The sequence below is a fragment of the Paenibacillus qinlingensis genome, from assembly GCF_031455095.1.
Lineage (GTDB): Bacteria > Bacillota > Bacilli > Paenibacillales > NBRC-103111 > Paenibacillus_E > Paenibacillus_E qinlingensis_A.
Genome location: NZ_JAVDSB010000001.1, coordinates 172,470 through 230,140, shown reverse-complemented (window position 1 = coordinate 230,140; position 57,671 = coordinate 172,470). Strand labels below are relative to the sequence as shown.

Sequence of the window (57,671 nt, the reverse complement as noted above, 5' to 3'; positions counted from 1 at the left end):
GTCGCTGTTCCCGCATAGCGGTACGTAGTTCCTCTGCCCGTCGCGGCAATAAGTACCGCATCTGTCGTCGTCCCTGTGGCTATTTGACCATCGATGGTGATGTTCAGATCTTGAAGTGCAGCAGCTTTGGCTTCAGTAGCGGTGATAACAGCATTCACCAATGCCACGTCTGTCAAATCCCCTTCTATGACGACGATCGTGTTAATGGTACCAGGATAAAGCGATGAAGCTGGCAGTTCAGCACCTGCTCGTGCTCTATTGCCGAGCCCTACGGTCACCCACGCGGCAACGCGAAGCGTTTCTGTCACATTTTCCACGTCGTCGTAGGCAGTCTGTCCCCTGTACGCTTCTTCTAAAGGCCTAGCTAACGACATGAAGCCAACGTCCTTCAACCACGCCGCGGTAAGCATGCCAGCCGTATCTTGAGGATCCAGCCCTTCACGTGCTAGGAAAGCTTCCATCTCTACCAACGGGTCAATTTCGTTATACGTCTTGTCCACTTGCCGATTCATTAACACCCGATGGTGTCCAAATCCGCCTCCCCAAGGGGAGGAATTCAGAGTTCGTAATGGATTGTTACTTGTAATCTGCATATATTGACCATTCTTAGAATGTATCTGTTTCATCTCCACACCGGGAATTAAACTAGCCTGTGATGCCCTTGTATCCGCACTCTCACTCTGCATCATCGGACAAATCATCCGGCGTTATCGTTTCTTGCGGCAGCATGAACGCTGGCGGCCTTTCGTTCTCATAAGGCTGATACACGTAACCGCGGGCCAGCTTGACGACTCTCCGATTTTTTTTACGAATCAGCACTGTCTCATCATCCCAAGCCACAACAATACCTCGTACATCGTTCGTCGGGCTGACATCTCGAATCACTCGAAGTAAAGTACTGTCTACGCGATATTGATCCAATTGTTCTTCCGATATCATCTATGTAGCACCTCCATCATAAGTATCTCAACACACCAACACCAATGTGCCTCTTTAGCATACACCAAATTCGCGATTCGGTGAAACGTTACATAAATCCATTCATCTTCGGTTACCTTAACGAGGACGAGACATGCGACAAGGTAAAGGCTAACTCACGCCTACCGCAAGGGAGGACATTACAATGGAGAAGAGAACGTACTACGTCAATGTGGGTACGGGAGAAGTATTAGAAGACAGCACTGCACTAGATTACGAATTTGAAATATCCGCTACGGAAGATGACATCGCCAAGCTGCAAGAGCTTTTTGAAGAAACAGACAACTCTTCGCAGGGGAGTTACGCCACTTCCTGGCTCCCTTGGAAAGTCTATTATTCCAATGAAACGAATCAAGAATATGACTACTATTTGACCGAAGTCTATCGGTCACTGCATCGTCTTGGCTCTGAGCAGACCAAACGACATATTGAAACGATGAATGTTTTGGAAAATGGCATTTAGCACCCAACGCAGACATTAAAAAGGCCAAGAATCCCTATGGAATTCATTGGCCTTTTTATCATATATGGGTGATTAACTCACATGCTCTTTCGAATCGTTCGTTTCAAACCAGAAATCAAGGACTTTGCTTGACATCACACGTTTCTTGATATAATCCGATTGTGCAACAGAGAACTGTTGCTCCCACTCGATTGTAAGCTCCGTACAAAGCTTTACGATTGTTAACAACTCGGACCAGGCCACATAACGCTTATACCAGAAAAATTGAGGGTGTTCAATCATATACGGATACAGGTCATCAAACTCTGTATGTTTACAATCAAGTGCACGTTCAAAGTGAGTCTTTGCTTCCCCAAGCTTTGTCATAAAATAGTCAATGGAACCATTTTCGATACCCATAGATGTCAGCCTCCTCTCTTACCTTGTAATCATTATAATAGATAAATCGTTTTCAGGGAAGTCATTGTCATGATGTAAAATCAGTCAAAAGTGATCTGCCCATTTGACAGCGAGGCGATTCGAGCGAGTGACTCCACGCGAATTCCGCGTTCGCGAATGGATTTCCCACCATTTTGAAACGATTTCTCGACTACAATTCCAACACCGACAAGCTCTGCTTCTGCTTTCTCCACAATGCGGACTAAGCCGCGCGCTGCATCGCCGTTGGCAATAAAATCATCGATCAACAGAATACGCTCACCTTTGTGCAGCAAATGCGCGGACACCATAATATCGGTAACAATCCCTTTGGTAAAGGACGGCACACGCTCACTGTACGTATCTTGATCCATCGTTAATGTCTTCTTGCGACGGGCAAATACCATCGGGACACCGAGCTGCAACGCAGTTGTGTAAGCAATAGGAATACCAGATGATTCCACTGTTAAAACTTTGTCTGGCTTCGTTTCTCTAAACAATCTTGCAAATTCTTTCCCCATCTCCATTATGAGAACAGGATCTACTTGATGATTCAAAATGGCATCAAGTTTAAGTACTTGATCTGAAGCGACGACGCCGACCTCTAAGATCCGCTGTTTCAATAACTCCATGAAATCGGCCCCCTTTAGCTTTCTATTATGAGTAAGTTACCATATTGCTCTTGCCTCTTCAAGTCCATTTAGAAAATAACAAAAAACAACTGAAACTTTTTGCGCATCCATGGTGTCTATATAATATAAGGATTTACATTCATTTGGTATTCGTTCTAGAATTGCTCACATTTGGGCAGGAAGAGCTATTTGAAAACCTTCGATAAAACAGTATCATTAATCTTACTTGTATTTTTCAAATCAATGACTCTTCGGAGGAAAGGATAGATGGCAATGAACAACCTAATTAAACCCATCCTTGTAGGCTGTATGCCTGTTGCAATTGCATCATTCTTGGTGACTGGATGCCAAGAATCATCTGCTCCTGCTCCAAAGGCTACTATAGAGGTAACTAACACGTATACGCCTACACAGGTCACGCAGGAGTCCACACCTCCGACCATCGCCGCCATCCCGACTGCTACACCAGCAATCGATGATAGCACCAAGCATGAAGCACAAGTCGCCGGTATTACCAAAGTTGATCAAGGGGATATTACCCAGACGCAAGTCTTCACAAGTCCTAAGCCTACAGCTAAGCCAAAAGTGAAAGCAGAAGATGCTTATCAACAAGAAAAGCCGACCTTGATGGGATTAAAACTTGGAACGCCACGAGCTGCTGTATTGGAGCGTTTTGGCAAAGTGAAGAAGCAATTTGTTATGGAAGAAGATGACATCGAGGTTTACGATTTCACGGACTTCTCCGTCGGCTTCAACAGCAAAGGAACACTTGAATTCGTCGATGTGCACTCCGTTGACATTGATCCTGGTTTACATGGCTTGCGTCTAGGCCAGAGCGTACAGGACGCGATCGCCACTTTAGGCAAACCGGATACGAACTCAACTTACGTGTTGTCATACAAATCACAGGGTACTCTGCTGAAGATCGATATTGATCCGCATAACAACACGATTCAATCCATTAAACTTTTTGCAAACTCATAGCACTGCACAAACAATCAATCAAAAAAAGACCATGAATTCAGCCCTAGTGGGTGAGATTCATGGTCTTTTTTTAGGTTTGCGTTTCAGAATAACAATGTGATGTTTCCTGAATTTAAAGTAAATCAATAAGCCAGCAGCAACAAGAATCGCCAGTATGCCAAATGTAATTCCCATGTAGGTATGCATCAAGTGTAAGAAGCTTTCAAAATTATTGCCGATAAATCGTCCAAGTGTCAGAAAGGTTGTACACCAGAGCAGCGCTCCGGTTCCTGCATACAAGATATATTTATAAAATTTCACGCCGCTGACACCTGATAAGTAACAAGTGAAATGACGAACCCCAGGTATGAAATACCCGAAGAAAACGGTCCACAATCCGTACTTCTTAAACCAACCTTCTGCTGTCTCGATTCGAGCAGGGGTCAGCTTCACCCATTTGCCATACCGAGTAAGAAATGGTTTACCTACCCGATGACCAATCAAATAGCTTACCGTCATCCCTGTCATCGTCCCCGCATAAATCACAGCTAGTGTTGGACCGTAATCAAAGAGACCTCCGCGAGCGGTTAAAGAACCGATGAACACCATTAAGGTTTCATCTGGAATCGGAGCACCCACCATCCCCGCAGACAACAAGAGATATAAAGCTACATAGCCATAATGACTTATGAAATCAAATAGGAATTCCTTCACAACCGACACACTCCCGAATTTAACATCAACTGCCCTGTTCCGCGCAATGGGACTTACGCAGGGGCTTGCCCTAAGTTCCAGTCATGCATGCTTACACACAAACATACCTTGTACTATATCAAACGAAAGAAAGCGAGGCAATATATGCGAAATAGTGCACAGATTGTCCGTGTTGCCTTCACCTACATCGGAACCGTCGTTGGGGCTGGTTTTGCTTCCGGACAAGAAATCCTTCAATTTTTCACTCGCTACGGCTCGCTGGCAACATTAACGATTGCCCTGTCTACGGTATTATTCATATGGATTGGCATACAACTTATGCTTATGGCCCATGACTTAAAAGCAGAATCCTATGAGGATTTAAATAAAGTGCTTTTTGGAGATAAAATCGGGAAATGGATCTCTCTGTTTATGATGATTGTTCTTTTTGGCATTACCACCGTCATGTTAGCGGGTGCTGGCACGGTATTTGAAGAACAACTGCATCTCTCCTACACGACTGGACTGGTAATCACACTCGTTCTTTCTTATGTTGTTCTTACACGAGGGATTAAAGCGATTATGACCGTCAACTCCATCGTTGTCCCTATCATGCTGCTATTCAGCTTTGTCATTGTTGTCTATACGTGGCATTCACCAGCGTCAGGCAATTGGCTGCGAATAACCAGCGATGATTCCCTCTTCCGCGTCTGGTTTGCCCCCTTCCTATACACGGCCTTTAATTTGGCCATGGCACAGGCAGTGCTCGTTCCGATGGGCGGCGCAATTCGCGATCGTTCCGTGCTCTATTGGGGCGGGTTGCTTGGCGGAGCGGGTATCGGGCTCTTACTGCTAGCAGCACATTATGCTCTGTCTGCACAAATGCCGGGCATCGCACAATTTGAAATTCCGATGGGAAATATCATGACTAAACTTGGTTATTTCCCGCAAGTCGCTTATTTGCTCGTCATTTACGGCGAAATATTTACAACCTTTATTGGGGATGCGTACGGGTTATCCATGCAGCTCCAACAACGTATCAAGGTTCCTCGCAAAGTACTGCTCATCGCCATCTTACTGCTTAGTTATGCCATTAGTCACATTGGGTTTAAAACGTTATTAACTGCCTTATACCCGCTATTTGGCGTGGTTAGTGTCGTTTGGCTCGTGTTGATGATCTGGCGTAACCGCCGCAGTACGTTGTAAAGCATTCCCTTGAGGGAAGCCGAGCACGACGATCAGACGAATAAATAGCAGCAGCATTCCCATCGCAGAAGTAATAATCCCTGTAAGCAGATACGCCCAGTGGAAATTAGCAATTTCCGTCTGATCTCGCCCAACGGCCACAAGTACAGCAAGCATCAATAATAGACCAATGATAAATAACCCAACTACGGAATAATCAATAATCGTCCATCTTGAAAAATATGTAGCAGCAATCTCGACTTGGCTGACTGCTCTCGGCGAGGCAGCTTGCTGACGCCAGAGCTGGTGTACGGTCCAAGCGGTATAAATGCCGGCACCTGTCACAAAGAGTCCGACCACCGCACCTAGAATAGCTAAAAATAAATTCATTCGCGGGCTCTCCTTTCATCTTCCTTAGTTAGTGCTGCCGCAAGCCGTAGATGAGTAATAACGTGCAGACAAAGCTAATAACGGGAAGTGCATACAGCAAGGGAAGGATCATTACAGGCGGGAGCTTCATGGCAGGAAACCAAATCAACTGGAGACGCTTTTTCTCCGTCTCCCCATCTTCTTGATCTACCTTGTGCGCGCGAAGTGCATCTGTCGCTCCTTCATTCCACTGAATCTTCCCTTTCTTCCACCCAACCTGATAGGATATTTCACGATGATCTTTCTTCTTCTCGTTTCCTGAATCCACGTTCCATACCTCCAATCCAAAACCTTCTATAAGTGAACAAATAGGTGATCAGGTATCACACGAGCTGCTGCATCTCGCACGTGGCCGTGGCAGGTAAATAGCAGCACTTGATGACGCTGACTCAAATCAGCAAGAACGCGCAAACAGCTTTCCATCCGTTCCTCATCGAAATTCACAAGAATATCGTCCAATACCAGCGGTAAAATGGCCTTTCCTCCGTACTCTTCTACGAGTGCGAAGCGCATGGATAGATACAATTGCTCAGCCGTTCCTCGGCTTAGTTGATTCGTATCCACCGTTTGCCCGTTTGCTCTTACGGCAAGTAGACGCTGCTCGCCGAATGGCGCTTTCACCGCCAAGAATGCCCCGTTGGTCATCTGGGTGAAATACGCAGAAGCGCGCAGAAGCACACCTGGCTGACGATCCTTTTCATACATATCGCGAGCCTTTCGAACTAAGAGTGCAGCGAAAGATGCCACCGCATACTGATTCACTTGTTGAGAAATCGATGTACGAATCGCTTCTGCTTGCAAACGCAAATTCGCTGCATCAGCCCCCTGCTCCAGCTTCTCGATCTGACCCGTTAGCTTGCCAATGGCCTCTCTAAGCTCATTCGTCTGAGCGATCGCTTCAACAAGCTTCTCTTGCAACGATGCAGCTAATCTAGCTAAATCTTCTTCGCCATGTGCATCCATCAGCTCCACAAAGCTTGGCATGGAAGCTCGGCTCAATAGCGCTTCAAGCGAAGCTTCTAAGAGCACGCGTTCATCATCCAACTTTCGCCGCTCCATCTGCTCCCGTTCCAAAATACGAAGCTGCTCGCCATCAGTAGCAGAAGCCTCCTGCAAGAGCTGGTGTAGTCGCACAAGTGTGCGATCCGCATGCTGCTGAACGAGCGATAATGCTTCCTCCGCTTCAGTGCACAATTGTTCCGTTTGCTTTTGTTCTGCGATGAGAACCAGCTGCTGTTGCTCATCTTCTTTCCAGCGCTTTAATGCAAATAAACTATCGTGCGTGGATAATGGCAACGCCAGCAGTTTACATGCCTTTTCTTCAAATGTATGGACGTTTCCGATTAAGATGTCTAGCTTAGAAGCTATTTTGTTTAGCTGGCGCAATCCCTCTTGCGCTTGTTCGATAACCTGAATCGTTTCCAACAAAGCATCCGTCGACAAATGGTGAACTACACCGAGGTTTTGCAGCCATTCCTGCCAAGCGGCATACAAATTACTGGTCTCCGCTTTGACTTCCTTTATATGGCTGACGCGCTGCTCATATTGCTGCTCCAACGTCTGTAGATTTTCTTGTGCATCTCGAAATTTCTCCAGCTTCCGAAGCTTTTCACTATGCATCTGCTTATTCTTCTCTGCATCGCGGAACCACGCATCCAAATGTGGTTGAAAGGCTTGTAGTGATAATGACATTGACTTTGACACGCTTGGTATATCCTTGGGCAGAGTCGCAGCTGCCTCTTGAAAACTAGACGAATGATCGCTCAGTAATCCCTGCTCATATTGACGAATTTGACTATGAATACGTCGTTCCAGCTGTTCAAGCTCCTGCTTCAGGTGATCATCTTGAACGCTAGCGGCGGGCATGGTTCGAGAGGCTCTGCTCTCTTCTTTTTGACGACCCTTTAACCCGATATAGACCAATACGCTTGCTAAAATAAGAAATAAACAGGCAGCTGCAAGCCAATTGCCCTGCCACCCCAAAATTAGCGGTGTTACAAAAGCTAAAATACCTGTCGCTATCATCACGCGTCTACGTCCTGCACGTGCAGCATCTCTACCAGCCTTAGCAGCCTCTTCAAGGCCTTGCAGGTAGACCTGCTGTTCGGCTTGTCGTTCTCGCTGATGCGCGACTTGAGTCGATAGCAGCTGCCAACGTGCATAATCCGATGCTAATTTCTGCAAGAAAGAAGTAGGGTCCGCGTCAAAATCTACCTTTCCTGCATGCATCCCTTTGCTAGCAGCCTCCAAATGAGCAGCACGCTCTTCCTCACGCGCGATCTGCACGCGTAAGCTATCCAGCTCCGTCTGCATACGCAGCTCAGTCTCCGTTGTTAGTCGGAATTGTTCTTTATACGTACGCACTCGTTCGCGAAGTGAGATGGTTACAGCGAACGAAGTAATATCGGTTTCATCCCATTGCACATCCAAATTGGCTAGCAATCGATCGATTTGCGCTCGCCCATGTGCAAGCTCAACCTGAAGCTGCTCGATCTGACGCTTATGCTCCTCATAGCTAGCCGCTTGCTCTAGCAAGTGGTTCAGCTCAATTTGATGGGCGAGCACCTCCGGCTCCATCGGGAGCGCAGCCAGCCTGCTGCGCAAGCTCTGCACTCGCAGCTGCAGCTTGTCGCGCTCGGCCTGGAGGCGCTCCTGCTCGGCCTCGAGCGCCTCCAGCCTTGCTGTGGCCTGCTCGGGGAAGCCCGGCCGTGCCGGCAGGCCCTCCAGCTCGCGGCCGATCTGCCGCAAGCGGAGCCAGCCGCTGCGCGCCTTGCCGGCCAGGCCGAGCTTGTGCAGCTCCGCGCGCAGCGCCTCCTGCTGCCCCTCCAAGGCAGCAGCGCGCGCCTCCGCGGAGCGGCGCTCTTCTTGCAGCCGATCGTAGTCGGCTGCGCCATCACGGCTGCGGCGCAGCGACTGCTCCAGACCCTCGAGCTCCTTCAGGAGACGGTTCATCTCCTGATTGCGTCCTCGAGGTCTGTACAGGCCGTCGGCCTGCGCCGTCAGCTTGCGTTCAGCCTCCATGATGGCTGAACCGCTTACACCAAGCCCAGCGCTATACAGATAGCCGCTGAGCTCGTCGGTCTGCAGGGTGCGAAGCTCCTGCAGTTCAGTTAAACCAAAAGCGAACAAGCTGCGATAGAGGTCGGCCGACAGGCCGCCTAGCAGCGTGTTCAGCAGTTCTTCGCCGCCGGTAGTACCATCGGCGAGCGTGACCTTGACGAGCCCCGCAGAGGCTCGTTTGCCGCCTGTGGCGGGCGCGTCGTAGCGTTCGACGCGCATGCGCTGCCCCTGCTCATCGAGCAGGGTTAGCGCGCCGCCATGGGCGCCTCCGCCCAGCGGCTCGTAGCGCTCCGAACGATTCGTTCGCGTTGGAAAGCCGAACAGCACCGCGCGAACGAAGCCCATGAGCGTGCTTTTGCCCGCTTCATTCGCGCCGTAGAAAACGGCCAAATTCCCGTCCGTATGCAGCTGACGATCACGTAAGCTGCCAAATCCATCGACTTGGATGGCTATGATTCTCATCCAGGTCCCCCTCCATCCGTGGATAGCAGATCCGCGACAAGTACTTCCGCGGAACGAAGCCATTCCTGCAGCTGTTCAGGGGTTGCCGTTGCCGGATTCCCTACGGAGTGTGGCAACCCCTGCAAGGCTGCTAGCGCCTCGCCAGCGAAGCTCTCTAGTAGGGCATCATCATTTTGCATCGCCGCCGCATACCTTAACAGATCGCCTAAGAAGCTCTTCTCTTCCAGCACTGCTGCCAGATCAAGCTCACTCGCTGTTCGATCCTCGATCGATTCAATCCACACAAAGCTGCCCCGCTCCACTTCTTCTTCTCGCAACTCATCTACCAACTCTTGCAGAGCTCGTCCTTTTCGCAACCGTTCATGCAGCTCACTGCGGCCTTCCAATACGATTCTTACTATCCCATCTCGCCCCTCGGCCTCATAACGGAGCCGATCCAACAGCTCTCCTAATCGGTCCTTCAAAACCTGCTCCGATGGAATCGACGCCACCGATAGTTTCTCTTGAGACCAACGAACCGTATCTAACGCGTGAAAAGTAAGCTCTGTACGTCCATTGTCATCTATGTTTACGAGATAACAGCCGCGTGGCCCCGTTTCCCGAATACTCCGGCCTTGGATGTTACCCGGATATACGATGGTTGGATGTTGGTTCACAACCTGTCTTGTATGTACGTGTCCGAGAGCCCAATAATCCATGCCCGCGTCGACTAAGTCCTGTTTGCTGCAAGGCGCATAGTTATCATGGTGCGGATCTCCATCGACATTCGTATGCAGAAGTCCGATTTGGCATACTTGGGCTTGTCCTCTTTTAAATTTCAGTGCAAGATTCTCGGTTACCGCTGAGTTCCCATAAGAAATCCCGTGAATCTCTGCGATTAATCCGCGATCCGGCTTCACAACCTGGAACGTCTCCACTCGCTCACACGCAAAAAAATGAACGTCTGCCGGCCAAACCAACTTTGCGGCACGTCCATCCTCGGGATCATGATTACCATGTATGATATAAGTAGGAATGCCTTCATCAGCTAGTTGTTCCACTGCTTTCTGGAAGCGAATTTGCGCCCGCAGTGAACGATCCGCCACATCGTAGACATCCCCGCTCACCAGTACAAAATCTACTTGTTCTTGCCTCGCTAGTGCCACAAGCTCCTTCAACGCTTCGAACGTCGATTCTCGAACTCGCTCTCGAACCCGCTCAGGAAGCGCCGACATGCCTTTAAAAGGGCTATCTAAGTGCAAATCGGCAGCATGTATAAACCGCAGTCTTTTCATGGCTTCTAACGCCTTCCTTTGTGAACTTTATTCGGGTTGACCTGCCTCTGGTTGATCCGTCTGCACAGTCACCTGATAGCGCTCATACACACTTTTCAATTGACGGAGCACACGATTCAACGAGTACGTTTTCTTCGCTTTTTCCCAAGCTGCTCGCGCCAAATTGTAGCGGAAAGTAGGATCGATAACGACTTTCTCCAGTGCATGGCTCAGTGCCATGGCATCACCGACAGGTACTAACAATCCATTGTGACCATGCTCAATTTGCTCCGCAATCCCGCCAACATTGGTACCGATCAAAGCTAACCAGCATAGCGCTGCTTCAGCGAACACAGATCCAAAGGCCTCCGCCCGAGAGGGCAGAACAAAGACATCGAAGAATGGCATGAATTCTTCCGGATGAAGCATATAGCCGTAAAAAATCGTATCTTCATAAATATTGTGCTCGATCGCTAATTTCTCTAGCTCTTCCCGGCTAGGACCATCGCCAATAATATGTAACACAAAGGGATGACCGCGCTTCTTCAGCTCACCACAAGCAATTAGCAGTGTATCTAAACCTTTTGCGGGAACCAAACGGCAGACGGTAATGAATTGCGTGACTTGATTTTCATGTGAGATCGGACGGAAACGCTTCTCATCAAAGCCATTTGGAATGACGCCAATGCGTTCACTATCCTGCACATATTCAGCCATATACTGTTTAAACGAATTAGAAACCGTAATGATTTGATCTACTTTCGCTTCTAACTCCCCATAGATCTGGGTTAGAAATTGATGCTCTACGCCATTTTCAACAATACGTCCGTTCAGAATAAGCTCGCGCTCAAAGCTGGAGTGAATAGTCAAAATGACAGGTGTTTCCGGATAAATTTGCTTCATAACGAGCGCAGCAATCGGATGATGGGCATGTATAATATCAAATTTCTTAGAAATCCTTAGTTTCGTCCACCATACATAATCTTTATAGGTTTGAATGTATTTATCGATAATTGGGTTTCCGGCATACTTCCGCCAATCGAACGTAGCGAACGATACATCCTCATTCCCCTTGCCGCGAATCCGCTTAGGTAATGAGAATAATTCCATTTCCCAACCTTTTTTATTAAATCGTTCCAAAATATAGGGAACCATGGATGATACCCCGCCCGGTTGTTCCGGGGGGAAAAACAATGCTTGCAATATGTTCATTGCATGAGCCCCTCTCCCAATTCCTTGAGCTTACCTTACCTATTGTAACTTGTGACGGGCGAATAGAAAAGAGAACACGACCTCAACAGCACAAATGTTCTATCCCTGCTCCTCTTTTTCCTTTATAATAGAATCTGCTTCTATGAGAAATAGGAAAGTGGTCTTCGGTTGCCGAATACGTATCCTTTCCTATGTTGACGAAAAATAGGTCTTCTTGGAGGAAATCATGGACACAATGGATTTACTTACTGGTGAATTAGCTTCGTTTTTATCCCATGCCATCATCGTAGTTATGGTCGCGCTCATGTTTGTCATCTCCCTGCGTTTGTTTCTAGACCGGCGAAAAAAAGGATATATGTCCATGACAATATCACTTGTTATTGTCGGTATCCATTATTTGCTGCAACTATATCTACAAGTTAGCGGTAACGATACGAGCATCGCTGATTATGCGGTGACTATGCTCAAAATAATTTCATTTGTACTTATAAATATGGGAATTTATCAATTATATAATCGTACGAATCGCAAGCAATATATATTTTTCTATGGGCTCATCATTATGGGTTTCGTCGTATCGACACTCCATTTTATTGTTCCGAATCTGTATAGCGGGACCGAGCATCAAGTTCGTCTCCTGCAAAATATTGGCCTTGAGCTGTACATATTCGTTCTCATTTTTCTATGTTTTTATATGATTCCACCCTACATCGGTCAACAAATGAAATATCAAGTTGCGTTAACGCTTTACTTTTTCTTTCAGACCGTTCAGCTTGTCAATACCTATGTCTATGAGAACGCGCAGCCCTTGCTAACAATTGCTGTCAATCTTCTGCCCATCCTGTATTATTTTCTCTTGTTTATGATACTCTTCGATCGTGTCGTTGAGCTCATGCAAGCCATCTACAATTCATCGATTACGGACGGCCTGACAAGGCTCTATAATCGCAAGTTTTTCTATAATCGCGTCACGCAATATGTGCAGCGACATTTACCTGTTTATATTTTGTTCAGTGATATCGATAATTTCAAGAAATTAAATGATACACAAGGCCACCAGATGGGGGACAATGTACTCAAGCAAGTAGCTCAAATTATGAAAGATGAAGCAGAAGAATGCGGGATTGCCGGCCGTTATGGCGGTGAAGAGATGGTGATCATGGTTTCTGACCCCAGCGTGAAAATGGACGCTTTTGCAGAACGAATTCGCAGCAGAATTGAGAAGGAAACGATTGTAACGGCGAGTATCGGGTACAGCAAATATAAGAATGGATTAAGCGCCGAAGAACTCATCAAACAAGCGGATGAAGCGATGTATCGTGCCAAGACGACTGGCAAAAACAAGGTTGTAAAGTTCGCTTAATTTAGTAAAAGCTGGAGTACCGTACCTAGAGGTAAGTAACTCACCTACTTTTCAGTTCTTATGTCTTCTCGCACTATGCTTTATAATAGAGGGGTACAGACCATTCCGTACAAATTCAAGGTTAGAGCAGGAGGCAATGTTACATGCAATATCGTAAACTAGGGAATAGCGGTCTCAAAGTTAGTGAAATTAGTTTAGGCAGTTGGCTCACCTATGGCGGTTACGTGGGGGAAGACCCTGCTGTGCGTTCCATTGAGCAAGCTTACGATCTAGGAGTTAACTTTTTCGATACAGCCAATGTGTATGAACGCGGAGAAGCTGAGCAGGTAATGGGTAAGGTCCTTTCCGCATATCCTCGGGAATCTTATGTTCTAGCTACGAAAGTTTTTGGCAAAATGGGTGAAGGCCCGAACGATCGTGGACTTTCCCGCAAGCATATTAGAGAACAGGCTGAAGCCAGCCTGCGTCGCCTCAATGCGGATTATATCGACATTTATTACTGTCACCGTTTTGATACAGAAACACCATTAGAAGAAACGCTGCGCGCGCTTGATGATCTAATCACACAAGGTAAGGTGCTTTACATTGGAGTCAGTGAATGGACGCCGGCTCAAATTGTGGAAGCTTATGCGCTTGCTGACAAGCTTTTGCTCGATAAGCTGATCGTGAATCAGCCTGTATACAATATGTTCAATCGTTACATCGAAAAAGATATCATCCCGCTCGGCGAAACAAAAGGCTTCGGTCAAGTTGTTTTCTCTCCGCTGGCCCAAGGCCTGCTCACAGGCAAATACCGTGCAGGGCAGCCAATCGCTGCTGATAGCCGTGCAAGCAGCAAAAATTGGGATGAAAAGCAGCTGAACGAGACTTCTCTCCATAAAGTAGCTCAATTATCCAGTATTGCGGATGAATTAGGCATCAAGGTGTCCCAGCTGGCAATTGCTTGGATCCTACGCCAAAACAACGTATCCAGCGCCCTTGTCGGTGCGAGCCGACCAGAGCAAGTCGTGGAGAATTGTAACGCAAGCGGCATTCAATTGACGGATGATGTGCTTAGCAGCATTGAGACTATTCTGCAAGGGTAAGTTGTAGAATGCTACAAGTGAATGGTAAGAGAATTGCGAAACCTGCCTGCTGGCAGGTTTTTCGCGCATGTTAGAAGATGTTAGTTGGGTGGGTTGCGCTAGCAACCAGCTGGCAGCGGCGGCGACGGCACCCTTGCGCACAATTTTTGACAATTTTTGTGCGCTAGCAATCAGCTGGCAGCGGCGACGATGCCCTAGCGCACAGTTTTTGTGCCATTTTCCGAATCAACAAAAAAAGAAGAGCAAAATCGCTCCTCCCCCCTCATCCTTACTCATTACCTTCCAAGTAGTGCTCCTTACAGAACGCTTCCACGATGGCGACTTCATCATCTTCTAAATCAAAATCCAGATAAAGCTCCGTCGTTTTCTCGTATAGCTCATATTTCATAAGTGCTGACGTTTCTTCGTTCACATTATAAATGGCTCTAATATAGAGGCCACTCTCGGAATATAGTTCATCATCTTCCTCAACTTCAATATCGATGATAAATTCATAGCGCTGCCCTGTCAAAATCCCAAAAGGATCTCGAACTAATTCGACTGTATACGTTGTAATGGTAAACATTGTACCGCCCCTTTCTCTTCTGCACCTGTTAGTATACCCGAAATAGGAGCAAAAGAAAAAAGGCCTCTTTCTGAAGTTGGTTGCTCCACTGCTTTTCTAGACATCGTCTTGTTTGATGGACCCCTGATTTGGATTGTCTGGCACTTGCTTTCGCTTCCAGTTTTTCGGGTTCAAGTAGCTTCTATATTTCTTGGCAACTTCCTTGCCTAACAAGATACCACCCGTCCAGAAAGTCACCTCGCTGAAAATAAGTAATCCCGCAATCCACTTTGCCATACCCCCTCCGGTATGTACGAAAAATGGAATTGTAAACGCACTTAGAAAGGCAAGTGTCGATAAAATTAACAAGCTGATCCCCAGCTTTTTAGCCACGTAAAATCCCCCTTACATTTCAAATAAAACCTGATTTGATTATTAATACTTACGCATAGAAATGATTACCGTTGCAATAAATCGTTTCAATTCCATCATTCAACACACAAAAAGCCACCAATCCCTAAAGGAAATGGCGGCTCCATATTTATTCGACATCCGCAGCACATCGGAAACCGATGTTGCCTGTTGAGCTGTCTGGCGTATTCTTACTGCGTGCTGCGACGCGATATCGATTGCAATACGAACGGTGGCACAAGTACGATCCGCCTCTCAGCACGCGTGTATCACCCGCTGGGGGTCCAATGGGGTTGTCCTTTTTGCCCTTCACATGGTAGTTCGGGCTAAACCAATCTGAGCACCACTCCCACACGTTCCCCGCCACGTTGTACAAGCCAAATGCGTTCGGCTCGAACGCAGTGACAGGCGCGGTGCCTGCATAGCCATCGCTTTGGTTGTTTTTGTCAGGGAACTTCCCTTGCCAAATGTTACACATATGTCTTCCGCCAGGCTTAAGCTCGTCCCCCCATGGATAGCGCTTCTGGTTTAGCCCGCCGCGAGCGGCGAATTCCCATTCAGCTTCTGTAGGCAGGCGTTTGCCAGCCCATTGGCAATAGGCCATCGCATCTGTCCATGATACATGAATGACGGGATGATCCCACCGCTCCTCGACATGCGAATCAGGGCCTTCTGGATGCAGCCAATCTGCTCCCTCAACCACCCACCACCAAGGGGTTTGCTGTACTTTATTCTGCACTCGCGCAGCCGTTGCTTCAGAGACGAACAAATGAAAAACGAAGGACCAGCCGAAAGCCTCAGCTTCCGTTTTGTACTTGGTTGCATCCACAAAACGTTTGAACTCAGCATTCGTTACCGCACAAGGATCTATGTAAAAAGGTTTTAGAGTAATCTCACGCACTGGCCCCTCGCCATCCGCAGGAAATCCTTCGCGGTCGTCCGTTCCCATGAGAAATTTCCCACCAGGGATGAGCACCATGCCCTCTTTAGCTCGCGGCTCAACTGAAATGAATACATCGGATAGAGCAGCCGGCTGCTCAGATGCCGGACGGCTTGCTGAACAGCAGCTTGGTTTATTGGTTTCCATTTCTGACGTCCTCTCCCATGTGTTGTCATGTTGCTTGCTATTAACTAAATATAGCAATTCCGACTAGCGCCGACAATACAATTGTAGCGAGCGGATGCCATTTGTATTTATAAACAACAAGAAACACACCAGCAGCAATCAGAATGGTGAATAACACTTGCCACGAAAAAATGGATGCCATCCCATCCGGGAAGCCAAAGTGAATTGCCGCGTAGACGATTAGTCCAGTTACAATCGGTCTCAGGCCATAGAAAGTCGTGTGTACGGCTTTACTTTGAATTATTTTATAAAAGAAAGAAGAAATGATAAGAATAATGACGAACGACGGTAAGACCATCCCTATCGTAGAAAAAATAGCTCCTAAAATGCCATCTGCCCTATAACCAATCAAGGTAGCGGTATTCGTTGCAATTGGCCCAGGAGACATCCCAGCCACGGCCACACTTTGAGCAAAATGCTCACTTGTCATCCAACCATGCTGTTCCACTTCATGTTGAATGATGGGAATCATGGCATAGCCGCCGCCGAAAGACATGAACCCTATTTTCAAAAAAGTCACAAAAAGCTCCCACAACATCTACATTCCCACCTTTCTTAGATACCATCCGCAATAAAGTAATCGTAGTAGGTGTAGCCATTATAGGACGTTTGTTGTGGCTCTTTGCCTTTTTCTAAGCTAACTTGGATGCCGAAAGTTTCTTTCACTTTGACAAAAACAAATCCGATAAACAAACCTACGAGAATCATGAAAAGCGGATTGATCGGAAGCAGCAACAGAATTGCTACGGTTCCAACTGCGGTGATTAACGTCGTTTTATCAAAAATAGCCGAACGAGCCATATTGTATGCCGCCAACACGATGAGACCAATAATGGCACCATGGATGCCTTTGAAAGCGGCGATGACTTTCGGGTCGGATTGCATGAACATTAAGAAAATACTTAGGATCAGCGCAATCAGGAAGGTGGGTAAAGCAATGCCGATGACGGCTGCTGCTGCACCTGGAATCCCTGCCAGGCGATACCCGATAAATGCGGATGCATTGACGCCGATCCCCCCTGGAGCTGAACCTGCAATGGCGATGATATTGGAGATCTCTTCTTCCTTAATCCAGGCTCGCTTGCCTACCACTTCCCTCTCAATGACGGGAATCATGGCATAGCCCCCGCCAAATGTAGAAGGTCCGATTTTAAGAAATGTCCAGAATATCTCCAAACAAAGATGTAATTGATGTTTCTGCATATGGATTCCCCCTGTAGCCCATTTGTATGGTCTCATCATTATACTCCACTTAACTCCAAATTGGAATAAACATTTTCACTATTAATCCACAAAGGAAAATCACACTGCGTTATTTGCCTAAAATTAATACCTTTAATCCGATAGATTCACTTAGTTTAGATCAATATGATATTAAGTGATGTGAAATCCTTACTTTTCCATATATGACAAAAAGCCAAGAGATGGACACCATCCCTTGGCTTTTTATCATATATTTGTTGTGTGTGCTTTCTCCATTTTCCAAATGAGCCCCATTTAGCCCTTCATTGAACCTGATGTAATTCCTTCAATAAATTTCCTTTGGAAAATAATATAAATCATGATAATAGGTACAATTGCAATGGATACGCCAGCTGCAATCAGAGACTGATTAGAGGTGTATTCACCGAAGAAATACATCATCCCCAGTGGCAACGTACGATAAGCATCATCATATACGAATAGCAGTGGAAGTAAAAAGTCATTCCACGACCACATAAATTCAAATACTAATAAAGAAGTAATTGCTGGAATCGTCAACGGCAACATAATATGCACAAAAGCTTTGAAGTCATTACAACCGTCAATCTTCGATACATCCATCAATTCATCTGGTAAATCTTTAAAAAATGTGCGCATCATAAAAATAGCAAACGGCATCGCCAACCCAAGACTCGGCAAAATTAACGCCCAATACGTATTTATTAAATTCAAACTTTGCATAGTGTAGTACAGTGGAATAACCATCGCTTGAATCGGTACCATCATCCCAAATAAAAAGATGAAGAACAAAACATCTCTACCCGGGAATTTCAGCTTACCAAAGCCAAAACCTGCTAACGAAGCTAATAGAATGATAAAAAATACGCGAGGAATGGCTACAAACACACTATTCATCAAATACTTACCCATTTTCCCAACGGTCCATGCTTCGGAAAAGTTATTGAAGGTCAAGTACTTAGGAAATGCAAATAGATTTGCATTTAATTCACTTACAGGTTTAAGTGCTGCGAGAAGAATCCATACGATTGGCATAATCGAAATGAACGTGAATGCAAGTAAAATCAGATAAACACTAGCTTGTTTGACATACGTTGACGTGCTTTGTGGAGCCGTCAGTTGAATTCCGATTGTATCTTTCATCAATAACGCCTCCCTGTTAATCATTTCTTTCAGCAAAGCGCATATATCCGATCGAGCAAGTGGCAATAATGAGTGCTAAAGTTATCGAGATGGCTGCTCCATAGCCTACTTCATTGGAGCGAAAAGCGCTATCAAACATATACGTAGAGATAACCTCGGAGGAATGATATGGACCACCTTTTGTCATCATATAAATAATATCAAACACTTTAAAGGAACCAATTAATGAATTCAAAACTAATAACGTAATGGTACTTTTCAATAAAGGAATCGTCACACGGGCAAACGTTTGCAAAATGGATGCTCCTTCTATCTTGGCAACTTCATAGTAGCTTTTATCAATTCCCTGCATAGCAGCCATAAAGATGACCATACAAAATCCATAATACGTCCAGCTTCCCGCTGTAGCTAATGCCGGCATAACGGTATGTTCATTCCCCAACCAATCTAGCGCCAATCCACTTAAACCTATTTTTTCTAAAGTCGTATTGATGATTCCAAAACCGGGATGATAAATCCAGTTCCATACGATACCAACCGCAACTAATGATATGATCGTCGGCATAAAGTACGTAACTCTGAAAATCATAGCCCCCCGAATTCCCTTGGAGAGAACCAATAAGGCAAGAAGTAATCCAATACATATAGGAACTGTCACCGAACAAGCAATCCAGAACAAATTGTTCCCTAGCGCTTTCCAAAAAATAGGATCATGCAGCAAACGCACATAATTGTCGAATCCAATAAAATTCATGGTAGGGCTGGCCCCATCCCAATCAAACATACTATATTGAGCAGTTTGCAGAATGGGGATAACTAGAAAAATAATATAAAAAATCAAAGCGGGCAGAATAAAAAACAGTGCTTTAAACGGTTTTATCTTGATGAGGATACTCATACGTTCACCTCCTATGCCTTTGCTTATTGGATCCGCATAAGGATAGGGCTGGCAGCCCTATCTTTATGCCCTCCAGTTCATCTTAGTTGTTGCCCTTGGCCTTTTCTTCCGCATACACTTTTTGCTTATTCTTAACGACCTCTGCGCCAGTTTTCTTCCCTGCAATCAATTCCTGCAAATCATTCATCGTCGCGTCATTCACCTTCTGAGGCATTAAGACATCTAGACTGTAGGAAAGACCTGCAGGTGCTGCAGACAAGTTAACCACTTCTTTAAAGAGGGCATTCGCGTTAATTGTATTAACGTCAATGGTCATTGGAGGAATGATACTTGCCTCATACCAAATTTTTGCCGTTTCATTGGAGTACATATAATCTAGGAATTTGATAGTTTCATCCGCACGAGGCGTACTGGAAGAGATTGCAAATGTGCCGCCAATTCCACCAGGTGCCATAAGTGGCAAATTAGGTTTAACGGATGGGAGTACGAAGAAACCAACATCATCTTTCAGGTTTTCAACCATGCCGCTGACCATCCATGTACCTGTCATACGCATAGCAGCTTTTCCTGTGAAAAATTCTTTATTGCCATCATCATAGGATATCGCGAGAGGGCTTTTCGTCGTATACCCATCTGTAATCAATTTTTTAAATGTATCTAATGATTCCGCAAAAATCGGTTGATCAAAACTCTTTTGACCATTCAGAACCGCATCCATTTCTGTTTTACCTGCAACAGCTGTATAGAATATGCTTTCCAAGTGGAACGCTGGCCATTGGTCTTTATCATCCAAAGAAATGCCAACAATACCTTTATCTTTAGCCGCCTTACAAATTGCCAAGAATTCCTCATATGTTTTTGGAACATTTACGCCCAAATCCTTAAAAATTTTCTTGTTGTAGTAGACGCCAAGCATTTCCACTTGCGTACCAACGCCATAAACCTTTTTATTGAACGTGTTACGTTCTTGAATCCAGGCAGGGAAACGTTTATTCCACCCCAGACTCTCTGATTTAGCTGTCAAATCCATAAGTAAATTAGCATTGGCGAGAACACCTAGGTAGCCAGGACCTGCATCATAGGCAAATAAATCGGGTCCATCTTTGCTTAATAACGCTGGCTTAATTAATTTACGTTGATCGTCTGCTTTCATGGAAGATCTTTTAATCTTAATATTGGCATTTTGTTTTTCGAAATTAGCAATAATCGTGTCCATAGCTTTCGACTGGGTTTGATCCGTATAATTATCCCAAAAGTTAACCGTTACCACTTCACCTTTTTTCACATTCTCAGTAGTTGTATTGGCTGCTTTACCAGGAGCTTTCGTTGAACAAGCTGTTAATACCAAACCACTAATTAGCATAACCGGAACTACTGAGCGAATTACATTTTTCATTCCTATCTCCCCTGTCATTCTGATTTTGGATTAACCTTGTAAACAGCTACGTAAAAAGTGCAATGTTTCTTGCAACAGCTCCTTCTTTTCATCACCAATTCTGCATTCCATAGATAAATAACCTTGATAATTAAGCCTTTGTAAGGTTTGAAACGGCGTCCGAAAATCAGTATGCGCTTTCCCAGGAAGCTGTCGATTGCTATCTGCTAGATGAAAGTAGCCCAAGTTACTGAATTCACTTTCTATGGTACGTGAGATGTCAGCCTCTTCGATATTCATGTGGAAGAAATCACCCAAAACCTTCAGATGTCGGCTCTCAATCTCTCTAATCAAAGAAGCAGCTTGTGAAACTGTATGCAGCATATGATCTTCATAACGGTTCAAAGGTTCAATAAATAAGGTCACTTGCAGCTTATCAGCATGCTCAGCTATTCGCTTAAGCGAATCTACTAATGCGTTGTGATCTCCTTGTACATCCCGTGGCAACACTTGATGTGGTAAAGATTTGGAGAACATCCCATACGCTGCTGGCGCAATAATCCCTTGTGCACCTAATTGGGCTGCAAGCTTCAAAGATAGTTGGACATCCGCAACGGCTTCTAGTCTTTTGGTTTCGTCGAAATGACCAATCCAATGGCGATAACCACCGCAGATGGCCGTAAGTGGTATGCCAGTTCCATCAATTGCTGCTTGCAGTTCTGCAGCTAATCGCTCCTGTAATGGCTGTTGAAAAAGGTTTAATTCTACGCCGTCATAACCGACCTCTTTGGCCATTTGGAACACTTCTTTGTAATCAGAAAGACCCGTTAACTTATCTTGAATGGCAAATTTCATCGTGTACGCTCCTATAAAGTGATATTTAATTTTTCGTAAAATACCCGTCAATTTTCTTTTTATTGAGTTCACGATAATGGGATGGCGATGTACCTACATAGGTTTTAAACAATCTTGTGAAGTTAGGAATGCCATTAAACCCTAGTGATAACGCAATTTCGGTAATTGAAAGCTGGCTTGTTTTTAACAATGTCTTGGCTTTATCAATTTTCATTTCTCGCTGTACCTGTATCGGCGATCTGCCGTACAATTCCTTGAATCGATTACTAACGTAGGTAGGGTGCATATTTAATTCTTTAGCAAATTGAGATAGTGAGAAATCCTGTTCAGGATGTTGGATGATTTTCGCTAATATTTCCATGAAACTTCGCGATTGAATATTGGTGCCTGTATGCTGATCTATATGAATAGCGCTTTCAAGTACTAAGTAAATTAACTCAAGGGCTTTAGCCTTACGCAAAATCGTTCTTGGTAAAAATCCCGTTTGTTGTTTGAGCTCATTATATTGTAAGAAAACCCTCTCAAATTCTTCTTTATCCTTTAATTTGAAGGTATAGGGGATTTGAAACAGCTTAAGTACATCGATAACTCCACCAATTTCAAAGGTAAAGTGCGACCATAAAAAGATCGACTCCTCCGTGTTCTCTTTGTAATGATCATGCGCGACATTAGGCGGAATTAGAATGACCGTTCCTGGTTCTATCGAGAATAATTCCTCTCCAATTCGAAGTTTGGCATAACCTTTCTTATGGTAAGACATGACATAACAAGGCCGGACGCGGTTGTAAGTTTTCATTTCACGCCTATTATGAATATCAAACTCAATAATATTAAGTACCGCATTCTTTAATATAAGATCTAAATCCATTGCACCATCCGACACGCTTTACCCCCTTCTGGTTCATTCAGTCAACGTAAACGCTACACCCAATTTAATGCTCTCTTCCGGTTTACGATCTACATAATGCTCATATCCATCAGCAGCTTCATGAAAAGGAATGACAGGGTCAACAATCTCTTCGCAGTTCACCTGATTGGTTGCTAACAAATGCCAACATACCTCTTGAATTCTTTTCCAGCTCCAGCGTGGATAGTCCGGATTTGGCTCACTGCAAGCACGAGAAAATACGATCTTCGCATTATTAAAGTGCGCTTCCATCCCTAGATTTAATCCACCTTTAAATGGTCTTGCCCAGCCAACAAAAGCGATTGTCCCTCCATAAGCCAACCCTCGCAAACAAGCCTGTAAAGCATGTTCGTTCGCACTTGTCTCGATGATGACATCAACACCAAGCTTGTCAGTTGCTTTTTTTAATTCAAGCCCCACATCCTGTGACATCGGATCGAATGCTTCATCTGCTCCTGCACGGAGTGCAGCTTCTCTTCTCTTCTGAATGGGGTCTATGACAGCCACGTAGCTGGCACCTGCTAACTTAGCCATTTGAGCCGCGATTGCTCCAATAGCGCCAAGCCCTGAAATCGCTACGCGATCTCCCATCTTAACTTGCCCATCCCGAATTCCACCTAAGGCAAATTGAGCAGGATCGAAGCATACCGCATTTTTCCATAACATATCTTCTGGCATTTTCATTAATCGTTTAGGGTTCTTTGTATTCACTACATGAGATTCGCGAATGCCACCATAGCCGCAAAGTCTTTCACCAAGCTCATATCCTTGTACGTCAGGTCCGATTTCCGTAATACGAGCCACCCATTGATTGCCAATATTCCAATTTCCAAATGGACTTCCTACAGCTTCATTTGGGTTTGGCGGCATAAATGCATGCCATTCTTGATCATAGATAGCTTCCTTCTGGTTCCGTTCTCCGCGAAAATCAGCTATTTCTGACCCATGCTTTGGAGACGCGTACTCCACTTTCACTCTAACTTCTCCAGCCATCAGGGGAGCTTCCTCATAACTTACTAATTCTGCTTTGCGTGGTGCCGTTGCGACAAGTTGTTGTGGCATGTTGAATCCTCCGATTTATTCTATAGGAATGCTTGATGTATTAAAATCAGTTATCATTAATATGTTTAACGGTTAACCGCTTACATGTTAATTATAAAGGGAAATATCTTTTTATTCATGGCACTAATAAATTGATATTTATCACTAATACAGGTTTACTTAATAATTACCCATCGCTGTGTTTGGTGACTTTCCAGAATAGCATCCACAACTTTCATGACCTGATGTCCATTCTTGAAGTCCGCAAACGATCTTACTTCTGTTGATTCATTCGCTTCCTTGTCCCGAATCGAGGTGTAGAAATCTATTAACATATTTTTCAATGCATCCGGCCAGCCTTCGTGATGCCCCCCAGGGTAATGCGACAATACTGCAGCAGAATCGGAAAGCAATCGCGGGTCCGACAATAACTCTTGATTCGCTCGGTCACGATGACCTATCCATAGAGAATTTGGTTTTTCTTGATTCCAAGCTAATGATCTTTTGTCCGCTGCAATTTCAAAAAAGAGTTTATTCTTGCGACCGGCGCTTACTTGTGAAATCGTAAATACGCCTTGAATGCCATCTTCAAAGTGGACTAGTACACTTCCGTAATCTTCCGTTTCCATAGGAATTTCCTCGTATACAGGTTCCGACCCTATCGCACCTGTATACGCTTTTTCAATTGACTTTCGTCTTATTGGATGAACAACCTTCAAATCAGCAAACACTCGGACGATTTTTTTACCCAACACATATTGGACGGTATCACACCAGTGAGAACCTATATCCGCTATAGCGCGTGAAGCACCATTATATTTCGGTTCTAAACGCCAATTGTAATCGGTCTGGTGTAATAGCCAATCTTGTAAGAAACCTCCATACACAAGGTTTACTTTGCCATAAGCTGACATACGAAGTTGATGTTTGATTTCGGCAATCAATGGATAATGGCGATAGTTAAAGGCTACGCCATTTACACCCTTATAATCTTTAGCCAACTGTGCCAGCTCTTCCGTCTGTTCACTGCTCATCCCTAAAGGTTTTTCGGATAATATATGCTTGCCTGCCAATAAGACCTCGCGATTAATCGCGTAATGCATATAGTTCGGTGTGCAATTATGAATAGCCATAACTTCATTGTCTTGAATGAGTTCACTTTCATTGCCGTATGCTTTGGGAATCCCATATTCGGAGGCAATTTGTTGTGCTTTCTCTAAACTACTACCTGCAACGGCAATCACATGTAAATAAGGAATACGGCGGATCGCCTCTATATGTGCTTTCGCTGAGAACCCTGTACCTATAATTCCGATATGAATAACCTTCATTATAGCTTCTCCAGTGGATCCGTTTTACCAAATTGCAATTGGGGACCAACGATTGGAGCTGCCCACTGAGCGGCATTCCTGATGACTTTTATGATTTGCGGATTATGGTAGGTTGGGTACGTTTCATGCCCAGGTCGGAAATAAAATATTTTTCCTTTACCGCGTGAATACGTACATCCACTTCTAAACACTTCTCCACCAGCAAACCAACTCAGGAAGAGTAGACTTTCTGGTTCTGGGATATCAAAAAATTCCCCATACATCTCCTCTTTCTCGAGTTCGATATATTCACCAATGCCTGCGACGATCGGATGACTGGGATCAACTACCCACAATCGTTCCTTTTCTCCAACCTGACGCCATTTCAAATCACAAGAGGTGCCCATTAATTTTTTGAAAATTTTTGAAAAGTGGCCAGAGTGAAGAACGATCATCCCCATACCTTCCAGTACGCGTTGATATATCTTTTGCACAATCTCATCCTCTACTTCCTCATGTGCCTTGTGTCCCCACCAAATTAACACATCTGTCTCACGAAGAACTTTATCCGTAAGCCCATGCTCAACTTCATCTAGTGTGGCTGTCTGTACATTCACCCCTTCTTGTTGTAACCCCTTCGCAATCACATGATGAATACCTTCAGGGTAAATTGCAGCTACAGCAGCGTTCAATTTTTCATGTCGAAATTCATTCCAAACGGTGATATTCACTGGAACTCCTCCTTTTGCATGGCTTTATTTTTGACATGTTTCATATTCACATCAAATAATAAAGCCCTTACAAGCATTGTAAACGAAGCAATTACGCCTTTTATATGGCTCAAATAAATAGCTATTTACCAGTTCTACAGGTCAACTCCAAACTACAATTTGACTGTAGAAGATGTGTTGGAGACAGCAAAAAGCCAAGGGATGGTTGCCCATCTCTTGGCTTCACTGTTGACTATTCACGCTAATCTCTTTATTCGTACAAGCTGATCATTTAGCAGATTCAACAGACACGGCGGTTAGCCAACGTTTCAATTTCACAACCTCGGAACCTGCTAGCATCATGATGCCAACCCCGTGATTGTCATTTTTGACCGTGAGCAGATCTTTTTTATAATAATCAGCTGTGAAGGCATAACGCGAACCGCTGCATACGCCATGCACATTTCCTTGCGCATCAATTGCCTTTCGTGTCAGCCCGCTCCACGCCTTCAAAGCCGCGTCGATGTAGCGCTGCGGTTCCTGAAGCCAGCCAAAACGAACACCTCGCGCAAACGCATAGGCAAACATGGCCGTACACGAAGCTTCTTCGTATGCATCCGAATCATTCAATACTTGATGCCAAAGACCGCTATCTGCTTGCAGATCTGCGTATCCTCCGCAGAGGTCATTGAAGAAACCAATGAGCGCTGAACGATCTTTATGCGCAGCAGGCAAGGCTTCCAATACTTCTGTTAACGAAAAGAGTGTCCAACCATTGCCACGTCCCCAAGGAATTCCAGTCGGCATGCCAAATTTAAAATCAAAAACGTGCGACATAACTCGCTCTTCCGGCATGTACAAGTACTTGCGGAACAGCAGGAATTGCTTCGCCGCTTCATCAAGCGCTTCTTCTTTACCCGTGATCCGCGCATAACGGCACAAGAACGGTGTGCTCATATAGAGATCATCGGCCCACATCGTATTTTCCGCATATTCATCCGCACAAATCCGATAAAAGGCGCCGTCTTCCTTGCGTTCTAAGCGGTGAAGGATGAAATCTGCGATACGATCCGCAATGTCCATGAAACCTTGATCTTGCTGCTCCTGATAAGCCTCTAACATCGCAGAACCGAAGGATCCGCAGTTATCCAGCATTTTCATCATAACTAATTGTTGATTGATAGCTGGGAAGCCATATTGCTCACGATCCCAAAGTGAATACGCAAACAGATCCGTACAGCTTTGCACATGCTCCAGCGCATAGCGGGTAATGTCAGACCGATCTAGTAAACGCCCCGTTTGCAGCAATCCATAAATCGTAACCCCAAGTGGATAATCCCACCGCGCATAATTCGTTACATTGCCAACTGTCCACTTGTTGCTCAGCATCGCATTCTCATAGTAAGGACGAATCCAAGTATCAGGTTGGTCTAGACGCCAATAAGTCATGTCGCCAGCATCGCTATCCACTTGGTAAAGTCGATCTGTCCGAACTAGGTCCTCGTAGGGAATGTAGACTTCCGCAGCGATTGGCCCCATATACAACCAAGGACCGCTAGAGCCATGGACCTGTGTTGGCAGGCTACATGCGACACTTGTCTGCAAGGAATAGCCCCATTCGTTCTCGTTACTAGCACTACGTATGACTAAATCATGATACCCGTAAGTAAGCGGTACCTCTACTTGAAAATTATTAGCATCTGTAAGCTCCAAGATTTGCTTGCCATCCACCCACACCGTTAATGGACTTGCCGCATGCCCTTGTATTCTGCAAGATTCTTCACTACCGCGAACATTGTGAAGTTTCGTCCAAGCATAAGCTTGCTTACCTGGCTGGATGCCAAATATTCGCTCGCAGGCCGGTTTCATGGCCTCAATCTCGTTCCAAGCTAAGTTCGGCAGCCAACGCAAACCGTTATTTGTCTCGGAAGACATCGCATCAGGTAACGAACGCCCTTCGAATATGTCGTGATCAACAGGCTCCGAAAATACCCAACCAGCCTGTCCCTGACGTTCCGTAAATGGTGCTAGCACATTCAGAATGCGCACCTTAGCTTCATCGGAACCGAATCGGCAGCCGAATCCCGCAGCTGTATGCTTCGCTTTGATAAAGAGACGATTCCACCCTTTCACGAAGTCTTTATTTAACTTCACAGTGGCATCCGGTTTAATCTCGTCAATGACAGTGGAACGATAGGTCCATTCATCATTGAAGTAAAACTGAATCGGTCCCAAGCATTGCAGCAAAACGTCCAAATTGCGTTCGTTATCACTCCAAACTAACGCATAAGCATAAGAAAATTGACCTGTCCGTGCTTCAGGAAATCTACGAGCCAAATCGAGATCAAACATTCCTTTTTCATTTTGCATCATACCTGCACGACTCCACGCTCGAAACGCAAAAGGTACAGGTGGATTCGCACCAATGTAGCGATCAGCAAGGACTTTCAACGTTCGTGTATCGTCATTCCCCAAACGGGTGTGAATACTCTCTTGTTCATGAAAATAGATCGTCATAACGAACTTCCTTTCTAACGTAGACGGATCTTGAATGTCCGATCATAAGGCGTAACCAAGTTGACATGAACATATTGACACCCAGCGGGATGCGAATCTTCACGAAGGATAGGCAGCTTATGCTCATAAGCACCTGATGAGATTTCAATGACATCTCCGCCTACTTCATAGCGCATTGCACCACTTTGGAGAAAGTACTTCCCTTCTTCACCTGCATGCAAATCCTCGCCACTCACCGTACCTTCATTGCCAAAAATAAAAGTCACTTGCGTGAACACATCTTCACGCTCGTCTGACGCCACACGGACCGTCCATTCGGAATCTCCTGATTTCATGATTTCCGCTTGCAGCGCCAGTTTTTGCGAATGGGTCATGGGTCGATGCTGATGTGGAAGTAAATACCACGGGCTGAGTGTCGAACCTTCCGTCCCTGCCCGCAGCAAATGACGCGGAATAGGGCCGTTGTAGCCTTTTTCCAGCACCGTTTCAAGCTTATATACGCCTTCATCCACAATCAGATCCGCAAACTTTACAATGCCTGGAGAGAAAGAAGTGGCTAGTTTAATTCCCAATAGTCTTGCTTTCCCCTGGCGAAGTGAGAAGAAAGACGGCGTCTGTGACATGATGGTTACACTTTGATCCAGCTCACGTATGCGAACCAGTGGAGCACCAAAAGTAAAGTGCATACTACTATGCTGAATCTGGCTATGGTGACCAACTTCCTCTACTTGCTGTAAATGCTCTTTCATCGGATGCTGTGCATTTATCACTTTCACATAACGATCCAGCAGTGGTGCTCGTTCCAATTGAGCAATATCTGCCTCCGGGTACACGAGCATATTCATCAGTGGATGGTTGTTCACGCCTTCGTGGAAACCTGTGATGAAAGATCCGGCATAATCGGCCATTGCAGCAAAGATCGGATCTTTATCATACGCCGCCATTAAGCGGTAAATTGGGAAATAATTCGCCATCGTAGCTGTCTGACCGAAGTCTTGTCGTCCGGAGTAATCGGTGACAACTTCTCCCGTCGGGTGGATTAAATACATCATCATGCGTAGATTGCGACGTACACATTCGATGAGTTCTGGGCGGTTCATCAAACGTCCTGTGTGATAGAGTGCAATATCACTGACAGCGTTGTAGATCCCGTTGCTTCGTTCTGTCCATTCTCCGTCTTCGGTCATATCCAAGCCTTCAGCCAACCAATCTTCCGCTCGTGCCAAAAGTGCAGGCTGCGGAAAAATCTCATGCAACAACGAAAGAGCTGCGGTAATGACCCACCGATGATTCGGTGTATGACAACCGCCAGTCAGCATAGCTGGAATCGTGCGCTCTAGGAAAAGCTTCAGCTTATCAGCAACAGGAGTCACTTCTGCCCAGTCGTGCTTATGAAGCAACTGATACATCTGCGTGACGCCACCTACAACGAATGCTGTGTCCGGCGGAGAATGATAATTCGTTGAACCAAGTGAAATGGTTCCGTCTGCATGCTGTCTATTCAGCATAAATGAGACTGCTTTATCCAATGCATTCAATAAAAAAGAATCGTGATAATAACGAGAATCTGGATTCACTACAGCTGATACCCATCCTGCAATGATTCGCGGTGTACTCATATGGTTAGCTCGAGCAATGCCCGTTTCATCCTGAATGCCTCCGTAATATTTGGACAAAGGATCAAGAATCTGGTTAAGAAGCGTAGCTTCCGTTAATTCATCATTGAGGCTTACTAGGCGATTATAAATGGCGTCCATATCGATCACCTACCCTTTCCTAGCTGCAATCTTACTGGTGATGAGGTTGTGACTCTCATGAATTTCATGTGGCTCGCACAATGCTTTCAGCTCATATACTTTGACTTGGGCATAGTCGATGGCTTCTAGGAAATGGTCAAAATCGTGCAAGTCTTTGCTATGAACATAAGGGCACCAGTGATCCGCTAGTTCCAGCGTCTCATGGATGTGAACGCCATAGATATATTTTTTCACTTCTTGCAGCTCTTTAAGATTATCGTACAAGCCCATTCTATCCATCATCATGGCATGACCGATATCGTACCATAGGTGCACGGGACTTCCCGCCAGATTGTCGCAGATCGTTTTCGCTTCCATCAAGGAAGGCATCTGATAGGACCTCGAGCGAGTTTCGATGCCAATTGCGACATTCCAACCTTTTTGGGCCGCATGCTCGCTTACAATCTCCAAACTCTCTTGAATTCTATGCGTATACAGCGGACTCAAGCGATTCCGTCTTTCAATCATGACGCTCCACAGTTTCTGATACGCTGGTGAATCTTTTCCGTGATCTCGATAAAGCTTTTTCAAATCCACATCGATGTTATAGTCAAAAGGTACTTCACCTGGATGTACAACCACAGCTTTGGCCCCATAGCGATGTGCATATTCCATAGACCTGATGAGCAGCTCTACAGAACGGTTACGTTTCACTTCATCATCGAAGCCCAACATGACGGAATCCGTATCATAGTCCTTATCGTTAATGAATGGGAACACGTTGTGAACGCTGGAGACGCCAATCTCACCTTTTTCAATCATGGGTTCAATGGTCGCCATCATTTCTTCGGTTACGTTATAATTGAGCTCTACATGTCGAAAGCCAAGCTCTTTAATTTCCTCAATCATGCTCCGTCCTACGGTGTGTTTCTTGATATTCCAACAAGTTGAAAAAGAATATTCCCCTTTATCGATCACGTCTCTTCCTCCCAAGTTATCATTCCGAAAGATCACTCAACTTAATAACAGCACTATAACGCGCCGACAAAGTTGATGCTTCCATTAAACGAGTTAAATCATAGGCCAGCTCGAGATTCTCTGATGCGGTCGTTCCAAGCTGGATATGCGATATCCATTGTTCAAAAGCAGACGGCAGCTTAGGCAAATCCGTCACTTCTTGCCAACCTGTTGCTGCTTCCCCTGACATTTTGGAGCTGCGGATGCGTAACTTATCATCGGTTCGGGCATACATGATGCTGCCTGCTGTTCCCTGAACTTCGATGTCGAATTGCGAGTAGCTGTTCACAAATCCAGCTTCAACAATTCCTAGTGCACCCGTAGGATAACGTAATGTTGCTACTGCACTATCTTCAACTTCACGCCCCGTGATATAACCAAAGCTAGCACTAACACTCTCCGGTAAGCCAAGAAATAGGCGAGTTAAGTACATCGGATGGCAGCCAAGATCCATCAAGGCTCCACCACCCGTCTGTTCGGAGTTAAAAAAATGGGCAGGGAGCGCACCGTCTGGATTCTTCTCCGTTCGCAGCGCACCTTGATGAGCAAGTCGCATACGAACCGTTGTCAATGTACCCAGATAACCTTTACGAATAAGTGTTAACGCTGCTTGAGTAAAGCCCATATACAAACGAGGCAACGATACGGTTAGCTTGATCCCTGCTTCCTCAACAACAGCAAGAATCTCCTTGCACGCCTTCGTGGTGGTAGCTAAGACTTTTTCAGTGAAGATATGCTTACCCGCTTTAGCTGCAGCAATAATGACATCGTGATGCCTGTTCGTAGGTGTTCCCACGATAACTGCGTCAATAACAGGATTCCTCAAAAGTTCTTCCAAGTTGACGTAAAAAGGAACACCAAGCTCCTTCGCTTTGCCCCGGCCTCGCTCCTGTATTTCATCCCAAACCGCTACAATTTCGGTATCGGGGTGGTCAATGGCTAATCGTGCATAATCATTTGCATGAACGTGCCAAAAGCTCAACATCGCTATTTTAATCATGGTTCCACTGCCTCCTGTTAGCCAATAATTTCGTCAAAATAGACAGCTTTCCCTGTTGCAATTTCGCCACATCCGGTGATAAAGAAGATGCTGGACATCGTGAAGCTGCCTGATTGCGCAGGCAGCGCTTGACGATATCCAGCTTCTCTAAGGTACGATTTACTTTGCAGCGACAAATTCCATTTGTTGTTTTACGATTTCTTTCGCATCTTTCGCTAGGAAAGCTGTATTTTTGTTCTCGGCATACCATTTGTTCATGAAATCTTCAAGCTGTTTACCGCCCGCTTTATCCCATGCCGCTTTGGAATCAGCAATCGCTTGTTCTGCCGTGTATTTTGCACCGCTAAGGATAGCCTTAACGAAGAAATCATTTTTCTCTTTAAGAATCGTTGTATTAATGACATTGAGGTCAGCTGGGAACACTGGCATATGATCTCCGAGTGCAATCCCTGGATATTCCCTAGCTGGATCGAAGTAAATCTTCTGAGCAGCTTGGAACAATTGCAATTGTGCTTTCTGTTCAGGCAACAAATCAGGATTAGTTAGACCAGCCAAGTTATAGTTACATTTATCAACACCAGACGAGAAGAACATCGCGTAATCTAACGCGTAAGCAACTTCATTTTTGGACTTATCTGGATCAATAACTTGCGGGCAGCCGTTTGCCGCTTTCTTCCAGTGTGTTCCTTCGTCGCCGAAGATCATTTTACGAGCCGTATCCGGCTTCATCATGAAGTCAAGGTAGCGGCCTACTGCTTCTGGATCCTTCGCCTTGGCATTAATAACCGTTGTCATTTGAACGGGATTATCGATAGCACCTGTGAATGTGCCCATCGGTGATTTCGGATAACCTAATGGCGCCACTTCCCCAGTAGGGTTGTTCTTTTTAAAAGTAGATAATTCAAGATCTTGAGAGAATTTTACAAAAATACCCATTTTTCCATTCAGGAAGTCTTGCTTAGCTTTATTGCCGTCTTTATCGTTAATGTAGTCCTTGTCTACGATACTAGCATCATAGAGACTCTTCTTGAACGTGAGGGAAGCTTGTTCTTTATCCCACGCACGAACAACCTTGCCGTCCTTAATATCCCAAGCCAATAGGGTGGCTGATGAATTCTCCCCGAATATTTCATTAATCGCTTGCTCCGAATAAGTGCTCATGTTCATGCCATACGTATCTTTCTTGCCATTACCATCTGGGTCTTGCTCAACAAATGCCTTCGCTACCGCATATAATTCTTCCGTTGTTGTCGGCATATTAAGATTCAGCTTTTTCAACCAGTCCGTGCGAATGTATAGTACGTGTGCAGCTACCGCTTCTTTTACTTTACCAATCTCGTACAGCTTGCCATCTGGTTTGGTCCCTGCTTTTTTCAACTGCGGATATTGGGTAAGTAATTTCTGATATTCAGGCATGTATTGCAAAATGTTATCGATCGGCATCAGTTGTTTTTGATCATATAAACTGCCTCTGAACGGTGTATTATACTCGTTGATGATATCGGGAGCAGAACCGGAAGCAAACAGTACATTCAATTTCTTCGTAGAGTCGCTACGAAGAATTGGGACTTGTTTCGCATTAGCTGGTCCGTTTGCGTTAATGAACTTCGTCCACCGATTCTCTTCGTAGGTACCTTCAGAAGCTGGCACGCCTCCACGATCATAAATGGTAACCGAAACGTCCCCACGTTTAGCAGGTGTTGCTGCGGCAGGTGCGCTTGAAGTGGCTGGCGCTGTTGATGCTTCTTCTTTCTTGTCACTGCTGCATCCTACTAATGTTGCCCCTAATGCGACTACACCAACTGAGATTCCAAGCCATCGTTTCTTGTTTTCCATGTGCATTTTCCCCCTACAAATTTTATAATAACGTTTCGAAAAACGGGAACGCCTGTTCTGTTATCCCTTAACCGATCCTAGCATAACTCCCTTGACAAAATACTTTTGCAGGAATGGATATACAACTAGCATCGGTACAACCATGACGACTACACCAACAGCTTTTACCATCTCTGTAGCAACGGTTTGTTGTTCCTGAATATTAAGCGTAGGCGAGTTCAGCAAGTCATTCTTTTGCAGCATGCCTTGAACAACGACAGTTAAGTTCTGCATCTCACTTTTATTGATATACATAAGCACATTCATAAACGAATTCCAGAACCCAATGCCATAGAATAACGCAAGCGTAGCCAGCATGGGAAGTGAAAGCGGCAAGATGACCCGAATAAGGAGTGCCGTATCATTGCAGCCATCCATCCGTGCAGCTTCCTGCACCTCAGATGGAATATTCTCGAAATAACTTTTCATGAGCAGCATGTTGTACGTACTGATAAAGCCGGAAAGCCATAATGCCCAATAGGAATCAATCAGGTGCATATTCTTAATGACCAGATAGGTGGGAATTAACCCTCCTGAGAACAGCATGGTGAACACCATACCTAGAACCAGATAGCGCTTGGCAAACAGATAGGATCTAGATAACGGATAAGCAGCTAAAATGGTACCTAGTAAACTTAACCCCACACCGATCACCGTAATAATCACACTATTTTTAAAAGCGCTCCAAGCAGGGCTCGCGAGAAAGAAAATTTTATAGGCTGTGAGCTCTAAACCCACAGGCCAGAAGAAGACATGACCTGATTCAACAGCCGATCGTTCACTCAGTGACAGGGCTATGATATGGATAAATGGCAGAATACAAGTCAGGGCGATGAAGGTGAGTACGATATAATTGATGGCATAAAAGATTTTTTCTCCATTTGTCGCTTTCACACAAATCCTCCTTCTGTCTAGAAAAGAGCCTGATCATATTTCCTAGCGATCTGATTAGCGATAAGTACAAGACTGCAACTAATGATGGATTCAAAGAATCCCATAGCTGTCGTTAAGCTAAACTGTGCATTGCCTAAACCAATTTTATAAATATAAGTACTGATAACCTCTGACACATCTGAAACGCCAGCGTTCTGTAAGTTATAGACTTGATCAAAGCCTACTTCCATAATCTTACCCATGGCTAGTATGAGTAATAAGATGATCGTGTGACGAATGCCTGGGATCGTTACATGCCATATTTGACGCCATTTTGCAGCGCCATCCATGGCAGCTGATTCGTAAAGTGATGGATCAATGGTCGTTAGAGCAGCTAGATAAATGATCGTACTAAATCCCATTTCCTTCCAAATTCCTGATCCAACAAAAATAGCTAACCAGAATTGGGATTCGTACAGGAAGTTAATAGATTCAATTCCAAACAAGGCAAGTACCTTGTTAATGGACCCATAATCCGTAGCGAATAGGGACAACACAATTCCAGAAACAATGACCCAAGAGAAGAAATGCGGTAGATAGACAATCGTCTGTACCCATCGTTTGAACCAAGATTTCCTAACCTCATTCAGTAAAATAGCTAGGAATATTGGCATTGGAAATCCAAATACTAAACTCAGAAAACTTAACCAAAACGTGTTCCACAAAATTTGCAGCGTATTGGAACTGGAGAATAATATCTTGAAGTTTTTCAGTCCCACCCAAGGACTCGACAAGATGCCATCTGCAAAATTGTAGTTTTTGAAAGCGATAACAAGTCCGCCCATAGGCCAGTATTTAAACAGAATGTAGTAAGCAATTACAGGAACCAGCATGATAAACAAAGGAATATTCTGCTTTAATCTTCTTCGTCGTTTTAGTCGTAAAGCATTTTGTTCACTTTGAGTCATCTGGATGTTAGGAGTTTTCATCATATTCCCATTCATGTTTGCTTCACTCCTTCACATTAATCTTATACCCCTATGATATAAGTTTTTATAGGAAAAACCCTTAAAAAATTATAGAAGAAACTATAAATTCATTGGGTCATTTCTAGAGGATTTTAGATGAGCACGTCTGCTCCGTCCTCCGAAAGTCAGAATCTAAAAAAAGAAGCGGATATGCATCTTTTTTCGCTAGAGAAGTCACGTTCTATTAGGAAAGATGCGAATACTCATCTTTTTTCACCGAATTCACCCTTTTTATGGCATATACGTAAAAAAGGATGTATTTTTGCAGTTATATCAAAACTAGCCAACGCGCGCGAATCCTAGGCGCGCGTTGCTAGATGAAAAAAACTGCCTCCCCCAAAGGGAAAGCAGTCTTCGCTTCCTTCTACGATTACTTGGCAGGAACCGTCGTGGATTGTCGGATGATAAGCTCCGGCCGCATAACGACGCGTTGCTTGGCTTGCGATTTCTTCTTCAGCTCTAGGATGAGCAGATCGACCACATGCTTGCCCATCGGTTCAATCGGCTGGGCAATTGTGGTAAGCGGAGGATCCGTCACTGAGGCTAGAATCGTATTATCGAAACCGATCACCGAAATATCCTCAGGAACACGCAGCTTTAATTGCTTAGCCGCTTGCAAGGCACCAATCGCGAGCATATCGTTACAGCAAAAAAGTGCGGTTGGTCTTGCGGCAGCCGACTTCTCCAGAAGTTCAATCGCCTGACGTTTCCCGTCTTCTACGGTGTAACGACAGTTGCGCACTCGCTCTTCAGGGAGTTGAATGCCTGCTTCCGTCAAGGTGCTCATAAAGCCTCTTACCCGCTCGCGACTACTTGTCACTTTGGTATGTTCCGCAAGGATGGCCATGTTGACATGACCTAGCTTGAGCAGATGCTCCGCAGCTAGCTTGCCCCCAACGAAATCGTCCACAACAACAGTATGTACGGCCAAATCGGGCATCTCCCGGGCGATCATGACAACTGGAATCGAGCGCTCCATGAGCGGTGTTAGCATCTCCTTGTTATCCATCCCGGTACCGATAATCATCCCATCCACGCTTTTCTGTTGAAGTAAGGACAAGTAGCGTTCCACGCGTTCGTCTTTATTATCCGTACTGCATATGACAAGACTGTATCCCAAATTATGTCCTTGGTCCTCTACAGCCCTTGCGATTTCTGCAAAGAAAGGATTGGATATATCAGGGACAAGCAGCCCTAAGGTATATGTTTTTTTACCCGTAAGTGCAGATGCGATGACACTCGGTTGATAATTGAGCTTTTCCATCACTTTGAGAATCTCAGCGCGCCGCTCTTCACTTATTTTCCCTTTACCGTTCATGACCTGAGAAACCGCTGCAATAGACACGCCAGCTTCTCTCGCCACATCGTAAATGGTTGCCTTCATGTTACTACCCCATTTTTCTTGAAGAATACAGTTATTCCCCCATTATGACGGGGCTTCAGAGAACTTGCAACCGCCTTACGACTCGCTCGGCTTCGTCATGATCCAGGCATGGGCTGGGTCATTGTGAAATTTCCACGTTCGCGTAGGTCCTGCCATGACATTTAAATAATACACATCATAGCCCGGAGGTGCAGATACCGGATGATAGCCACGCGGAACGAGTACAACTTCTCCATTTTTAACAACTAACGTCTCATCTAGTGAACGATCGTCCGTGTATACCCTTTGTACCGCAAAGCCTTGCTCGGGCTGAACACGGAAATAATACGTTTCTTCCAAAAAGGATTCGTCTGGAAGCGCATCACGATCATGTTTGTGCGGCGGATAACTGGACCAATGGCCATTCGGTGTAAATACTTCGACGACAAGCAAACTATCGGCAGGCTCTGACTCAGGCAAAATATTATGAATGTAACGCTCAATATTCCCGTACCCACGCGTTTCTACACCTACTTGCGCTGGCGCAATTAATCGCGAACGATGATTCCCCGCACTTGGAGCTGAGCAAACAGCGATCTGCAAGGAAGTTAACGCCGTCACTTCATAGCTATCATGACTAGTCACATAGACAGAGTATGGCGGGATTTGCTCAAATACACTCATGCGCTGACCAATTCCGTGCCATTGCTCTTCCTTTGTACGCACATCCGCTTTGCCACTCAATAGCACAAGGCATACTTCTTGATCGCCAGTTTCACGTCGCAAGGTTTCTCCTGCTTCCAGCTGGACAACCTCGAATCCAACATACTGCCAGCCCGCCGATTCCGGCGTAACTTGTAAAATACGGCCTTCCTCATTCGGAGAAGAGGCTGGCGTTACGATTAGTTTGGACATAATAACGTCCCTCCCTTTCTTAGGAAACTGCAGTTTCTTGAAGCAATGCCAAGACTTCGCTGACTTTCACGGGTCTGCCCAAACGAGAAGAGAGCTTTGCAGCTAACGCAATCCGTTCTGCTTGAACCCCGTCATCACCACTGACAGGGACACACTTATCGTTCAAAATCGCATCAATAAACATTTGCGTTTCCTCAATGTAAGCCGCTTGATAACGCTCTAGGAAGAAATGCAAGGGCTTATCACTCACAATCGCATCTGCTGTTGAAATCACAGCCGTATTGGGATGATCATTCGCAACGACGACACTGCCTTTGGAGCCGAACACTTCAACCCGTTGATCATAGCCATATACGGCTTGACGACTGTTATCAATCACACCTAACGCGCCATTAGCAAAACGAAGCGTCACAACTGCTGTATCCACATCGCCATGCTCGGCAAATGCAGGGTTGATCAACACGTTGCCAACTGCAAATACTTCCTCAACCTCACTGCCTGATACGAAACGCGCCATATCAAAGTCATGAATCATCATATCCATGAAAATGCCGCCAGAAACTTTAACATAATCGATAGGAGGCGGATTCGGATCGCGTGACGTTATTTTAATGATATGAGGATCGCCGATCCCCCCGCCTTGCACCACTTCTTGTACACGCTTGAAATTATGATCAAATCGACGGTTAAAACCAATCTGCAGTTTCACGCCGGCCTTCTTCACTTCATCAATAGCTGATTCTGTTTTGGTAAGCTCCATCGAGATCGGTTTTTCACAGAAAATATGTTTACCCGCACGTGCTGCTTGCACAATCAACGGAACATGTGTATCGGTAGACGAACATATGAAAATGGCATCGATATCTGGATGAGAAATAAGTTCATTGCTATCCTTTGTCACTAGCGCGATATTGCGATCTGCTGCCCAAGCATCCAACTCAGGACCTGCAAACAAATCACTCACTGCAATAATCTCAACTTGCGGGTTCCGTATTAAATTGTCCGCGTGAATTTTTCCAATACGGCCTGCGCCGATCATACCGATTCTGATCTTTTTCATCCTATATGCCTCCCGCTTTACCTGAACTGCCGAATAGTTGAATCTTGGACCTCACCGATGCAATAATCGCTTCTCTTGCTGGAATCAAATAATTTCTAGGATCATAAGCGTCTGGATGATCATTCAAAAATGTGCGAATTGTAGCTGTACACGCGATCTGATTGTCTGTATTAACATTGATTTTGGCGGTTCCGCAAGCAATAGCTTGGCGAATCTCATCATCGGGAAGCCCGCTTCCTCCATGAAGCACAAGCGGCAGCCCCGTCAGATCTCTAATTTCAGCCATCCGGTCAAAACCTAACTTAGGCTGTCCACGATAAGGACCGTGAACGGAACCAAGTGCTGGTGCTAGGCAATCGATGCCTGTTTCCTTCACCAGCTTTACGCAATCCTCAGACACCGCATACATACCCTCGGCTTCATCCACGACCAGATCATCTTCGCGTCCTGTAATTCGCCCTAGCTCCGACTCCACAGTTACCCCTAGCACATGCGCAGCTAGTGTCACATGACGTGTCACTTCGATATTATGTGCAAGGGAATGATGAGACGCATCGATCATCACAGACGTAAAGCCAGCGTGCATCGCTTGGATACACAAGTCATAGGAGGTACCATGGTCCAAATGAAGAGCAACAGGCACTGTAATGCCGTAGTGCTCAATCAACGCTTTCACCATGCCCACGATGCAGGGAAGCCCACCCATATAAGGAATATAAGCCTCACTTACACCAAGAATCACAGGCGATTGCTCGAGTTGAGCCGCTTGCAAGATCGCCTGTGTGAATTCCAAATTATTCAAATTAAATTGCCCAACGGCATATTTCCCTTCCAAAGCCGTCTGCAACATGTCTTTCATCGAGACGAGTGTCATGATGTACTCCTTTCTGGCGGAAACTCGCTGTTACCAGCGAGCCGTTACCATTTTTTTGCGCGTATAGAATTCCACGCCATCCGTACCATTGGCATGCAAATCGCCGTAGAATGACTTTTTCCAGCCTGAGAAAGGGAAGAACGCCATCGGTGCAGGTACGCCAAGATTAATCCCCAGCATGCCAGCATCAATCGTTTCACGGAATTGGCGTACGTTGCTGCCATCTTGGGTAAAGAGGCATGCCCCATTCGCAAATTCGGAACGGTTGGAAATCTCAATCGCTTCTTCCAACGTGGCCACGCGCACGATGGAAAGGACAGGAGCGAAAATTTCATCTTCCCAAATTTTCATCTCACATTGCACTCCATCGAAAATCGTCGGTCCAACGAAGTAGCCAGCCTCGGATACAGCTGCGTCCTTCCGACCATCACGAACCATAATCGCGCCTTCATTTTCACCGATTTCAATATATTTCAATGTACGTTCTTTATGTCCGCCACGAATGACAGGACCTAAGAACACACCTTCTTCATTTCCGTTGCCAATCGTAATCGCATCTGCCGCTTCAAGCAGCTTGCTAACTAATGTATCCGCTACATCTCCAACTGCCACAACCACAGCGCATGCCATACAACGCTCACCTGCAGAACCGAAAGCAGCATTCGTGATTTCCTTCACGGCAATGGATAAGTTCGCGTCGGGCATGACGATCGAGTGATTTTTCGCCCCAGCAAGTGCTTGCACGCGTTTCCCGTTCGCTGCTGCTGTTTTGTAGACATATTCAGCTACTGGCTGGGAGCCCACGAAGGAGATGGCTTTAATATCTTTGTGCTCGAGAAGACCATTCACCACATCATGCGCGCCGTGAACGATGTTCAGCACGCCTGCTGGCAATCCAGCTTCGTGGAACAATTCGGCCAGGCGGTTAGCCAAATGAGGCGTACGCTCTGACGGCTTCAATACGAACGTATTGCCGCAGGCGATCGCGAGTGGGAACATCCAACATGGTACCATCATCGGGAAGTTGAATGGTGTGATGCCGCCAATAACTCCGATAGGGTAACGGTACATACCGGACTCCAGATTGGATGCAATATCCGGAAGCTGTTTCCCCATCATCAGTGTAGGTGCGCCAGCGGCGAACTCCACACACTCGATGCCGCGAAGTACTTCACCATACGCTTCGGAGTAACTTTTGCCGTTTTCCTTTGTCACGATGCGAGCCAGTTCTTCCCAGTGATCAACAAGGAGCTGTTGGTATTTGAATAGGACTCTTGCTCTCTTCGGAACAGGTGTACGGCTCCAAGATTGGAATGCTTCTTGGGAATTACGTACCGCTTGATCGACTTCCTCTTTTGTAGAGATTGGAATATAAGCAAGAATCTCTTCCGTTGCCGGATTATAAACAGGCTCCGTTTGTGTAGCGGATGATGCGACCCATTCGCCGCCAATCCAGTTTTTCAATGTATGTGTCATAACGATTTCGCTCCTTTAGGGTTGATACGATATTATGAGGCCGTAATTTCTCCACGATTGCAACGTTCAATATAATCATCTACAGCAGCAGCAGTTGGCATTGCATCTGAACAGCTGTGGCTGGAAATAACGATACAAGCCGCAGCGCTTCCGTATTCCATACTCTTCTCTAGTGTCCAACCCTGCATAACACCATAAATAAACCCTGCTGCATAAGAATCACCAGCTCCAAATGTCTTAACGACCTTAGCAGGGAAGCTTTTGGCGCGATGACCGACACCATCCCGTGTGTAGGCGATTGAACCGTCTTTGCCATGCTTGATAATCACAATCTTAGCAGAATAATCAAACCATTTGGCAGCCGTGATATGATCATCTTTTTCAGGATTATGCTCAAATTTCTCCATCATATCGAACTCTTCACGTGTACCGAGGACGATATCGCATTTCTCCGCAGCCAAGTTATAGTACACAGCGGTCTCTTCCGGTGATGTCCACGTATATGGACGGTAATCGAGATCGAACACGATCACAGCCCCATGCTTTTTCGCATAATCCAAAGCTTGAAACACAGCTTCACGGGATGGACTTTGCGCTAACGCTGTACCGGAAATGAGCAATACTTTGGCACCTGCGATCAGCGATTCCTGAACCTCATTCGGCGTTAATTTCAGATCAGCGACGTTATCGCGATACATCAGAATGCTGCAATCTGTGGGGCTCTTAATTTCTGTAAAAGCAAGCCCGGTTACAGCACCTGTGCGATCTGTTACGACATTGCTCGTGTCGATCGCGTTACGCTCTAAGTAGGAAGCGATGAAGCGGCCCATCTGATCGTTGGCGATTTTGCCAATAAAAGCAGTTTTCATTCCTAAACGGGACATCCCAATCGTAATATTAGCCGGTGATCCGCCCACATATTTCGTGAATGTCATCGTTTCTTCCATTGGACGGTGAATCTCGTTCGCGTTTAAATCGATACATAATCTGCCGATAGCAACAAAATCAAGCTCTTTCGCTTCTGGAAACGTCACATAGGTCATGGTCTTATAACCTGCTTTCTTTGTTTAATAAAGAATGTATATAGTCCAGTGCATTTTTCGCATATTCGTATGCATTATGGGTTGCGGGATCTTGCTCACCTTCGAGCATGGCCCACCCTGTATATTCGCGCTTCAACAACTCTTGGAAAATGGGTGCAAAATCAAGACAGCCATCCCCCGGTACAGTAAACACGCCTTTACGGATACAGGTTACGAAATCGACCTGCTCTGCACGCGCTTCGTCCAGCACCTCTTGACGTATATCCTTCAAGTGAATGTAGGCAATTCGGTTGTAATGTTTGCGCAATACCGTCAATGGATCTCCACCACCGTAGTAGGTGTGACCCGTATCAAACAACAGGTAGACCAAGGAAGGATCCGTCAGCTCCATCAGTCGATCAATTTCTTCCGGTGATTCAACAACGGTTCCACCATGGTGGTGATAGGTTAGCTTCAGACCATGTTCAGCTGCAATAGCGCCCGCACGATTTAGCCCTTCCGCTAAGCTCTGCCAGCCTGCTTCATCGAGGCGAAGAACTTCTTTCTCATTCGGCGTACGACGCGGATCAAAATGGAGTGAACCCCCGACTTCTGCTGTTGAGATTACGGTGCTGCCCATTTCTTTTAGAAATAACACATGCTTGCGGTAAGCTTCCAGCTCTTCTTCTTGATAAGCGGGATCCGAGAACAAGACTGATTTCCACTGAGATACAAGCCCAATTCCTCGTTCTGATAATTCTCTCTTTAACACGTTGATATCGGTCGGGTACTTGCGTCCCATCTCCGTCCCGGTTAATCCAAGCTTCTGAATATCATCAACGATTTGTTCAAATGTGGTATCAGCGCCATGCTCCTTCACGTCTTCGCCCACCCAATTAATGGGATGTATGCCTAGCTTAAAAGGTAGTTCTGCCATCGTTAGGTCACCTCTTCTTCGTTAAATGGGTTTCGCCGCTTGTATGTTTTTCTTCATCTCTTCATGTGCTGCGACGACTTTCGAGCTCTCGGAAACTTCGGGCACACCGACTTGCCACCAAGACTCATAGCTGCCTGTGTTCGTTCCAGGTACAACTGGAATTTCGATTAAGGTTGTGATGGTTTCCTTTTGCGCTTGAAGTAAAGCTGCCTTAAGCTCTTCGGAATTGGTCGCTTTGTACGAAACCGCTCCTAAGCTTCGCGCATGTGCCGCGAAATCAATCGGCATATAGCCTCCTGTCAGCTTACGCGTGCCTGCTTCCCGATAACGGAATTCATTCCCGAAGCCTTCGCTGCCTTGACTGCGTTGCAGATTATGAATGCATTGGAAGCCATGATTATCAAATAGCAGGATGGTGAACTTCTGACCTTCTTGCAAGCTTGTCACTAATTCGGAGTGAAGCATTAAGTAGCTGCCGTCCCCGACAATCGCATAAACCTCACGCCCTGGTTCCGCTAATGCGGCTCCGAAGGCACCGCTCACTTCATATCCCATACAGGAGAAGCCGTACTCCATGTGGTACGTTTTGGGCTCGGTTGATCGCCATAGACGGTGCATATCACCAGGAAGACTTCCCGCCGCACAAACAACAACAGAGGAAGGATCAATCGTAGCATTGATAACACCCAGTGCTTGCGTCTGAGCAAAGCCTTCTGCACACGCTGCTTGATATAAACGGTCCACTTCACGATCCCACTCATCTTTCAAAGCGGATAAGTAACCTGTTTCGTAGCTGCTCGTATATTCACGGGATACCAGCACTTCACGCAGCACGTTTAGGGCTTCCTTTGCATCAGCCGTAATTGAAATACCGCCTAACTTCGATGAATCGAAGCCGCTAATGTTGATATTGATAAATTGCACATCGTCATTCGCAAAAGCTGATTTGGAAGCGGTGGTAAAATCCGAATATCGCGTTCCTACGCCGATAATTAGATCCGCCTGCTTCGCTAGCTTATTCGCAGCAAGTGCGCCAGTAACACCAATGGCTCCGACATGCAGCGCATGGTTCCATGGCATCGCGCTTTTCCCCGCTTGCGTTTCCGCAACTGGAATGCCGAACGCTTCGGCAAATGCCGCTAGCTCTTTCGTCGCTTCTGCATAGAGCACGCCGCCGCCAGCAATGATTAACGGACGCTTCTTACCTACCATCACGGCTGCCGCTCGTTGGACAGCTTCCTGCGACGCAGGTCGTCGATCGATATAATGAATTTTCTTTTCGAAAAAAGTTTCTGGATAATCATAGGCCTCCGCCTGTACATCTTGGGGAAGTGCTAAAGTCACTGCTCCTGTTTCCGCAGGATCCGTTAATACACGCATCGCTTGAGTGGCCGCACTCATCAACTGCTCAGGACGAACGATCCGATCCCAGTACTTGCTCACGGATTTGAAAGCATCTGTTGCGGATACCGTGTAATCGCTAGTCATTTCAAGCTGCTGCAAGACGGGATCCGGCTGTCTCGAAGCAAAATTATCGCCCGGCAGCAGCAGAACCGGAATCCGATTGACGGTGGCAGTTGCCGCAGCGGTAACCATATTCAGTGCACCTGGTCCTATGGAAGTTGTGCAGGCATAGATCTGCTGCCGATTCTTCTGCTTCGCGTAAGCGGTTGCAGTGTGGACCATCCCTTGCTCATTCTTGCCTTGTATGTAAGTTAGGTCGCCTGCGCTGTACTCCAATGCTTCTCCGATCCCCGTTACATTGCCATGTCCGAATATTCCCATGACGCCTCGAACAAATTTAGTCTCATGTCCATCGATGGAAACGTATTGTTGGTCTAGAAAGCGAAGAAGTGCCTGTGCCATCGTAAGTCGAATTGTACGCATGTTAATCTCCCTTCACATTAGAGGTTAAGCGCTTAATCTTTTAATCTAAAACGCTCATCCCACATCAGGGGTTAAGCGCTTAATCCGATCATACTGTATTTTCATTTTACTCGCAATACTTTTTTCTACTCTTTAGTCGCTCCCTTACATCCCCAGCATCACGAGCTTTATGTCGTTAACTTCCCACTCCTGTATTCCTTTGGTGACATATGAAACTGCTGTTTGAATACATTCGTGAAATAATTCGGTTCATCAAAGCCGATGGCACAAGCGATTTCGAATATTTTCATATCCGTATTCCGGAGGAGTAAAGCTGCTTTATCCATACGCACACGGGTAACAAAGCGCGTAAAGCTTTCCCCCGTCGCCTTTTTAAAAACGACACTAAAATAGCTTGGATTCAAATGGATATGCGTCGCAACATCTGTCAATCGGCACTCCTCATTGTAGTGCTCTTCAATATATTTTATGGCTCGCTCGACCACATTATCACTTTTGGATACTTGCCAATGGTTGAATTGGAGTAGGAAGTACTTCACTTGCTCGGCTGCCCAATCCAGCACCTCTTTCGAGGTCCAATGATTCTGCGGCATCTCGCTTGGCATCCTTGCTAATGCCTGCCTAGCAGCAGGATCAAATTGCTTTTGGATCGTTCCATGCATGGCTATAGAAAGCGATAATGCGCCAATTCTCATCTCCTCTGGCGATGTGTGTCCCAACTCTGCTAGAACCCGATTTAATAATACATGCAGACTATCCTCTTGACCCACTAGAATGGCCGACATCAGTTGGACTTCCATCTCTCTAACCCTTGCTTGATGCTGTGAAAGAAGAATACCGGTTCCCACTTCACTCGTGGTTAGGGCAGGTACTTGAATGGGATCCGAAACGGCCTCTTTCGTCAATAGATATCGCTCTGCCAGTTCACTTGCTGCTGGTGCAATTCCCATAGAAATTAGACTTGTATGAATGATTAAATATTCAAAAGATGCCTTAGAAATGCTGCTTTGCAGACTTTCTTCTAGTTGCTGATATTCTGTCACTAACAAGAAAGTATCCTGTTCCACTAATAGGAGCCGCGTTTCCAGCCCTGCTTCCTTCATTAACTCTTCAACGATATTTGAAAAGGCAAATTGTAATAAGCTCATATCCCGTTTACCATTGGCTGCCTTATTCGTCAAATCGTCATTATTCAGATGCAACAACCACAATTCTTTGCCCGCTAGAACACAATCCACGCTTGCTAACGTACTCATTTCATAAGGGAGGTCAAGCAATACCGCACGAAATTCTTGATCTTGCTGCACTTGCATTTGCATGCGTTGTTTCTGCTGAAGCGCGTATTTCTCATAAAACCGCTCAGAAGCTTTGTTCATGATTTGGCGAACATCTTGTTCCGTACATGGCTTAATCAGAATATCCAAAGCACCTAACCGCACAGCGGCCTGGGCATACTCAAAGTTCTTGTATCCTGTTAGGATGATGACGATCATATCCGGATAATTCTTTCGTAGATGACCCACGAATTCAATCCCATCCATGATGGGCATGCGAATATCTGTGAGAACAAGATCTGGTTCATGCTCTTCTAGCATTGTCAAGGCATCCTGCCCATTGCCAGCCTCACCGACCACTTGCCAGCCCAGATCTCCACTTTGCATCATTTTAACGAGTCCCCTTCTGAAATTCATCTGATCTTCGACAATCAACACTCTTCCGTTTCGCATCTCATCATCTCCTTTCACGTTATTTCGGTATTTGTTAGATGAGGCAGAATAAGACGCATGTTCGTTCCACTACCTACTACACTTGAGATCTCCATGCGATACGGGGCGCCATGCACCAGCTCAATTCTTCGCACAACACTTCGCACACCAAGACTTTCTCGTCCATCTGTGCGTTGAGGCAGTGATGTACCCTGTACCCCTAAGATTTGTAAGATCGCTTTCTCGTCCATGCCACACCCATTATCCGTCACATCTATTTCTAGAAATCCATCTCGGCCGCTTGCTCTAATAATCAGAACTTTATGGGATACCATATTGCGGAACGCATGCATGAACACATTTTCTACCAAAGGTTGCAGGAGTGAGCGCATCACCTGAACGTCCATGACGTCCTCATCCACTTGAATAATAGCCTCCAAATCAGTTTCAAACAGTTCCTTCTGTATCTTCAAATAGTTACGGATCTGCTGAAACTCTTCCTTAACCGTGGTCAGCGTTCGCACAGGCATCAACGAATATTTGAGCATTTCCGAGATGGCAGCGATCAAGGCAGCGGTCTCCGTTTCATCTTGTAAATAGAGTTTCCAGTAAATTTCATTGAACATATTATGCAGAAAATGAGGATTTAACTGCGCTTGCAGCGCCTTAAGCTCAGCCTCTTTTTCACTTAGTTGCGTCATGTACACTTCCTTAATGAGTCTTCCAACTTGCTCAGCCATGGCATTAAAGCTTTCGCCGATATACGCTAATTCATCGTGAGTTCGTATGTCAATTCGCGTTTCAAAATCACCGGATCTTACCTTCCGCAGGCCCAGCAACAGCTCCTTAAGAGGACGGAGCAAATTCCCCGTGGACAGAATAATTAGCACACTAGCAAGTAGAATACTCACCAAACCCGAGTACACAATCATCTTAAATAAATCACGGCTTCGGGATTGTATCTCCGTTAACGATGTTCCACTGACGAGTTTAAAATTCGTCACCTCGGATTGTCCTTGTACATACAAATGATGCTCCATTAATTGCGTTCGATTCATCGTTTGAAGCTGCTCTAGTTGATCATGAGGGACTGGTGAATTCGTAAATAAAAGCTCACTATTCTTATTAAACAAGTAGACCTGGCCTTGGCCTGCCTTCGTCAGCTCCTTGAGCGAGCCTGAGAAAAAGGATTCATCAAAAGCCATAACAAGTACACCATACGTTGTCAAAAAACTATTTTTCATAAACCTAGCGACAATAATCGTGTTTCGATAACCGCTCGGCTCTATCGAGGAGGCGAGTGGCATGCTCATCCATACCAGATCACCAGAAGTATCGCTAATTTTGGAACGGATTTCTTTGAAAACGTTTTCATTTGGCGCATTAATCGTAGAAGTCGTATAGCTGAAATACGATGGATTCCCGTTCAAATCATACAGGTACATTCCGGTGATATAAGGCGCATCCGATTTGAGCTGGTAGACTTGATCTTCAATTTGCTTTTTATCATAATACCGATCAAAGGCATCAGAGCTTTCATTCAAATTAATGCGTGAAATCAGCTTCTCAATGGATGGATTAAATACCACGGTTTGTGAAATTCGAACTACCTCTTGCACCTTAAGATCCAACTTCGCCAACGCTTCTTCGTTCGTGCTGGAAAACTGCTTGCTGATTTCTTCTTCAAACAGGTTCAAGTTATAACGATAAGTCAAATAACCGGTTAAGCAAAAAGCTAATAAAATAATGATCGATAAACTGAGAATTAGTTTCACCCTGAAGCTGCGATTAATCATGATTACATTTCGAATCCAGGATAACATCTCATGACCCCTTTGTTATAAGTGACCTAACCTTTGACGATATTATAACAACATTTATTGTTTTCTCGCTAACTTTTTAGTTTCAGAACTTAAACAAAGCAAAACCGATGTCCCTAAATTAAGGGAGCATCGGTCCTTTTCATCTCATCTATTGTTTAAAAGTAGTCAACAACCGCTTAACGGATTCACCATATTCGTTCGCGAAAACCTCAAAAACTTTGACCTGAATCGGGAAATCAAGTTGATTGGATCTCGCATTTAAATCTATTGTGTTGCTACCATTGTACAAACGGCCTTCTCCTGATAAGGATTCAACGGCTTTCCCAACTGGATTTCCAACATTATCAAATAATTCGAATGAGAGCTTACTATTAAACTTATCCACCGTGACCATTTTATCTGGCTTGATGCTCAAATCAAGCTTCAGCTTATAATCATAACTCATATTGGCTTGATACATAGCTGAAATCGTCCAATCTTTGATCGTAATTTCATAGGGATACACGTTCATTATTTTACTTGTCTCATCATTCTCCTGTACAGGTACCTTTGCTGTGGCAAGAAGCGATTTGAACGATACTTCTCCATTCGATTGTTGGCTGTAGAGGTTCATTTTCAAACCTTCCCCCGTCTCTGAGGCAGGTAGTGCATAAGAATAGCTAACCACATACGAGGCATTAGGGACAACACTTAGTGCGGTAGCTTCTTGTCTTCTTCCCCCATAAGCATAACCGTCAATACTCACAAGTTCCGTTTGGATCGCCGGAATTGGGATTGGACGATCGCTGTTGTTCGTCAATTTAAACTTGGCTACTGCGGTGTTAAATCCATCGTCTTCGTTACTTGTTACGTGTAATTCAACCAAAGACACATCGACATTAGACGGAACGAATTTATTCGTTGAATCTAATCTAACTGGCGTACCTAACGTATATTCCGGAGAAGGGATGACGCCCTGCGTCGCAGCTCCTGTAGGGAGAAGTATATTAACACGTCCAACCCGATACGTGTCTTCTTGGAACTTACCATCCCCCGTCACAACGCTGAAACTCTCCGGTGTCACTACATTCAAGCTGGTGAATGCCGTATCCAGATCTGTTGGAATGACGATATGGATATATTTCTTCTCACCCGGATCAAGAACGACCGAAGTTTCCGCACGACTACCGGAATAAACGTTACGCTCTGTCTTCCCATCGATTCCAAAGTTTGGCACAGTTTGACGCTCTTTCGTTGGATTTACGACTGCAATTTGAACAACTGTGGAAACTCCTTTGGCTGTAACTTCTTTATGAATGTCGACAGGAAGGAAGTTAAGCGGCGAGCGCAATGAAGGTAAAGTAAATGCTTCTCCCCATTTCAGTATCGCGGAAGAATTCGTTATTGTACTGTCACTTCCATTCCAGACCATACCTGCCTCAACAGGGACCGTAAGCAGTGCTGTTTCTTCCTTCGGATATACGTCCATATTCACATCTATAAAATTAAGGCTCGTTACATCAACATCGTCACTGCGATCAACGATCGACAAGTAGCTGAGCTCCAACTGACTCTTGGGTTGGATAGATTTCGGATTTTTGGCACTTGGCTGCAGTGTATAAGCGATGCCGTCTGCCAATAGTACCCGTAGTTCAAAATCAGGTATACGCGTGATTTTATCACTTGTATTTCTCATTCGAATGACGGTACCTAACTTCGTCCGATCCGATTCGTGCTCATTGAGTATGCTTTTTATTTCAATCTCAATTTTATTAGAAAGCGCATAGCTAACATGCGTACTTGCTGCAGTTAGTGCTGCCAAGTTTTGACCATCGGCAGCCCATGCAGGTAAAGATGCAGCAGATAAAAGTACAACTGATAGAACGAGAGTAGCTAAAGATCTTTTCATCTTCCTATTCACTTATTTGTCCTCCTCTAAACTATTAGGTTAGTTGCTCACTTTGACCGTGTCTTGATCTTTCAGTTGATGTTGTCCGGAAATAATCAGAATCTCTCCTTCTTTAACCCCAGAAATAACTTCTTGATTCGTCTCATTCAACCGACCAAGTTCAAGTTTACGCTTCTGTACCTTATCGCCATTTAGAACATAAACAAAGTTGTTTCCGCCTTCACGAACAATGCTAAGGCTTGGAATGACAGGCACATTTTGTTCATCATCTTTGGTTAGTTCCACTTGTGCCTTAGACCCTGGTTTCAGCTTGCCATCGGGATTCGGAACTTCCAATTCCAGATCATAAGCTTTGGATTGTCCATTAATCACATCCGACAAATAGGTTACCTTGGCTCCTGCTTTCGTCGTTACGCCAGGTATATAGAAAGTCAATTCACTCTTACCTCTTACAAGATTAGCTGATTCTTCGCTAAGTTGAGATTTAATTTTAATTGGGTTTGTCTGTTGAACTTCTCCTACGCGACCACCTGGCGCTAGGGTTTGACCAACCGTAACATTAAGATCCGTCAGCCTACCAGAGGCAGGTGCTTTTACTTCTAGATTACTGAGGGACCTATCGATATTCTTGGCATTTACTTGCGCCGATTCCAAACTGGACTCCACTTGTGCCAACGAATTCGTCTCTTGCAGTGTCTTCAGAGATCTACGTGCGCTTGCTAAATCTTTCTTTGTATTACTAAGCGCCGTTTCTGCCTTCTCTAGTTGAGATTTGGTAGCAGTTCCTAGATCATATTCATTGTGAACCGTGTTGTAGGCTTTCTCCAAATCACTAACGGCGGTTTCCAATTTAGAAACACCATCTTTGGCATCTTCAATTCCGTTCGAAATCTTCTGTTTTGCCTCCGTAAGTCCAGCCTGTGCTCCTTTGATACTTACGGCATTCAAATCCTTTTGTATCAGCACATCCGTTGGATCCAATCGAAAAAGCACGTCGCCTTTCTCAACGATATCTCCACGTTTTTTCAGGATTTCAATGACTTCGCCACCAGTCTTGGCGATAATATCTAATTGAACGGACGATACGACATCACCCACTTGTTCTAAAGGTTCTCCAATCTTTTGCTTCGCGATTTTTGCCGTTTTCACAACTTTACCCCCTTCTTGGGCAACTGTTGTTGCTGCAGGACTTACTGCTGGTGATGCGGAACATCCTACGGCTATCGCCGCGCTAAGCGCGAGGACACCGAATATCTTGGTGCTCTGTTTAATCATAAACAACTGACGTTTCATAGTCGTATTCCCCTTTTCCCCGATATAGATGATTAAGTTGCAGATGCTGCTTGTTCCGATGGATTGGAAGTCAACTTTCGTTTTTTATTGAAGAAGCCGCCTTCTCTTTTTTTAAATAAAATCTCATACATAATAGGTACGATTACCAGCGTTAGCAGCGTAGAAGTCGTAAGACCACCAATAACAACAACAGCCAAACCTTTGGAAATGATCGTTCCTTTCGATAACCCAAGTCCTAAAGGCATCAGTGCAAGTATCGTTGCACCTGCCGTCATGATAATCGGTCTCAATCTCGTAATTCCAGCTTCAATTAGCGCATCACGAATCGAGTAATCTTGCTCTCTTAGTTGCTGTACACGGTCTACAAGTACAATCGCATTGGTGACAACGATACCGATCAGCATGAGGAAGCCGATGAGTGACGTTACATTGATCGATTCGCCCGTTATTAGTAGTCCTAAAAGGCCTCCGATAGCTGCTAGCGGCAGTGAAAACAGAATGGCAAGCGGCGCCCTAGCGTTCCCAAAGGCAACAACCATCACCATGTAGACAATGAAGATGGAAGCAATGATAGCCATAAACATCTGCATAAAACTTTTTTGAATATCGTCGGATACACCCTTTACTTCACGAGTGACGCCAGAAGGCAGTTCTAACTTGGCCAGTTCTTCCGTAATTTTCTTACTGACGCCGCCTTTATCCGTGGCATCAATTTTGGCTCTTACGCTAACGATTTGTTCTTGATCTTCACGATTAATACTATTCGGTGCATCAATCTGTTCAACGCGAGCTACTTCATTCAACTGTATCGTCTGACCCGTAGGCGTCTTGATCAAGAAAGTACCCAGTTTATCTACAGAGTTTTTGTACATTGGATTCAACATCACCTTAGTGGCATAAGTAATGTTATTAAATTTCAGATCGCCAAGCTTCTCTTCTGCTATCCAGGCGTTGACGGCTTGCAATATTTGAGCACTTGAAAGTCCGTACAATCGTGCTTTATTTTGATTTACAATGATCTCAACTTCCGTTTTGGAATCACTCAAGCTGTCTTTAATGTCGTTCAACTCAGGGAATTCCTTCATTTTATCTTTGACCAACTGTGAGGCCTGTTTAAGATAAAGCTGGTCATCCCCTTTCAAGGAGTAGGAGAAGTCAGCTCCTGTTGCGGTAGGGGGGCCTCCTGTAAACAGTGTGATATTCACATCTGAACCATCTGGCATCAGTTTTAACATGTCTTCTTTATACGTTTTGACACCTTCGGTCGCATCAGTTTCAGCTGTTAGCTCGAAGAACATCATCGCTCGATAGGCAAATCGATCACTGCTTTGGTTATATCCAACAAGAGATTCAATATACTTAAATGCAGGTTTGCCCGCTTTGTCCCTGTGTAATTTCAATTCTTTTTCGAGTTCCTTGGACTTCTCATTCATCATTTCAATGGATGTTTCACGCGGCATTTTAATCTCAATTACACCTTGTTTGACAGCTTCACTATCCGGCATAAAAGCCACTGCTAAATTAGGCACTGTAATGATGATCGAGATAACAAGGGCAACGCCAGCTAGCAATAGTGTCTTGATACGGTTATTTAACGACCAGATAAGTGCCCTCTTATATTTCACTCCCATTGGCCCAACGTGATTCTCGTCGTGACTTGTAAGTTTCTTACTTTTAAGTACCATAATCTTCGCTAACATAGGAATTACCGTCAATGCAACAAGTAATGATGACATAAGAGCTACGACTAATGTTATGGCAAAAGGACGGAATACTTCACCAACGACCCCACTTACGAACCCAATTGGACCAAATACACCAACTGTTGTAATGGTTGAAGAAGTAATTGCACTTGACACCTGTTTCGTTGCTAATTTTATAACGGATTCATTGCGATCTTGGGCTTTTTGCAGCTGACTATAGATATTTTCAATGACGACGATACTGTCATCCACAACACGCCCGACTGCAATGGCCATGCCACCTAATGTCATGATGTTTAAAGAGATACCTAGAGGTCCCATAAATAGTAATGTGACAAGGATTGAAAGAGGAATCGACACGAGTACGATGATCGTCATACGAGCATTGCGAAGGAAAAGCAAAATCATTAATGAAGCGAGTATGGCACCTAATCCGCCTTCTTGCACCATTCCGTGGATGGAATCTTTAATATCGTTGGCAGAATTATAGATTTTGTGGAATTTCACGCCAGGCAGCGTTTGACCCCAATCTGTCATAAGCTTATCAGCGCTATCTGCAAATTCCACTGCATTCGCAGCTTTCGTTTTGTAAAGCAGTACACCGATTGCTGGCAGATCATCTAATCGGGCAATGAACTTGGACTCACTGATTGCTTCCACTTTGGCAATTTGTTTGAGAAGCAGTGTATCGCCTGTTTTCGTTGTGATTTTCAAATTATCCAAGTTATAGATTGTATCCATTTCACCTTTGACTCGAACCATTTGCGTGTTTCCATTGAAATCTACCGTACCTGCAGGGCTAGATACCAGTGATGCTTTGATCAAACTTGAAACTTCTGATGGGGTTAGACCATAATTATTTATCGCAGGCGCATCAAGCTTTATGGTAAGAACAGCATCTTGATTGCCTACAGAGTCTACATGGTCGATTCCTTTGAGCCCATTAAAGCCAGGAAGAATCGTATCTTTGTAGGCTTTATCCAGCTCAGTTTGGTTCATTCCTGTCTCACCGTATACCGCCAAATAATAGACTGGTTCTGAAGCAAAACCCGCTGTTAACACTTTGGGCTTCTCCGATCCTTGAGGCAGCTTAACATTCGAGATCAAGCTCTCCACATCTTTTTTAACATCTTCCGGCTTCTTATCTTGGTCTAACTCTAGGATAATCTGTGAGTAATTGTCCTGTGATCCAGAGCTTAGGGTTTTGAGTCCATCCAACCCTGCAACAGCCTTCTCTAATGGCTTCGTAATTTCATCAAGAACATCCTTCGGAGGTGCTACATAGGTAGTACTAATAATGACAACCGGAAATGTAATGTCAGGCATGCTTTCTACCTTTAGTGTGGTTGTAGAATAGGTTCCTCCTACGACCAACAGCAGCATGACGATGAAAATCGCTGCCACATTTTTCATTGAAAACTCAGTTAACTTGGACATTCTCACTTCTCCCCTGTCACCAGCTTTAATACTTACATTCTTACTACTCACTCTCTCATCATACTTGGCATTAATTTACAATAAGTATACTAAAATTGACAATTCTATGTTTTCTCGAACACGATTTATTATAGCTTTTCGTCTTCATAAAAACAGGTGAGCAAAGTCATATTATAGTCATATTTTGGTAATACGAACGGCTAAAACGCTTGTGACTACCTGTGGTTCTTCATTTTTTAGACACAAAAAAACCAGTAAACTCAAAGTTTACTGGTTCTTTTATTCCAACCTCTGATCAAACTAGCCAAGCAGCTCCCGCAATCGCGCTGGATAATCCGTAATAATGCCAGTAACACCAGCAGAGATCAATCGCTTATAATCCGCAACCTCATTCACCGTATACGGATAAACCGCCAGCCCCGCAGCTGCAGCCGCGGCAATATCCGCCTCGTTGATGCTGTGTTGATACGGGTGCAAGGAATTGACCTCTACGCCAAATTGCCCCGCATAGGCCGCATGATCAAGTAAATTACCTGCATAGAGCAGCCCCACTTTCGCTTTTGGCTGATCCTGTTTGATCCTGAGCATCAATTTGTGATCGAAAGAAGAGATGACAGTATCTTCCCATCGATCCAACTCATCTAATAAGGCCAACAACGCCTTCTCCATTTTCCCCTCGTAAGCGTGCTTTATCTCCACATTGATGAGATGTCCTCGGGGTACAAGCTCATAAACTTGACGCAGATGAGGAATTCGCTCTCCGGTGAATGCTTCCGAGAACCAGAATCCAGCATCCAACGTTTTCAACTCTTCCCAGCTCTTCTCGCAAATAAGTCCAGAGCCATTGGTCGTACGATCCAACGTTAGATCATGACACACGACAACCTCGCCGTCATTTGTTATCTGAACATCGAGTTCTATCCCTTCAGCCCCTTGTTCAAAAGCTAATGCGAACGAGGCTATTGTATTCTCGGGGGCTTCTCCAGCTGCTCCGCGATGTCCTATCACGATCGGTTTTTGGTTATTCATCATTCACTCTCCTAGAAAGATAAGCTATTAAGTACGCTCAAATTATAGTTGAATTCACCTGATTTTGCCCAGTCTACAAGTCTATTGATTTTGTAAAGGTTTCAAGAATTATACAAAACATTCACATGAATTTGACATTGGTCAAATAAACCACAGTTAATCTAATACACATAAGTGCTTGTCGAATACAGGGTCATGGAGGAGCTTGCAATGAATGCTATGGAAAGAGATTTACCACACACTAGTAAAATAAACACGAAGGCACATACAGCGTATCCACGAAAGGCAGCATTCAGTCAAAGCTGGATGGAGACAATCCTTGGTTATGTCTTCTTATCTCCGTCACTCCTGCTGTTTGCTGTCTTTTTATTCTATCCCTTGATACAAACCTTCTATCTCAGTCTACACGAAACCGATCCGCGAGGCAGGGTAGCTTCCTTTGTTGGATTCGATAATTTCACGGCTATTTTCACCTCAGAACGATTCTATCAAAGTTTGGGAGTTACAGGTCTCTTTACACTGCTAACTGTTCCTACAGTGATCGTAATCGCATTAATACTTGCAGCTTTGACGCATAATCAGCTCAAAGGGATGCGAATCTTTCAATTTATTTTCTCCCTGCCTGTCGTGCTGTCAGTGGGGACTTCCGCTGTCATCTGGATGATGCTCTTTCACCCAAGCGTCGGAATGTTGAATTACCTGCTCGAGCAAGTCGGATTAGCACGGGTAGCTTGGCTGACGGACCCTAGATGGGCACTGCTTTCCGTTTCCATGATGACGGTTTGGATGAATCTCGGCTTCACTTACATCGTCCTGCTCAGCGGCCTCCAAGGCGTTCCAGATGAGATCTATGATAGTGCCAAAATCGATGGATCCGGTCCCATTCGCACCTTTATCCAAATCGTCTTGCCTTTACTTTCACCAACGGTGTTCTTCGTCACAATTGTATCGATCATCGGTGCTTTTCAGTCTTTCGGACAAATTCATATCCTGACCAAAGGTGGTCCCGTCAACTCCACAGATGTACTTGTATACACCTTATATCAGGATGCCTTTATTAACTTTCGATTCGGAACAGGCAGCGCGCAAGCGCTTGTGCTCTTCACCATTATCCTTATTTTTACGGTCATTCAGTTTAAAGTATTTGAAAAGAAGGTGCACTATCAATGATGACTCGTTTGCAAAATACCTTCGTCTACACCCTTTTGATCATCTGTGCAGCACTTGTTCTTTATCCCATTTTCTATACATTCTCATCCGCATTGATGACGCCCGAAGAAGCCTCCGCCTATCCGCCTAAAGTCTTGCCTAGCAGCTTCTATTTAGGCAGCATGATCGCCGTCTTTAAGCTTGTGCCTATCGCTAAATTTGTAACCAATAGCCTTATTGTGTCTATTGTTATTACGCTGGGACAGCTCATAACATCAAGCATGGCTGCCTATGCCTTCACCAATATTCGTTTTAAAGGCAAGGCCA

The 57,671-nt window shown here is 45.1% G+C and carries 52 protein-coding genes (2 of these 52 cut by a window edge); 7 read left to right on the top strand and 45 right to left on the bottom strand.

Annotated elements, in window-relative coordinates:
* Nucleotides 1–689, bottom strand: partial view of an adenosylcobinamide amidohydrolase gene (locus J2736_RS01070; RefSeq protein ID WP_310222683.1) — the 5' portion only. It extends 88 nt beyond the left edge of the window; 689 of the gene's 777 nt are visible here — the first part of the coding sequence; the start codon lies at nucleotides 687–689; its stop codon lies beyond the left edge, outside the window.
* Nucleotides 676–939 carry a hypothetical protein gene (locus J2736_RS01065; RefSeq protein ID WP_310222681.1) on the bottom strand — a complete coding sequence of 88 codons (264 nt, stop codon included), beginning with the start codon at nucleotides 937–939 and terminating at the stop codon, nucleotides 676–678. Before J2736_RS01065 ends, J2736_RS01070 begins: the two co-directional genes overlap by 14 nt.
* Before the next feature lie 184 nt (nucleotides 940–1,123).
* Here J2736_RS01065 and J2736_RS01060 point away from each other — a divergent pair, with 184 nt between their 5' ends.
* On the top strand, nucleotides 1,124–1,441 hold the full coding sequence (locus J2736_RS01060; RefSeq protein WP_310222679.1) for a hypothetical protein: 318 nt from the start codon (nucleotides 1,124–1,126) through the stop codon (nucleotides 1,439–1,441).
* 72 nt (nucleotides 1,442–1,513) lie between these two features.
* Here J2736_RS01060 and J2736_RS01055 read toward each other — a convergent pair whose 3' ends face one another.
* Together J2736_RS01055 and J2736_RS01050 are read right to left on the bottom strand one after the other, a co-directional pair.
* Entirely contained in the window at nucleotides 1,514–1,840 is a 327-nt protein-coding gene (locus J2736_RS01055; protein ID WP_056615938.1) for a hypothetical protein, read from the bottom strand.
* Between the two features lie 80 nt (nucleotides 1,841–1,920).
* Nucleotides 1,921–2,490: a xanthine phosphoribosyltransferase gene (locus tag J2736_RS01050; protein ID WP_310222677.1), complete on the bottom strand. Its 570-nt coding sequence runs from the start codon at nucleotides 2,488–2,490 to the stop codon at nucleotides 1,921–1,923.
* 267 nt (nucleotides 2,491–2,757) lie between these two features.
* Between J2736_RS01050 and J2736_RS01045 the strand changes: the two genes are divergently transcribed.
* Nucleotides 2,758–3,474 (top strand): DUF4309 domain-containing protein, encoded by a 717-nt coding sequence (locus J2736_RS01045; RefSeq protein ID WP_310222675.1) that lies wholly within the window; start codon nucleotides 2,758–2,760, stop codon nucleotides 3,472–3,474.
* 57 nt (nucleotides 3,475–3,531) lie between these two features.
* Here J2736_RS01045 and J2736_RS01040 read toward each other — a convergent pair whose 3' ends face one another.
* Nucleotides 3,532–4,167: a DedA family protein gene (locus tag J2736_RS01040; RefSeq protein WP_310222673.1), complete on the bottom strand. Its 636-nt coding sequence runs from the start codon at nucleotides 4,165–4,167 to the stop codon at nucleotides 3,532–3,534.
* A gap of 144 nt (nucleotides 4,168–4,311) precedes the next feature.
* Between J2736_RS01040 and J2736_RS01035 the strand changes: the two genes are divergently transcribed.
* Nucleotides 4,312–5,352: a YkvI family membrane protein gene (locus J2736_RS01035; protein ID WP_310222671.1), complete on the top strand. Its 1,041-nt coding sequence runs from the start codon at nucleotides 4,312–4,314 to the stop codon at nucleotides 5,350–5,352.
* Here the strand turns inward: J2736_RS01035 and J2736_RS01030 are convergent.
* Genes J2736_RS01030 through J2736_RS01010 form a run of 5 tightly spaced genes read right to left on the bottom strand, consistent with a single transcriptional unit; the run spans nucleotide 5,284 to nucleotide 11,747 of the window.
* The gene (locus J2736_RS01030) at nucleotides 5,284–5,721 is read right to left on the bottom strand and encodes a hypothetical protein (RefSeq protein WP_310222669.1); all 438 of its coding nucleotides are present in this window, start codon (nucleotides 5,719–5,721) and stop codon (nucleotides 5,284–5,286) included. The two genes, J2736_RS01035 and J2736_RS01030, sit on opposite strands and share 69 nt — an antisense overlap.
* Nucleotides 5,722–5,749: 28 nt before the next feature.
* Entirely contained in the window at nucleotides 5,750–6,028 is a 279-nt protein-coding gene (locus tag J2736_RS01025; RefSeq protein WP_310222667.1) for a hypothetical protein, read from the bottom strand.
* Between the two features lie 26 nt (nucleotides 6,029–6,054).
* On the bottom strand, nucleotides 6,055–9,282 hold the full coding sequence (locus tag J2736_RS01020; protein ID WP_310222665.1) for an AAA family ATPase: 3,228 nt from the start codon (nucleotides 9,280–9,282) through the stop codon (nucleotides 6,055–6,057).
* Nucleotides 9,279–10,556: a metallophosphoesterase family protein gene (locus tag J2736_RS01015; RefSeq protein ID WP_310222663.1), complete on the bottom strand. Its 1,278-nt coding sequence runs from the start codon at nucleotides 10,554–10,556 to the stop codon at nucleotides 9,279–9,281. Before J2736_RS01015 ends, J2736_RS01020 begins: the two co-directional genes overlap by 4 nt.
* A 27-nt stretch (nucleotides 10,557–10,583) precedes the next feature.
* Complete coding sequence (locus J2736_RS01010) at nucleotides 10,584–11,747, bottom strand: glycosyltransferase family 4 protein (RefSeq protein ID WP_310222661.1); 1,164 nt, start codon at nucleotides 11,745–11,747, stop codon at nucleotides 10,584–10,586.
* A gap of 226 nt (nucleotides 11,748–11,973) precedes the next feature.
* Here J2736_RS01010 and J2736_RS01005 point away from each other — a divergent pair, with 226 nt between their 5' ends.
* Nucleotides 11,974–13,110, top strand: coding sequence for a GGDEF domain-containing protein (locus tag J2736_RS01005; protein ID WP_310222658.1), 1,137 nt, complete (start codon nucleotides 11,974–11,976; stop codon nucleotides 13,108–13,110).
* A 143-nt stretch (nucleotides 13,111–13,253) separates the two neighbouring features.
* Nucleotides 13,254–14,195, top strand: a complete 942-nt coding sequence (locus J2736_RS01000) for an aldo/keto reductase family protein (RefSeq protein ID WP_310222656.1) — start codon at nucleotides 13,254–13,256, stop codon at nucleotides 14,193–14,195.
* Nucleotides 14,196–14,463: 268 nt separating this feature from the next.
* On the opposite strand, the gene J2736_RS00995 is transcribed toward J2736_RS01000, so the two are convergent.
* The 35 genes from J2736_RS00995 to J2736_RS00825 all read right to left on the bottom strand — a co-directional run bounded on the left by J2736_RS00995 (nucleotide 14,464) and on the right by J2736_RS00825 (nucleotide 56,198).
* A complete protein-coding gene (locus J2736_RS00995; protein WP_310222654.1) occupies nucleotides 14,464–14,760 on the bottom strand; it encodes a DUF6509 family protein in 297 nt (98 codons plus the stop codon).
* A gap of 96 nt (nucleotides 14,761–14,856) precedes the next feature.
* Nucleotides 14,857–15,132, bottom strand: a complete 276-nt coding sequence (locus tag J2736_RS00990; RefSeq protein ID WP_310222653.1) for a transporter suffix domain-containing protein — start codon at nucleotides 15,130–15,132, stop codon at nucleotides 14,857–14,859.
* A 148-nt stretch (nucleotides 15,133–15,280) separates the two neighbouring features.
* A complete protein-coding gene (locus J2736_RS00985; RefSeq protein ID WP_310222651.1) occupies nucleotides 15,281–16,237 on the bottom strand; it encodes a formylglycine-generating enzyme family protein in 957 nt (318 codons plus the stop codon).
* A gap of 40 nt (nucleotides 16,238–16,277) precedes the next feature.
* Nucleotides 16,278–16,814 (bottom strand): chromate transporter, encoded by a 537-nt coding sequence (locus J2736_RS00980; RefSeq protein ID WP_310222649.1) that lies wholly within the window; start codon nucleotides 16,812–16,814, stop codon nucleotides 16,278–16,280.
* 17 nt (nucleotides 16,815–16,831) lie between these two features.
* A complete protein-coding gene (locus J2736_RS00975) occupies nucleotides 16,832–17,479 on the bottom strand; it encodes a chromate transporter (RefSeq protein WP_310222647.1) in 648 nt (215 codons plus the stop codon).
* 294 nt (nucleotides 17,480–17,773) lie between these two features.
* Nucleotides 17,774–18,640 carry a carbohydrate ABC transporter permease gene (locus J2736_RS00970; RefSeq protein ID WP_310222646.1) on the bottom strand — a complete coding sequence of 289 codons (867 nt, stop codon included), beginning with the start codon at nucleotides 18,638–18,640 and terminating at the stop codon, nucleotides 17,774–17,776.
* Nucleotides 18,641–18,656: 16 nt separating this feature from the next.
* Entirely contained in the window at nucleotides 18,657–19,538 is an 882-nt protein-coding gene (locus J2736_RS00965; RefSeq protein WP_310222643.1) for a carbohydrate ABC transporter permease, read from the bottom strand.
* Between the two features lie 82 nt (nucleotides 19,539–19,620).
* Complete coding sequence (locus tag J2736_RS00960; protein ID WP_310222641.1) at nucleotides 19,621–20,934, bottom strand: ABC transporter substrate-binding protein; 1,314 nt, start codon at nucleotides 20,932–20,934, stop codon at nucleotides 19,621–19,623.
* A gap of 30 nt (nucleotides 20,935–20,964) precedes the next feature.
* Complete coding sequence (locus tag J2736_RS00955; protein ID WP_310222639.1) at nucleotides 20,965–21,768, bottom strand: sugar phosphate isomerase/epimerase family protein; 804 nt, start codon at nucleotides 21,766–21,768, stop codon at nucleotides 20,965–20,967.
* Nucleotides 21,769–21,793: 25 nt separating this feature from the next.
* The gene (locus J2736_RS00950; protein WP_310222637.1) at nucleotides 21,794–22,651 is read right to left on the bottom strand and encodes a helix-turn-helix domain-containing protein; all 858 of its coding nucleotides are present in this window, start codon (nucleotides 22,649–22,651) and stop codon (nucleotides 21,794–21,796) included.
* 18 nt (nucleotides 22,652–22,669) lie between these two features.
* A complete protein-coding gene (locus J2736_RS00945; RefSeq protein ID WP_310222635.1) occupies nucleotides 22,670–23,737 on the bottom strand; it encodes a zinc-dependent alcohol dehydrogenase in 1,068 nt (355 codons plus the stop codon).
* Between the two features lie 155 nt (nucleotides 23,738–23,892).
* A complete protein-coding gene (locus tag J2736_RS00940; RefSeq protein WP_310222633.1) occupies nucleotides 23,893–25,047 on the bottom strand; it encodes a Gfo/Idh/MocA family protein in 1,155 nt (384 codons plus the stop codon).
* Entirely contained in the window at nucleotides 25,047–25,757 is a 711-nt protein-coding gene (locus tag J2736_RS00935) for a ThuA domain-containing protein (RefSeq protein WP_310222631.1), read from the bottom strand. The genes J2736_RS00940 and J2736_RS00935 overlap by 1 nt, the downstream gene beginning before the upstream one ends.
* 267 nt (nucleotides 25,758–26,024) lie before the next feature.
* Nucleotides 26,025–28,253 carry a glycoside hydrolase family 88/105 protein gene (locus J2736_RS00930; RefSeq protein WP_310222629.1) on the bottom strand — a complete coding sequence of 743 codons (2,229 nt, stop codon included), beginning with the start codon at nucleotides 28,251–28,253 and terminating at the stop codon, nucleotides 26,025–26,027.
* 14 nt (nucleotides 28,254–28,267) lie between these two features.
* Nucleotides 28,268–30,010 carry a hypothetical protein gene (locus J2736_RS00925; protein ID WP_310222627.1) on the bottom strand — a complete coding sequence of 581 codons (1,743 nt, stop codon included), beginning with the start codon at nucleotides 30,008–30,010 and terminating at the stop codon, nucleotides 28,268–28,270.
* 9 nt (nucleotides 30,011–30,019) lie between these two features.
* A complete protein-coding gene (locus J2736_RS00920) occupies nucleotides 30,020–30,967 on the bottom strand; it encodes a sugar phosphate isomerase/epimerase family protein (protein ID WP_310222625.1) in 948 nt (315 codons plus the stop codon).
* Nucleotides 30,968–30,986: 19 nt separating this feature from the next.
* Nucleotides 30,987–32,006 carry a Gfo/Idh/MocA family protein gene (locus tag J2736_RS00915; protein ID WP_310222624.1) on the bottom strand — a complete coding sequence of 340 codons (1,020 nt, stop codon included), beginning with the start codon at nucleotides 32,004–32,006 and terminating at the stop codon, nucleotides 30,987–30,989.
* A gap of 17 nt (nucleotides 32,007–32,023) precedes the next feature.
* Nucleotides 32,024–32,182, bottom strand: a complete 159-nt coding sequence (locus J2736_RS00910) for a hypothetical protein (protein WP_310222622.1) — start codon at nucleotides 32,180–32,182, stop codon at nucleotides 32,024–32,026.
* Nucleotides 32,166–33,842: a type 2 periplasmic-binding domain-containing protein gene (locus J2736_RS00905; protein ID WP_310222620.1), complete on the bottom strand. Its 1,677-nt coding sequence runs from the start codon at nucleotides 33,840–33,842 to the stop codon at nucleotides 32,166–32,168. The genes J2736_RS00910 and J2736_RS00905 overlap by 17 nt, the downstream gene beginning before the upstream one ends.
* 60 nt (nucleotides 33,843–33,902) lie before the next feature.
* The gene (locus J2736_RS00900; protein ID WP_310222618.1) at nucleotides 33,903–34,775 is read right to left on the bottom strand and encodes a carbohydrate ABC transporter permease; all 873 of its coding nucleotides are present in this window, start codon (nucleotides 34,773–34,775) and stop codon (nucleotides 33,903–33,905) included.
* A gap of 17 nt (nucleotides 34,776–34,792) precedes the next feature.
* Complete coding sequence (locus J2736_RS00895; protein WP_310225146.1) at nucleotides 34,793–35,722, bottom strand: ABC transporter permease; 930 nt, start codon at nucleotides 35,720–35,722, stop codon at nucleotides 34,793–34,795.
* Between the two features lie 430 nt (nucleotides 35,723–36,152).
* Nucleotides 36,153–37,166: a LacI family DNA-binding transcriptional regulator gene (locus tag J2736_RS00890; protein WP_310222615.1), complete on the bottom strand. Its 1,014-nt coding sequence runs from the start codon at nucleotides 37,164–37,166 to the stop codon at nucleotides 36,153–36,155.
* Between the two features lie 75 nt (nucleotides 37,167–37,241).
* Entirely contained in the window at nucleotides 37,242–38,060 is an 819-nt protein-coding gene (gene iolB, locus J2736_RS00885) for a 5-deoxy-glucuronate isomerase (protein WP_310222614.1), read from the bottom strand.
* A 19-nt stretch (nucleotides 38,061–38,079) separates the two neighbouring features.
* Entirely contained in the window at nucleotides 38,080–39,120 is a 1,041-nt protein-coding gene (iolG, locus tag J2736_RS00880) for an inositol 2-dehydrogenase (RefSeq protein WP_310222612.1), read from the bottom strand.
* Nucleotide 39,121: 1 nt separating this feature from the next.
* Nucleotides 39,122–39,994 carry a class II fructose-1,6-bisphosphate aldolase gene (gene fba, locus J2736_RS00875; RefSeq protein ID WP_310222610.1) on the bottom strand — a complete coding sequence of 291 codons (873 nt, stop codon included), beginning with the start codon at nucleotides 39,992–39,994 and terminating at the stop codon, nucleotides 39,122–39,124.
* A 30-nt stretch (nucleotides 39,995–40,024) separates the two neighbouring features.
* Complete coding sequence (locus J2736_RS00870; protein WP_310222608.1) at nucleotides 40,025–41,470, bottom strand: CoA-acylating methylmalonate-semialdehyde dehydrogenase; 1,446 nt, start codon at nucleotides 41,468–41,470, stop codon at nucleotides 40,025–40,027.
* 32 nt (nucleotides 41,471–41,502) lie between these two features.
* Complete coding sequence (gene iolC, locus J2736_RS00865; RefSeq protein ID WP_310222607.1) at nucleotides 41,503–42,513, bottom strand: 5-dehydro-2-deoxygluconokinase; 1,011 nt, start codon at nucleotides 42,511–42,513, stop codon at nucleotides 41,503–41,505.
* 4 nt (nucleotides 42,514–42,517) lie between these two features.
* Nucleotides 42,518–43,429, bottom strand: coding sequence for a myo-inosose-2 dehydratase (gene iolE / locus J2736_RS00860; protein WP_310222605.1), 912 nt, complete (start codon nucleotides 43,427–43,429; stop codon nucleotides 42,518–42,520).
* Nucleotides 43,430–43,450: 21 nt separating this feature from the next.
* Complete coding sequence (iolD, locus tag J2736_RS00855) at nucleotides 43,451–45,316, bottom strand: 3D-(3,5/4)-trihydroxycyclohexane-1,2-dione acylhydrolase (decyclizing) (protein WP_310222602.1); 1,866 nt, start codon at nucleotides 45,314–45,316, stop codon at nucleotides 43,451–43,453.
* Nucleotides 45,317–45,483: 167 nt separating this feature from the next.
* The gene (locus J2736_RS00850; RefSeq protein ID WP_310222600.1) at nucleotides 45,484–47,043 is read right to left on the bottom strand and encodes a response regulator transcription factor; all 1,560 of its coding nucleotides are present in this window, start codon (nucleotides 47,041–47,043) and stop codon (nucleotides 45,484–45,486) included.
* 14 nt (nucleotides 47,044–47,057) lie between these two features.
* A complete protein-coding gene (locus J2736_RS00845) occupies nucleotides 47,058–48,818 on the bottom strand; it encodes a cache domain-containing sensor histidine kinase (RefSeq protein WP_310222598.1) in 1,761 nt (586 codons plus the stop codon).
* A gap of 175 nt (nucleotides 48,819–48,993) precedes the next feature.
* Nucleotides 48,994–50,745: a hypothetical protein gene (locus J2736_RS00840; protein WP_310222596.1), complete on the bottom strand. Its 1,752-nt coding sequence runs from the start codon at nucleotides 50,743–50,745 to the stop codon at nucleotides 48,994–48,996.
* A gap of 27 nt (nucleotides 50,746–50,772) precedes the next feature.
* Nucleotides 50,773–52,026 carry an efflux RND transporter periplasmic adaptor subunit gene (locus J2736_RS00835; RefSeq protein ID WP_310222594.1) on the bottom strand — a complete coding sequence of 418 codons (1,254 nt, stop codon included), beginning with the start codon at nucleotides 52,024–52,026 and terminating at the stop codon, nucleotides 50,773–50,775.
* Between the two features lie 32 nt (nucleotides 52,027–52,058).
* Nucleotides 52,059–55,166: an efflux RND transporter permease subunit gene (locus J2736_RS00830; RefSeq protein ID WP_310222592.1), complete on the bottom strand. Its 3,108-nt coding sequence runs from the start codon at nucleotides 55,164–55,166 to the stop codon at nucleotides 52,059–52,061.
* 300 nt (nucleotides 55,167–55,466) lie between these two features.
* A complete protein-coding gene (locus J2736_RS00825) occupies nucleotides 55,467–56,198 on the bottom strand; it encodes a glycerophosphodiester phosphodiesterase (RefSeq protein ID WP_310222589.1) in 732 nt (243 codons plus the stop codon).
* Nucleotides 56,199–56,501: 303 nt separating this feature from the next.
* On the opposite strand from J2736_RS00825, the gene J2736_RS00820 reads away from it, so the two are divergent.
* Both J2736_RS00820 and J2736_RS00815 read left to right on the top strand, forming a co-directional pair.
* Nucleotides 56,502–57,365, top strand: a complete 864-nt coding sequence (locus J2736_RS00820; protein ID WP_310225144.1) for a carbohydrate ABC transporter permease — start codon at nucleotides 56,502–56,504, stop codon at nucleotides 57,363–57,365.
* Nucleotides 57,362–57,671 carry the 5' end (the start) of a carbohydrate ABC transporter permease gene (locus J2736_RS00815; RefSeq protein ID WP_310222587.1) on the top strand. 512 nt of this gene lie beyond the right edge of the window, so only the first 310 of its 822 coding nucleotides appear in the window; the start codon lies at nucleotides 57,362–57,364; its stop codon lies off the right edge, out of view. The genes J2736_RS00820 and J2736_RS00815 overlap by 4 nt, the downstream gene beginning before the upstream one ends.

Bases quoted from the DNA above. Each gene is read 5' to 3' on its own strand.
- J2736_RS01065 (WP_310222681.1), bottom strand. From the start codon at position 939: ATGATATCGGAAGAACAATTGGATCAATATCGCGTAGACAGTACTTTA.
- J2736_RS01060 (WP_310222679.1), top strand. From the start codon at position 1,124: ATGGAGAAGAGAACGTACTACGTCAATGTGGGTACGGGAGAAGTATTA.
- J2736_RS01055 (WP_056615938.1), bottom strand. From the start codon at position 1,840: ATGGGTATCGAAAATGGTTCCATTGACTATTTTATGACAAAGCTTGGG.
- J2736_RS01050 (WP_310222677.1), bottom strand. From the start codon at position 2,490: ATGGAGTTATTGAAACAGCGGATCTTAGAGGTCGGCGTCGTCGCTTCA.
- J2736_RS01045 (WP_310222675.1), top strand. From the start codon at position 2,758: ATGGCAATGAACAACCTAATTAAACCCATCCTTGTAGGCTGTATGCCT.
- J2736_RS01035 (WP_310222671.1), top strand. From the start codon at position 4,312: ATGCGAAATAGTGCACAGATTGTCCGTGTTGCCTTCACCTACATCGGA.
- J2736_RS01030 (WP_310222669.1), bottom strand. From the start codon at position 5,721: ATGAATTTATTTTTAGCTATTCTAGGTGCGGTGGTCGGACTCTTTGTG.
- J2736_RS01020 (WP_310222665.1), bottom strand. From the start codon at position 9,282: ATGAGAATCATAGCCATCCAAGTCGATGGATTTGGCAGCTTACGTGAT.
- J2736_RS01015 (WP_310222663.1), bottom strand. From the start codon at position 10,556: ATGAAAAGACTGCGGTTTATACATGCTGCCGATTTGCACTTAGATAGC.
- J2736_RS01010 (WP_310222661.1), bottom strand. From the start codon at position 11,747: ATGAACATATTGCAAGCATTGTTTTTCCCCCCGGAACAACCGGGCGGG.
- J2736_RS01005 (WP_310222658.1), top strand. From the start codon at position 11,974: ATGGACACAATGGATTTACTTACTGGTGAATTAGCTTCGTTTTTATCC.
- J2736_RS01000 (WP_310222656.1), top strand. From the start codon at position 13,254: ATGCAATATCGTAAACTAGGGAATAGCGGTCTCAAAGTTAGTGAAATT.
- J2736_RS00995 (WP_310222654.1), bottom strand. From the start codon at position 14,760: ATGTTTACCATTACAACGTATACAGTCGAATTAGTTCGAGATCCTTTT.
- J2736_RS00985 (WP_310222651.1), bottom strand. From the start codon at position 16,237: ATGGAAACCAATAAACCAAGCTGCTGTTCAGCAAGCCGTCCGGCATCT.
- J2736_RS00980 (WP_310222649.1), bottom strand. From the start codon at position 16,814: ATGTTGTGGGAGCTTTTTGTGACTTTTTTGAAAATAGGGTTCATGTCT.
- J2736_RS00975 (WP_310222647.1), bottom strand. From the start codon at position 17,479: ATGCAGAAACATCAATTACATCTTTGTTTGGAGATATTCTGGACATTT.
- J2736_RS00970 (WP_310222646.1), bottom strand. From the start codon at position 18,640: ATGAAAGATACAATCGGAATTCAACTGACGGCTCCACAAAGCACGTCA.
- J2736_RS00965 (WP_310222643.1), bottom strand. From the start codon at position 19,538: ATGAGTATCCTCATCAAGATAAAACCGTTTAAAGCACTGTTTTTTATT.
- J2736_RS00960 (WP_310222641.1), bottom strand. From the start codon at position 20,934: ATGAAAAATGTAATTCGCTCAGTAGTTCCGGTTATGCTAATTAGTGGT.
- J2736_RS00955 (WP_310222639.1), bottom strand. From the start codon at position 21,768: ATGAAATTTGCCATTCAAGATAAGTTAACGGGTCTTTCTGATTACAAA.
- J2736_RS00945 (WP_310222635.1), bottom strand. From the start codon at position 23,737: ATGCCACAACAACTTGTCGCAACGGCACCACGCAAAGCAGAATTAGTA.
- J2736_RS00940 (WP_310222633.1), bottom strand. From the start codon at position 25,047: ATGAAGGTTATTCATATCGGAATTATAGGTACAGGGTTCTCAGCGAAA.
- J2736_RS00930 (WP_310222629.1), bottom strand. From the start codon at position 28,253: ATGACGATCTATTTTCATGAACAAGAGAGTATTCACACCCGTTTGGGG.
- J2736_RS00925 (WP_310222627.1), bottom strand. From the start codon at position 30,010: ATGGACGCCATTTATAATCGCCTAGTAAGCCTCAATGATGAATTAACG.
- J2736_RS00915 (WP_310222624.1), bottom strand. From the start codon at position 32,006: ATGATTAAAATAGCGATGTTGAGCTTTTGGCACGTTCATGCAAATGAT.
- J2736_RS00905 (WP_310222620.1), bottom strand. From the start codon at position 33,842: ATGGAAAACAAGAAACGATGGCTTGGAATCTCAGTTGGTGTAGTCGCA.
- J2736_RS00895 (WP_310225146.1), bottom strand. From the start codon at position 35,722: ATGACTCAAAGTGAACAAAATGCTTTACGACTAAAACGACGAAGAAGA.
- J2736_RS00890 (WP_310222615.1), bottom strand. From the start codon at position 37,166: ATGAAGGCAACCATTTACGATGTGGCGAGAGAAGCTGGCGTGTCTATT.
- iolB (WP_310222614.1), bottom strand. From the start codon at position 38,060: ATGTCCAAACTAATCGTAACGCCAGCCTCTTCTCCGAATGAGGAAGGC.
- iolG (WP_310222612.1), bottom strand. From the start codon at position 39,120: ATGAAAAAGATCAGAATCGGTATGATCGGCGCAGGCCGTATTGGAAAA.
- fba (WP_310222610.1), bottom strand. From the start codon at position 39,994: ATGACACTCGTCTCGATGAAAGACATGTTGCAGACGGCTTTGGAAGGG.
- J2736_RS00870 (WP_310222608.1), bottom strand. From the start codon at position 41,470: ATGACACATACATTGAAAAACTGGATTGGCGGCGAATGGGTCGCATCA.
- iolC (WP_310222607.1), bottom strand. From the start codon at position 42,513: ATGACCTATGTGACGTTTCCAGAAGCGAAAGAGCTTGATTTTGTTGCT.
- iolE (WP_310222605.1), bottom strand. From the start codon at position 43,429: ATGGCAGAACTACCTTTTAAGCTAGGCATACATCCCATTAATTGGGTG.
- iolD (WP_310222602.1), bottom strand. From the start codon at position 45,316: ATGCGTACAATTCGACTTACGATGGCACAGGCACTTCTTCGCTTTCTA.
- J2736_RS00850 (WP_310222600.1), bottom strand. From the start codon at position 47,043: ATGCGAAACGGAAGAGTGTTGATTGTCGAAGATCAGATGAATTTCAGA.
- J2736_RS00845 (WP_310222598.1), bottom strand. From the start codon at position 48,818: ATGATTAATCGCAGCTTCAGGGTGAAACTAATTCTCAGTTTATCGATC.
- J2736_RS00835 (WP_310222594.1), bottom strand. From the start codon at position 52,026: ATGAAACGTCAGTTGTTTATGATTAAACAGAGCACCAAGATATTCGGT.
- J2736_RS00830 (WP_310222592.1), bottom strand. From the start codon at position 55,166: ATGTCCAAGTTAACTGAGTTTTCAATGAAAAATGTGGCAGCGATTTTC.
- J2736_RS00825 (WP_310222589.1), bottom strand. From the start codon at position 56,198: ATGATGAATAACCAAAAACCGATCGTGATAGGACATCGCGGAGCAGCT.
- J2736_RS00820 (WP_310225144.1), top strand. From the start codon at position 56,502: ATGGAGACAATCCTTGGTTATGTCTTCTTATCTCCGTCACTCCTGCTG.